The 57671-nt window shown below is 49.7% G+C and carries 47 protein-coding genes, 2 pseudogenes and 2 riboswitches (1 of these 51 only partly in view); of the genes and pseudogenes, 44 read left to right on the forward strand and 5 right to left on the reverse strand.

Going from position 1 to position 57671, the window contains the following annotated elements; genetic code table 11:
- Positions 1-164 precede the first annotated feature (164 nt).
- The 9 genes from rfbA (at position 165) to DWX76_RS05715 (ending at position 9814) form a co-directional block, all read left to right on the forward strand.
- Entirely contained in the window at positions 165-1058 is an 894-nt protein-coding gene (gene rfbA, locus DWX76_RS05675) for a glucose-1-phosphate thymidylyltransferase RfbA (protein ID WP_022360600.1), read from the forward strand.
- A gap of 14 nt (positions 1059-1072) precedes the next feature.
- Positions 1073-2095, forward strand: a complete 1023-nt coding sequence (rfbB, locus tag DWX76_RS05680; RefSeq protein ID WP_022360599.1) for a dTDP-glucose 4,6-dehydratase — start codon at positions 1073-1075, stop codon at positions 2093-2095.
- Positions 2095-2949, forward strand: a complete 855-nt coding sequence (gene rfbD / locus DWX76_RS05685) for a dTDP-4-dehydrorhamnose reductase (RefSeq protein ID WP_107001395.1) — start codon at positions 2095-2097, stop codon at positions 2947-2949. The genes rfbB and rfbD overlap by 1 nt, the downstream gene beginning before the upstream one ends.
- 179 nt (positions 2950-3128) lie before the next feature.
- A complete protein-coding gene (gene glmM, locus DWX76_RS05690) occupies positions 3129-4481 on the forward strand; it encodes a phosphoglucosamine mutase (RefSeq protein WP_107001396.1) in 1353 nt (450 codons plus the stop codon).
- 3 nt (positions 4482-4484) lie between these two features.
- Positions 4485-4988, forward strand: a complete 504-nt coding sequence (greA, locus tag DWX76_RS05695; protein ID WP_022360596.1) for a transcription elongation factor GreA — start codon at positions 4485-4487, stop codon at positions 4986-4988.
- 29 nt (positions 4989-5017) lie between these two features.
- Complete coding sequence (locus tag DWX76_RS05700) at positions 5018-5530, forward strand: nitroreductase family protein (protein WP_117796070.1); 513 nt, start codon at positions 5018-5020, stop codon at positions 5528-5530.
- A 641-nt stretch (positions 5531-6171) separates the two neighbouring features.
- Positions 6172-7317: an SEC-C metal-binding domain-containing protein gene (locus DWX76_RS05705; protein ID WP_182429740.1), complete on the forward strand. Its 1146-nt coding sequence runs from the start codon at positions 6172-6174 to the stop codon at positions 7315-7317.
- A 21-nt stretch (positions 7318-7338) separates the two neighbouring features.
- A complete protein-coding gene (locus DWX76_RS05710; RefSeq protein WP_118523293.1) occupies positions 7339-8631 on the forward strand; it encodes a 2-hydroxycarboxylate transporter family protein in 1293 nt (430 codons plus the stop codon).
- Between the two features lie 97 nt (positions 8632-8728).
- Positions 8729-9814, forward strand: a complete 1086-nt coding sequence (locus DWX76_RS05715; RefSeq protein WP_118570270.1) for an ethanolamine utilization protein EutH — start codon at positions 8729-8731, stop codon at positions 9812-9814.
- A gap of 247 nt (positions 9815-10061) precedes the next feature.
- On the opposite strand, the gene hypD is transcribed toward DWX76_RS05715, so the two are convergent.
- Both hypD and DWX76_RS05725 read right to left on the reverse strand, forming a co-directional pair.
- A complete protein-coding gene (gene hypD, locus DWX76_RS05720) occupies positions 10062-12509 on the reverse strand; it encodes a trans-4-hydroxy-L-proline dehydratase (protein ID WP_107001401.1) in 2448 nt (815 codons plus the stop codon).
- Positions 12510-12514: 5 nt separating this feature from the next.
- Positions 12515-13435, reverse strand: coding sequence for a trans-4-hydroxy-L-proline dehydratase activase (locus DWX76_RS05725; RefSeq protein ID WP_118468393.1), 921 nt, complete (start codon positions 13433-13435; stop codon positions 12515-12517).
- A 589-nt stretch (positions 13436-14024) separates the two neighbouring features.
- A riboswitch (molybdenum cofactor riboswitch) is annotated at positions 14025-14146 on the forward strand.
- Between the two features lie 127 nt (positions 14147-14273).
- Here DWX76_RS05725 and DWX76_RS05730 point away from each other — a divergent pair.
- The 12 genes from DWX76_RS05730 (at position 14274) to DWX76_RS05785 (ending at position 27823) form a co-directional block, all read left to right on the forward strand.
- Positions 14274-15194, forward strand: a complete 921-nt coding sequence (locus DWX76_RS05730; RefSeq protein WP_022360332.1) for a substrate-binding domain-containing protein — start codon at positions 14274-14276, stop codon at positions 15192-15194.
- A gap of 210 nt (positions 15195-15404) precedes the next feature.
- Positions 15405-16088, forward strand: a complete 684-nt coding sequence (locus DWX76_RS05735; RefSeq protein WP_118570271.1) for an ABC transporter permease — start codon at positions 15405-15407, stop codon at positions 16086-16088.
- The gene (locus tag DWX76_RS05740) at positions 16075-16785 is read left to right on the forward strand and encodes an ATP-binding cassette domain-containing protein (RefSeq protein WP_118570272.1); all 711 of its coding nucleotides are present in this window, start codon (positions 16075-16077) and stop codon (positions 16783-16785) included. Before DWX76_RS05735 ends, DWX76_RS05740 begins: the two co-directional genes overlap by 14 nt.
- A 142-nt stretch (positions 16786-16927) precedes the next feature.
- A riboswitch (molybdenum cofactor riboswitch) is annotated at positions 16928-17068 on the forward strand.
- Positions 17069-17317: 249 nt separating this feature from the next.
- Positions 17318-18547, forward strand: a complete 1230-nt coding sequence (gene glp / locus DWX76_RS05745) for a gephyrin-like molybdotransferase Glp (RefSeq protein ID WP_118570273.1) — start codon at positions 17318-17320, stop codon at positions 18545-18547.
- Positions 18548-18621: 74 nt separating this feature from the next.
- Positions 18622-20529, forward strand: a complete 1908-nt coding sequence (locus tag DWX76_RS05750; RefSeq protein WP_118570274.1) for a molybdopterin biosynthesis protein — start codon at positions 18622-18624, stop codon at positions 20527-20529.
- Between the two features lie 13 nt (positions 20530-20542).
- Positions 20543-20995, forward strand: a complete 453-nt coding sequence (locus DWX76_RS05755) for an MOSC domain-containing protein (RefSeq protein WP_118570275.1) — start codon at positions 20543-20545, stop codon at positions 20993-20995.
- Positions 20995-21381: a 4Fe-4S binding protein gene (locus tag DWX76_RS05760; protein ID WP_022360326.1), complete on the forward strand. Its 387-nt coding sequence runs from the start codon at positions 20995-20997 to the stop codon at positions 21379-21381. Before DWX76_RS05755 ends, DWX76_RS05760 begins: the two co-directional genes overlap by 1 nt.
- Positions 21382-21396: 15 nt before the next feature.
- Entirely contained in the window at positions 21397-23607 is a 2211-nt protein-coding gene (locus tag DWX76_RS05765; protein ID WP_207664892.1) for an aldehyde ferredoxin oxidoreductase C-terminal domain-containing protein, read from the forward strand.
- Positions 23608-23646: 39 nt separating this feature from the next.
- Positions 23647-23844 carry a sulfur carrier protein ThiS gene (gene thiS / locus DWX76_RS05770; protein WP_022360324.1) on the forward strand — a complete coding sequence of 66 codons (198 nt, stop codon included), beginning with the start codon at positions 23647-23649 and terminating at the stop codon, positions 23842-23844.
- Positions 23845-23864: 20 nt separating this feature from the next.
- Entirely contained in the window at positions 23865-24620 is a 756-nt protein-coding gene (locus tag DWX76_RS05775) for a HesA/MoeB/ThiF family protein (RefSeq protein WP_118652044.1), read from the forward strand.
- Positions 24621-24824: 204 nt separating this feature from the next.
- On the forward strand, positions 24825-25418 hold the full coding sequence (locus tag DWX76_RS05780; protein WP_107001407.1) for a TetR/AcrR family transcriptional regulator: 594 nt from the start codon (positions 24825-24827) through the stop codon (positions 25416-25418).
- 146 nt (positions 25419-25564) lie between these two features.
- Positions 25565-27823 (forward strand): ATP-binding cassette domain-containing protein, encoded by a 2259-nt coding sequence (locus DWX76_RS05785; RefSeq protein WP_118570277.1) that lies wholly within the window; start codon positions 25565-25567, stop codon positions 27821-27823.
- Between the two features lie 71 nt (positions 27824-27894).
- On the opposite strand, the gene DWX76_RS05790 is transcribed toward DWX76_RS05785, so the two are convergent.
- Together DWX76_RS05790 and DWX76_RS05795 are read right to left on the reverse strand one after the other, a co-directional pair.
- Entirely contained in the window at positions 27895-29436 is a 1542-nt protein-coding gene (locus DWX76_RS05790) for a BCCT family transporter (RefSeq protein WP_118570278.1), read from the reverse strand.
- Positions 29437-29688: 252 nt separating this feature from the next.
- The gene (locus DWX76_RS05795) at positions 29689-30582 is read right to left on the reverse strand and encodes a glycyl-radical enzyme activating protein (RefSeq protein ID WP_118523282.1); all 894 of its coding nucleotides are present in this window, start codon (positions 30580-30582) and stop codon (positions 29689-29691) included.
- Between the two features lie 796 nt (positions 30583-31378).
- On the opposite strand from DWX76_RS05795, the gene DWX76_RS05805 reads away from it, so the two are divergent.
- The 9 genes from DWX76_RS05805 to DWX76_RS05850 all read left to right on the forward strand — a co-directional run bounded on the left by DWX76_RS05805 (position 31379) and on the right by DWX76_RS05850 (position 40405).
- The gene (locus DWX76_RS05805) at positions 31379-32824 is read left to right on the forward strand and encodes a sodium:proton antiporter (RefSeq protein WP_243022463.1); all 1446 of its coding nucleotides are present in this window, start codon (positions 31379-31381) and stop codon (positions 32822-32824) included.
- A 13-nt stretch (positions 32825-32837) separates the two neighbouring features.
- Positions 32838-34052 carry a cytidylate kinase-like family protein gene (locus DWX76_RS05810; protein ID WP_243022464.1) on the forward strand — a complete coding sequence of 405 codons (1215 nt, stop codon included), beginning with the start codon at positions 32838-32840 and terminating at the stop codon, positions 34050-34052.
- A 242-nt stretch (positions 34053-34294) separates the two neighbouring features.
- Complete coding sequence (locus DWX76_RS05820; RefSeq protein WP_107001412.1) at positions 34295-34774, forward strand: acyl-CoA thioesterase; 480 nt, start codon at positions 34295-34297, stop codon at positions 34772-34774.
- 88 nt (positions 34775-34862) lie between these two features.
- On the forward strand, positions 34863-35144 hold the full coding sequence (gene spoIIID / locus DWX76_RS05825; RefSeq protein WP_117796058.1) for a sporulation transcriptional regulator SpoIIID: 282 nt from the start codon (positions 34863-34865) through the stop codon (positions 35142-35144).
- A gap of 218 nt (positions 35145-35362) precedes the next feature.
- Positions 35363-36157 carry a sirohydrochlorin cobaltochelatase gene (locus DWX76_RS05830; protein WP_118570280.1) on the forward strand — a complete coding sequence of 265 codons (795 nt, stop codon included), beginning with the start codon at positions 35363-35365 and terminating at the stop codon, positions 36155-36157.
- Between the two features lie 152 nt (positions 36158-36309).
- The gene (locus tag DWX76_RS05835; protein WP_243022465.1) at positions 36310-37644 is read left to right on the forward strand and encodes an ABC transporter substrate-binding protein; all 1335 of its coding nucleotides are present in this window, start codon (positions 36310-36312) and stop codon (positions 37642-37644) included.
- 23 nt (positions 37645-37667) lie between these two features.
- Complete coding sequence (locus DWX76_RS05840) at positions 37668-38744, forward strand: iron ABC transporter permease (protein ID WP_182429741.1); 1077 nt, start codon at positions 37668-37670, stop codon at positions 38742-38744.
- Between the two features lie 28 nt (positions 38745-38772).
- Entirely contained in the window at positions 38773-39915 is a 1143-nt protein-coding gene (locus DWX76_RS05845; protein WP_118570281.1) for an ABC transporter ATP-binding protein, read from the forward strand.
- A gap of 55 nt (positions 39916-39970) precedes the next feature.
- Positions 39971-40405, forward strand: coding sequence for a protease complex subunit PrcB family protein (locus tag DWX76_RS05850; protein ID WP_117796054.1), 435 nt, complete (start codon positions 39971-39973; stop codon positions 40403-40405).
- A gap of 120 nt (positions 40406-40525) precedes the next feature.
- Here DWX76_RS05850 and DWX76_RS05855 read toward each other — a convergent pair whose 3' ends face one another.
- A complete protein-coding gene (locus DWX76_RS05855; protein WP_118293385.1) occupies positions 40526-41470 on the reverse strand; it encodes a D-2-hydroxyacid dehydrogenase in 945 nt (314 codons plus the stop codon).
- A 697-nt stretch (positions 41471-42167) separates the two neighbouring features.
- Between DWX76_RS05855 and DWX76_RS05865 the strand changes: the two genes are divergently transcribed.
- The 14 genes and pseudogenes from DWX76_RS05865 to DWX76_RS05930 all read left to right on the forward strand — a co-directional run.
- Positions 42168-43121 (forward strand): hypothetical protein, encoded by a 954-nt coding sequence (locus tag DWX76_RS05865; protein ID WP_118570283.1) that lies wholly within the window; start codon positions 42168-42170, stop codon positions 43119-43121.
- Between the two features lie 114 nt (positions 43122-43235).
- Entirely contained in the window at positions 43236-43523 is a 288-nt protein-coding gene (locus tag DWX76_RS05870; RefSeq protein WP_243098996.1) for a hypothetical protein, read from the forward strand.
- A gap of 20 nt (positions 43524-43543) precedes the next feature.
- On the forward strand, positions 43544-43726 hold the full coding sequence (locus DWX76_RS05875; RefSeq protein ID WP_022360303.1) for a DUF4250 domain-containing protein: 183 nt from the start codon (positions 43544-43546) through the stop codon (positions 43724-43726).
- Complete coding sequence (locus DWX76_RS05880) at positions 43698-44141, forward strand: type II secretion system protein (protein WP_182429742.1); 444 nt, start codon at positions 43698-43700, stop codon at positions 44139-44141. Before DWX76_RS05875 ends, DWX76_RS05880 begins: the two co-directional genes overlap by 29 nt.
- Positions 44142-44437: 296 nt before the next feature.
- A complete protein-coding gene (locus tag DWX76_RS05885) occupies positions 44438-45181 on the forward strand; it encodes a lysophospholipid acyltransferase family protein (protein ID WP_118570285.1) in 744 nt (247 codons plus the stop codon).
- 3 nt (positions 45182-45184) lie between these two features.
- A complete protein-coding gene (locus DWX76_RS05890) occupies positions 45185-46309 on the forward strand; it encodes a bifunctional chorismate mutase/prephenate dehydratase (RefSeq protein ID WP_118570286.1) in 1125 nt (374 codons plus the stop codon).
- A gap of 105 nt (positions 46310-46414) precedes the next feature.
- On the forward strand, positions 46415-47713 hold the full coding sequence (locus DWX76_RS05895) for an ATP-binding protein (RefSeq protein ID WP_273482852.1): 1299 nt from the start codon (positions 46415-46417) through the stop codon (positions 47711-47713).
- Position 47714: 1 nt separating this feature from the next.
- On the forward strand, positions 47715-49280 hold the full coding sequence (locus DWX76_RS05900) for an HD domain-containing protein (RefSeq protein WP_118293389.1): 1566 nt from the start codon (positions 47715-47717) through the stop codon (positions 49278-49280).
- Between the two features lie 2 nt (positions 49281-49282).
- Positions 49283-51410 (forward strand): annotated as a pseudogene (locus DWX76_RS05905) (RNA degradosome polyphosphate kinase).
- Between the two features lie 158 nt (positions 51411-51568).
- Positions 51569-52272 (forward strand): annotated as a pseudogene (locus DWX76_RS05910) (response regulator transcription factor).
- A complete protein-coding gene (locus DWX76_RS05915) occupies positions 52262-53401 on the forward strand; it encodes a HAMP domain-containing sensor histidine kinase (protein WP_347475382.1) in 1140 nt (379 codons plus the stop codon). Before DWX76_RS05910 ends, DWX76_RS05915 begins: the two are co-directional and overlap by 11 nt.
- Before the next feature lie 195 nt (positions 53402-53596).
- Positions 53597-56053, forward strand: coding sequence for a hypothetical protein (locus DWX76_RS05920; RefSeq protein ID WP_118570287.1), 2457 nt, complete (start codon positions 53597-53599; stop codon positions 56051-56053).
- Positions 56053-57015, forward strand: coding sequence for an ABC transporter ATP-binding protein (locus DWX76_RS05925; protein ID WP_118570288.1), 963 nt, complete (start codon positions 56053-56055; stop codon positions 57013-57015). The genes DWX76_RS05920 and DWX76_RS05925 overlap by 1 nt, the downstream gene beginning before the upstream one ends.
- Before the next feature lie 7 nt (positions 57016-57022).
- Positions 57023-57671, forward strand: the 5' portion of a protein-coding gene (locus DWX76_RS05930) for an ABC transporter permease (RefSeq protein ID WP_227589753.1). Its footprint extends 245 nt past the window's final position; only the first 649 of its 894 coding nucleotides appear in the window; it begins with the start codon at positions 57023-57025; the stop codon falls past the right edge of the window.

Consider the following 57671-nt stretch of genomic DNA (forward strand, 5'->3'; position numbering starts at 1 on the left):
TACAATGCAAGAACAGTAGAGGGAAAAAACGTGTAAACATAGAAGAAGTGCAAAGCAAATAAATTTGCAAGCAGCAGGCAAATGTGGTATATTACTTATAGTGATGAGATCTGCCTTTTTTTAGAAAAGAGGCGTGAAAATAAAACATATGAGGAGAACAAGATATGAAGGGTATCGTTTTAGCAGGCGGTTCAGGCACACGCCTTTACCCGCTGACACGCGTAACTTCCAAACAGCTGCTTCCGATTTATGACAAACCGATGATTTACTATCCGATCTCCGTTCTGATGAACGCGGGAATCCGGGATATTCTGATTATTTCGACACCGGATGACACACCGCGTTTTAAGGAATTGTTGGGCGATGGACATCAGTTTGGTTTACATTTAAGCTATGCCGTGCAGCCAAGTCCGGATGGACTGGCACAGGCATTTATCATCGGCGAGGAGTTCATCGGGGATGATTCCGTAGCGATGATTCTGGGGGACAATATTTTCCAGGGTCAGGGACTTGTGAAACGCCTGCGTGCTGCCTCTGCCAAGAAAGAGGGCGCGACTGTATTCGGCTACTATGTCGATGATCCGGAGCGCTTCGGTATCGTAGAATTTGACGATCAGGGCAAGGCGATCTCCATCGAGGAGAAGCCGGAGAAACCGAAGTCCAATTACTGTGTAACGGGTCTGTATTTCTATGACAACCGGGTAGTAGAGTATGCGAAACAGTTAAAACCGTCTGCCAGAGGCGAGCTTGAGATCACCGATTTGAACCGTATCTATCTGGAAAATGGCGATCTGGATGTCATTCTTCTGGGACAGGGCTTTACCTGGCTCGATACCGGTACACATGAGTCCTTAGTTGAGGCAACCAATTTCGTTAAGACAGTAGAGACCCACCAGCACCGCAAGATCGCGTGCCTGGAGGAGATTGCGTACTTAAACGGCTGGATCAGCAAGGAAGAAGTGCTGGAGGCATACGAGGTATACAAGAAAAACCAGTATGGCAAATATCTGAAAGACGTACTGGATGGGAAATATGTTGATAAAATACATCAGAATTAAAAGGAGTTAAAACAATGAAGATTATCGTGACAGGCGGAGCCGGATTCATCGGCGGAAACTTCGTACACCATATGGTAAATAAATACCCGGAGTATCAGATCATCAATCTGGATCTTCTGACCTATGCGGGTAACTTAGAGACACTGAAACCGGTTGAAAACAAACCAAATTACAAATTTGTACACGGCGATATCGCAGACCGCGACTTCGTGTTTAAACTCTTCGAGGAAGAAAAGCCGGACATCGTAGTAAACTTTGCAGCAGAGAGCCATGTAGACCGTTCCATCACGGACCCGGAGGCATTTGTCCGTACCAATGTCATGGGAACAACCACCCTGCTGGATGCCTGCCGCACCTATGGAATTAAACGTTATCATCAGGTATCGACCGATGAGGTATACGGCGATCTGCCGTTAGACCGCCCGGATCTCTTCTTCACGGAGACAACCCCGCTTCATACCTCCAGCCCGTACTCTTCTTCCAAGGCGAGTGCGGATCTGTTTGTACTGGCATACCATAGAACCTACGGACTTCCGGTGACAGTATCCCGCTGCTCCAACAACTACGGTCCATATCATTTTCCGGAGAAGCTGATTCCGCTGATGATCAGCCGTGCGCTGGCAGACGAGGAACTTCCGGTATACGGCGACGGCGCGAACGTCCGCGACTGGCTGCACGTATCCGATCATTGTGAGGCGATCGATCTGATTCTCCACAAGGGACGCGTCGGTGAGATTTACAACATCGGCGGACATAATGAGAGGACCAACCTGGAGGTTGTTAAAACCATCCTGAAAGCGCTGGACAAGCCGGAAAGCCTGATCCGTTACGTCAAGGATCGTCCGGGTCATGACCGCCGTTATGCGATCGATCCGACCAAGATCGAGACGGAGCTTGGCTGGAAGCCGAAATACAATTTTGACACCGGCATTCGTCAGACGATCGACTGGTATCTGAACAATCAGGACTGGTGGAAACACATTTTAAGCGGTGAGTACAGCCAGTACTTCGAAAAAATGTATGGAGATAGATTATAATGAGAGTATTAGTGACAGGCGTTAAAGGCCAGCTTGGCTATGACGTGATGAATGAGCTGAAAAAACAGGGTCTTACTGGCATCGGTGTGGATGTCGATGAGATGGATATTACCGATGCAGAGGCATGCCGCCGCGTGATCACCGAGGCAAAGCCGGATGCAGTGATCCACTGCGCTGCATATACTGCAGTAGACGCAGCGGAACAGAATATGGAACTCTGCCGTAAAGTCAATGCAGATGGAACGAGAAATATCGCTGAGGTCTGCAAAGGTCTGGACATCAAAATGATGTACATCAGTACCGATTATGTATTCAACGGTCAGGGCACCCGCCCGTGGGAGCCGGATGACCACCGGGAACCACTCAACGCCTACGGTCAGTCGAAGTATGAGGGCGAGCTGGCAGTTGAGGAGCTGGTAAAGAAGTTTTTCATCGTCCGTATCGCGTGGGTATTTGGCGTGAACGGCAAGAACTTCATCAAGACGATGCTGCGCGTTGGCAAAGAGCGCGGGGCAGTCAGTGTTGTGGATGATCAGATCGGTTCCCCGACTTACACATACGATCTGGCGCGTCTGCTGGTTGATATGATTCAGAGTGATAAATATGGTCGTTACCATGCGACGAATGAGGGACTTTGCAGCTGGTATGAATTTGCAGTTGAGATCTTTAAGCAGGCGGGCATGGACGTCAAGGTGACGCCGGTCAGCACTGCTGAGTATACAGCTGCTTATCCGGGTCAGGCAAAACGCCCGATGAACAGCCGGATCAGCAAAGAAAAACTTTCGGACAACGGATTTGAGCGCCTTCCGTCCTGGCAGGATGCGGTAGGTCGCTATCTGAAAGAAATTCAGTAAAAAATGTGCAATCAGACATAGAAAGCAGCAACGGCAGAAAGTGTGAAGCGCCGTTGGCTGCAGGATTTTCTTCAGGTTGGAATCAAAATCGTAGAAGGTCATGTATGTTAGTGGGGGATTTCCATAAATGTACATGACCTTTGGACTCTGTATTTGATGATGTAGGAGGAACTCTCAAAATGGGTAAATATTTTGGAACAGACGGATTCCGCGGCGAGGCAAATGTGACGCTGACCGTGGAGGACGCCTATAAAGTAGGTCGTTTCCTGGGCTGGTACTATGGACAGAAGACGAAAGCAGATCGCTGCCGGGTCGTGATCGGCAAGGATACGAGACGCAGCAGCTATATGTTTGAGTATTCGCTGGTATCGGGACTGACCGCTTCCGGCGCAGATGTCTATCTGCTTCACGTGACAACTACTCCGAGTGTATCGTATGTTGTACGCACCGAGGAGTTTGACTGCGGTATCATGATCTCCGCAAGCCACAATCCATACTATGACAACGGAATCAAGGTCATCAATGGACGCGGCGAGAAACTGGAGGAGGAGACGATCGAGAAGATTGAGTCGTATCTGGATGGCGAGATGGGCGAAATTCCATTTGCCAAGCGCGATGCGATCGGACGCACCGTTGACTATGCGGCGGGACGCAACCGCTATATCGGTTATCTGATTTCCCTGGCAACACGGTCTTTCAAAAATATGCGGGTAGGTCTTGACTGTGCAAACGGAAGCGCTTCCGCGATTGCGAAAAACGTATTCGACGCACTGGGCGCGGAGACACATGTCATCAACAACACGCCGGATGGTCTGAATATCAATACAAATTGCGGTTCCACCCACATCGAGGGACTGCAGAAATATGTGGTTGAAAATCATCTGGATGTTGGATTTGCTTATGATGGAGATGCGGACCGCTGCCTGGCAGTGGACAGTGAGGGCAAGCTGGTAGATGGCGACAAGATCCTCTATGTATGTGGAAAATACATGAAAGAACAGGGCACGCTGGTCAACAATACGGTTGTCACCACGGTTATGTCGAACTTCGGTCTTTATAAGGCATTTGAGCGCGAGGGTATTTCTTATGAGAAGACGGCGGTTGGCGATAAGTATGTCTATGAAAATATGTCCCAGAACGGTCACTGCCTGGGAGGCGAGCAGTCGGGCCATATCATTTTCAGCAAGCACGCGACGACCGGAGATGGCATTTTAACATCATTAAAGCTGATGGAAGTGATTCTGGAGAAGAAAGAGACACTTGCAAAGCTGGCTGATGAGGTGCAGATTTATCCTCAGGTTCTGAAAAATGTCAGAGTCAAGGATAAAGAGGCGGCGCAGGCAGACCGCGACGTGCAGGCGGAGGTTCAGAAGGTATCGGATGCCTTGGGCGATACCGGTCGAATCTTAGTTCGTCCGAGTGGTACGGAGCCGCTGATCCGCGTGATGGTCGAGGCACCGACGGATGAAATCTGCGGAAAATATGTAGCACAGGTTGTAGAAATGATAGAAAAAAAGGGACTGGCAGAGTAAGACATGAGAGAGCAGCTGACAGAAAGTGATGTAAAGAAGATTCAGGAAGAGATCGACCATCGGAAGCTGGTGGTCCGCAAAGAGGCGATCGAGGCGGTCAAGGAGGCGCGCGCACAGGGTGACTTGAGCGAAAACTTCGAATATTATGCTGCTAAGAAGGATAAGAACCGGAATGAAAGCCGTATTCGCTATCTGGAAAATATGCTGAAGCACGCTAAGATCGTATCGGAAGAATCCCGCCCGGATGAGGTCGGAATGAATGATACGGTTACCCTGTATTTTGAGGATGACGACGAGGAAGAAGTATACCGTCTGGTAACGAGCATCCGGGGCAATTCCCTGGAAAACCGGATCAGCATCGAGTCGCCGCTCGGAAAAGCGATCGAAGGACACCATGTGGGTGATCAGGTGGAAGTGAAGGTCAACGATAAGAGCAGCTATGTGGTGGAGATCCGGAAGATCGAGAAAACGGGAGAAGAGGATTCGGATCGGATTCGTAGTTATTAGTCGCAATACAAAGGAGAGTTTTGATTACTATGAAATTTGAAGAATTATGTGATGCACGTTATTCACTTCGTAAATTTGACAGCCGTCCGGTTGAGGCAGAAAAATTACAGAAAGTGCTGGAGGCGGGACGCAAAGCCCCGACGGCACATAACTTACAGCCACAGCGCTTTTTCGTGATGCAGAGTGAGGAGGCTCTGGCGAAAGCGGATGCATGTACGGCGTGTCATTTTCATTCGCCGGTTGTGATTGTAGCAGCCTATGATCCAGAGATTTCCTGGAAAAGGGAAGAGGACGGGAAAAATCATGGAGAGATCGATGTGACATTGGCGGTTTCCCAGATGATGCTGCAGGCAGCAGAACTGGGACTGGGAACAACGTATGTTGGTATGTTTAATCCAGAAAAATTGCTGGAGCAGTTCCCAGAGATGAAGGGATTACAGCCGACGGCCTATCTGCCGCTTGGATATCCGGCAGAGACAGCTCATCCGTCCAGGCTGCATGCAGATCGCAAGCCGCTAGAAGAGCTGGCAGTATTTCTGTAAAATATAGACAATCCGTAACTGTTCAGTACCTTCACAGTCACGCGCAAAAATCCATTAAAAATTGCCTGCGGCAATGGGATTTTTGCCTGCTGGCCCATGTTTTCGTACGGTCAGCGCAGTAAATGCGCAGACCTACTGAACAGTTACGACAATCCTTTATTTACCATAATCCTTAATTGATGCAGTCTGTTTCCTGAAAAGCTGGGAGGCAGAAACGCCGCAAGCGACCGCGCTCGGCGCGAGAATGTGACAGGGCACCTTCTTTTTTATGGACTCTATGTCAATAATTGGTGTGGGACTCGTTAGAATCCCGTCCTATTACTGACTTTAGAGTCTTTTTTTATTTCATAGGAAATTGCGTCCTATGAAACAAAAAACGCTCCGCGAGGATGCGCACTCGCGCGAAGCAGAAACATGTCGCAAGCGACCGCGCTCGGCGCGAGAATGTGGCAAGGCACATTCTTTTTCATGCTGATTCCAACATATGGGGAAATATCATTACTGTTCACGCATACGTGCCCAGTAACGAAGCATCCACAGAATATGTAACGATATATCTTGCAATCCAGGTGCATTTAAAAGTATAATAAAAAAATATGAAGAGAAGCATGAAACGATGTAAGATGAGAAAAGGAAATGGTATGTTATTAAGAGAATATTTAAAAGAATGGACCAAAGAAGACTTATTAAATGAAGCAAGAAGCTACGAGTTAAAGAACTGTTCCCGGCTTAAAAAGGATGACCTGATTGACCGAATTGTAGAATATTTAACGACGGAAGAGGCACTCCGGGGCAGACTTTCATGCCTGACGAAAGAGCAGATGGTGCTTTTTTGCAAAGCCTGTACCGAGCCACAGAAAATTTCTGCAGAAGAGATTATGGATGGAATGCAGTTATATAAATACGTACTTGGAAGTTTTGAGGAAGTGAGTGACTGCTTTACTGTCTTTGAAGAGATTGCACAGGGTTTTAGCGGGATTGACGATGAGGCATTCCGGGCGGTTCAGAGCAAAAAAGGCTGGCTGATGAAGTGTATCAGCTTCTTTATCGATTATTATGAGATTGCGCCGCTGGAAATTTTGTATGAACTGTACAAATTGAAGGTGAAAGGCACGATCGAAGAAATGATCGGGATGCTGGAGGAAATGCCGGAGGACATCACAGAATCCTGCATTTTCCCGATGGAGAAACTGGGAATGCAGGACCTGCCGAAAGAGAATCCGCTTTATTCCGAGAGGGGCTTGTATGTACATCTTCCAGTTTTTGAGGGGGATGGATTCACTGCTTTGTTGAAACAGCAGCAGAATAAAAAATTCTATATTCCGTCTGCACAGCAGTTGGATGAAATCTGTCAGAAAGGGTATGAGGCAGGTGCGCTGGCTTATAAGGAGCTGGAGTCCTATTTCATAAAAAAATTGGATGTGCCGTATGAGAAAGCGGCTAGATGGTGCTTTGAGACGTGGACCAGCAGTTATGAAGGAAAATCACCGGCAGAACTGATGAATAAGATGCATGAAGAAGGGATTGTCTTCCAGAGCGAGCAGCAGATGGGCGAATTTTTAAGACTTCTCATGGATGCGTTCAACAATACGAGAACAAAAGAAAACCGCGGAAATAAACCGTGGGAATTAAGTGAGAGAGGTATGATCGGCGGCATGCCGGCGATGGTGCCGGAAATGTCCCAGCCAGCACCGGTAACTGCGAAAAAGGTGGAGAAGATTTATCCGAATGATCCGTGTCCTTGCGGATCTGGGAAGAAATATAAGAAGTGTTGTGGAAGAAATTAATACTCAGAGGTGAAATGAAAAATGCAGCAAGAGAGGAAAGAAATATCTGGCAAAGCTAATACGATCGCTGGTTTTTCCATCCCTCTGTATCTAGGCATCCTGGCGCTGGTGGTGGTCTGTATGTATATGGACTGTCTTCCGGCAGGCTTGGTCGGCGGCATGATTGCGCTGATGGTGCTGGGCGAGGGACTCAATTTTTTAGGAAATCATACACCGGTTGTGAAAACGTACCTGGGCGGCTCGGTCATCTGTATTCTGGGTGCGGCGGTCATCCAGGCGCTGGGGCTGATTCCGGAGCAGACGCATGAGATTCTGGACAATTTTGTCAACAAAGAAGGATTTCTGGTCTTCTATATCTCAGCGCTGATCACAGGAAGTCTTTTCAATATCGACCGCGGGCTTCTGATCCGTGCAACGGTGAAACTGCTTCCGACAGCTGTCATATCGCTGGCAGTCGGCGTGATACTTTCAGGTCTGCTCGGTATGGTGATGGGGGATAGTTTTCTGGAAGGCATCCTGTATATCGGTATTCCGATGACGAGCGGCGGCATGACGGCGGGAGCAGTGCCTCTGTCGGCAATGTATTCGTCGGTTCTGGGGACGGACGCCGGACAGATCCTGACGCGGATCGCACCGGCGACGGTGCTGGGAAATTGTGTGGCGATCATTTTTGGCGGTTTAGCCAATAATATCGGCGAGCGAAAGCCATCCCTGACCGGAAATGGCTGCCTTGTCAATGACGGTCACGAAGTGAAGAAACAGCCTCCGATGAAACCGACCTTCGCACTCTTATGTACGGGGCTTATCATTTCAATGGCATTTTATGAACTGGGGGCGCTCTGCCATCATTTTATTTCGATTGTACCGACGTATGCGTGGATGATTGTAGCAGTTGTGATTGTGAAGGGAACGGGAATCCTTTCAGAGCGCCTGGAGGACGCGGCGAGAGAGTGGGGACAGTTCGCGATCCACAGCTGGACAGCGGCGGCGCTGACCGGAATCGGGGCGACGCTGATTGATTTAAAGACGATTTTACACACGATCACTCCATTTTATCTGCTCAGTGTCGTGCTGATTGTCGGGGCGATCACACTGACCGCCGGATTGATCGGCATCAAGATGGGATTTTATCCGCTGGAATCATCGATCGCAGCGGGGATGTGTACGACGAACATGGGCGGTTCCGGAAATGTGGCGGTGCTCAGCAGTTCAAAACGGATGGAACTGCTTCCATTTGCACAGATTGTGACGCGTTCCTGCGGAGCACTGATGCTGACGATCGGGGGCGTGCTGATACAGCTGCTGGCGAGGTAAAAAAGAATTGTGATTGACAGAGAAATGTGTCTGATAGAGGGAAAATAAGTGAAAACAGGGGAATAGAGAAATAGGGAAAAGCTGGGAGGTAGGTCTTATGAACATATTCATTGCGATCATGCTTGTATTTGCGGCAGCCGGGCTTTTGGATGAGATACTGGGAGGAAAGCTGGGGCTGATGCCGAACTTTGAAAAGGGGCTTGCCACGATGGGCGGTCTGGCGATGTCTACGGTCGGATTTTATGCGATCGGAGTTACATATGTGCAGACGCACGCGGAAGCGATTGCGGAGGCGGCAAAGCATATGCCATTTGATCCGGCGCTCATTCCAAGCTGCCTTCTGGCGCCGGATATGGGAGCGCTTGGCATGGCACAGAAGCTGGCGGCGACACCGGCGCTGGCGGCATTTACCGGTGCGATGGTAGCTGGCAGTCTGGGTATGACGGTCGGATACCAGCTGCCGGTCTTTCTGGCAGCTGTTCGAAAAGATGAAATAGGAGAGCTGATGCGGGGATTCATCTTCGGTCTGATTGCCATACCGTCTGGTCTGGCGGTCGGAGGTCTGATGCTGGGTCTGCCTGTCCGTCAGCTCTTTTTTAATATGATCCCGGTGCTGGTGCTGTGCGTGGTGCTGATTGCGGCATTTGTGCTGGTTCCGGAGCTGACGATGAAGATCATGATTTTCATCGGAAATGCGATCCGTATTTTTAGTTTTTTCCTGTTTGGTGTGGCAGTCTTCGGAATTTTTATGCCGAAGTATGCGGTTGTCGAGAATGCTCTGATTGAGGAAATGCTTTTTATGGTACTCCGTATGGTCATCGCAGCGTGCGGCGGTCTGGTGCTGTCGCAGGTGGCGTTAAAACGTCTCCAAAAGCCGATCCAGCGCATCGGGGCGATCCTGGGTATCAATGAGGAGGCAGTTGTCGGACTGTTCCTTTCCTTTATACAGAGCCTTGCGATGCTGCCATTGTTTTCCAAGATGGATAGGCGCGGAAAAGTATTAAATGCCGCTTTCTCTGTGGCAGGTGCCTATGTGGTAGGCGGTCAGATGACCTTCGTAGCGTCCCTGCTACCGGGAAACTGGGTAACAGCCTATATGATCAGCAAGGTGCTGTCAGGCGGACTGGCAGTTGCCCTGGCGTTTATCTCAGCTGAGAAGATTCCCGCATTAGGTGGCGAGTAATAGCAAATTTGACTAAAATTATCTAAGAAGGTCAAAAATGTTAGCAGAGTAGAGCTGGACAGGAAGTACAGTAAGGAATCGGATATTGCGATAAGAATGGGAAGATAGATAGAAAAAGAAAGAAATAAGAAAGCCCCGGCAGTTTCGCTGCCGGGGCTTTCCGCCCTTTTGGGGCTATATCATTTTCATAGAAGGCATTAATATGTTGCAATGAAGATTTTTAGAGTTGTCAAACTGCTGCGAGCAATTAACAGCAGCCACAGCCTCCGAAACTCTGCTCGGTTCTCTCAATGATCTCGTTCTGAAGCGGTTTATCCAGGTTACGGAAGTAGTCACTGTATCCGGCTACGCGGACGATCAGTTCCTTGTATTCCTCCGGGTTCTTCTGAGCTTCGATCAGAGTCTGGCGGTCGATAACGTTAAACTGCATATGATGTCCGTTCATAGCAAAGTAGGAACGAATCAGAGCAGCCAGGTTGTCAATACCCTTCTCGCCTGCGATAGCAGCCGGAGTAAACTTCTGGTTCAGCAGAGTACCGCCGGTTTCACAGTGGTTCATCTTGGAGCAGGATTTAACAACTGCGGTCGGTCCGTTGATATCAGCACCCTTCTCAGGAGAGATACCCTCAGACAGAGGATTATGAGCCAGACGGCCGTTCGGAGTAGCGATCATAACATCACCGAAGTATACGTGGCAGGTGGTCGGAAGCATATCTACATGATATACACCGCCTCTGGTGGTCGGTCTGCCGGTAATATAATCTTTGTACTCATTGAATACACTTACCATGATGTCATCTGCATAATCATCATCGTTGCCGTATTTCGGAGTTTTATTCTTAACCAGGTTCAGAATGTCCTCATGGCCCTTGAAATCGTCGTTCATAGCGTCGATGAGTTCTTTCATGGTAAACTTCTGATTGTCAAATACGTTGAACTTGATAGCGGAGAGTGCATCGGAAATAGTGCCGATACCAACACCCTGGATGTAGCTTGTGTTGTATCTCGGGCCGCCTGCGTTGTAGTCTTTACCTTTCTTGATACAGTCATCGGTACAGATGGAAAGGAACGGAGCCGGCATCATCTGAGAGTAGATTCTCTCGATAACCAGGTTGCCGCGCATCTTAACATCGATGATGTACTCAAGCTGTGTCTTGAATGCGTTCCACAGTTCGTCATAGGATTTGAAGTCTTCTGCCTTGCCGGTGTGCGGTCCGATCTGTTTTTTGAACATTACATCGTAGCCATCATACAGAGCGAGCTGTAAGCACTTAGGGATGTTTAAGTAACCGGTCAGCCAGTAAGCCTCGGTTCCCCATGCACCGGTCTCAACACATCCGGAGCATCCTGCGTTTCTGGCGTCAACCAGAGATTTGCCCTGATTTACCAGCTCCTGAATCAGCTCATCGGTATTGTAGAATGCCGGCTGACCCCAACCCTGACGAGCGATCTCGCAAGCTCTCTTTAAGAACTTATCCGGAGTAACCTTGGAAATCTGTACGTTGGAGTTTGGCTGGTTCTGTCTCATATCTTCCATACAGTCAAGGATTAAGTAAGAAACAGCGTTAACTGCGTCTGTACCATCTTCCTTCACACCGCCGGAGTTGATATTTGCGAAGTCTACGTATGTACCGGACTCTTTTAAGGTTACGCCAACCTTAACCGGAGCCGGAGAGTTGAACAGTTTAACCCAGAGACACTCAAGAAGCTCAAGAGCTCTGGTATCATCCAGAGTACCTGCAGCGGTATCTTTCTCATAGAACGGAATCAGATGCTGATCCAGACGGCCCGGTGTAAATGCATCCCACGGGTTTAACTCGGTTGTAACGCCAAGGTGTGTAAACCAGTACATCTGAAGTGCCTGCCAGTAGGTCTCCGGTTTGTGCTCCGGAACAACGGCACAGTTAGCTGCAATCTGCTCAAGCTCTGCTTTTCTGACCGGATCCTTCTCCTCAGCAGCCTTCTCAAGAGCCAGATCATGATATCTCTTACCTAAGATAATGATAGCATCGCAGCAGATATCCATAGCGCGAAGCTCCTGCTCTTTGTCATAAGCTTCCGGATCATTGAAGTAGTCAAGATCTTTGATAGCCTGCGCGATCTCTTTCTTGTAATCGCCGTAGCCCTTGATGTAGAAGTTCTTGCCGCCGGCTGTATGGCCCGGTCCACGCTGCTCCATGAACTCGGTAAACATACCAACCTCATAGCAGTCTCTCCATTCCTGGGTCATAGCTTTTAAGAGATGCTCTCTGACTGCACGATTCTTCCAGTACGGAATGATCTCCTCTTCCTGAAGCTTCAGATCGTCTTCGGTAACAGTGAAGTTAACCAGTTTACGATCATTCATGATGTGCATATCTTCGATGGTGTGACAGCACAGCTCCGGGAAAGTCGGTGAACACTGCGGGTCCTTGCCCTTCTCACCAACTAACAGCTCATCATCGCCTAAGTAAAGAGTTTTTCTGGAGAAGTACTCTTTCAGAACGAGAGCTCTTAAAACCGGTACAGATACGGAACCTTCGTACTCTTTGTAAACATCGGTTTCAATTTTTGCTCTTTCCAGATCCAGATGCGGCTGGGTGGAATGGCTGATTCTTCTCAGTCTTTTAATTCTCTCGGTACATCCGCGGTCGTTGTCTTTTAACAGACCTTCTGGTGTGTTGATTACGAATGAAGTATCAATTTTCTCTGCCATTTAAATCATCCTCCTATATTGACTTTGTTGAATCCCTGTTCTTCGAACATGGACTTAAAGTGTTCCATAAGCTCGGACACCGGTACGCTCATCTCATCATCATGGTACTCCATGTCGAGGCTGGCGTATTTACCCTTTCCGATGTCATGATAAGGTAAAAGGTTTACCTGACGTGCGTGAATATTATTTTCCTTCAGGAAATGGATGACACTTTCAATGTGTTCATCGGTTGCGTTGACCTGCTGGATAATCGGAAGCCGGATGTAAAGACCAGCGCCCTCATCACTTAATTTCTTTAAGTTCTCAAGAATCAGTGAATTGTCAACGCCGATATATTTCTTGTGGTCTTCCGGATCCATCACCTTGATGTCGTAGAGAAAAACATCTACGTAAGGAAGAATCCGCTTCAGATTCTTATAATCTGTGTAGCCGCTGGTGTCGATGAAAATGCTGACACCGTTCTCGTGGAGCTTGCGACAGACTTCTTCCACATAGTCCATATGCTGGGAAGCCATAACCTCGCCGCCGGAGAGTGTTACACCGCCGCCGGACTGCTCATAGAAGATTTTGTCCTTCATCGCTTCCTTGACAAGTGCATCTACCGTGTATTCCTTACCGGCCAACTCCCGGGCCTCTGTGATGCACCAGTCGGTACAGACGCCGCAGGCGGTACACTTGGAACGGTCAAATACAATCTTGCCGTCTACGATGGAATTGGCTCCCTGTTTACATTTTGCAACGCATCGGCCGCAGGTGGTACATTTGTGCTGATGAAAAATCAGTTCCTTATAATAATGCTGACTCTCCGGGTTGTGGCACCACATGCAGCGTAAGGGACATCCCTTGAAGAAGATCGTGGTGCGGACACCATCGCCGTCGTGCGTTGAAAATTTCTGGATGTTAAATATGTAAGGAGTTTCTGCCATTCTTTCCCCCTCCTTTGCAAAAAAACTAGACTGTGTTCTAGTTCTGAGTCTATAATACTACAACCATCTCAAGAATACAAGAGTAAATTGAAAAAAATGTATTAATTTAATTTTTAACAGACGAATCTGAAAAATAATCATCCGATCACGCTGAAACAAGCGGAGTGCGGAATGACTATAAAAGAAAATTAATATAACATATAAGATACCATAGAAAAATGGGGCTTACAATCGGCAAAAATGAGGATATTATGCGTGAAAAGAAAGTGAAAATTGTAGAAAAGATAAAATGGTTTGAATATTCATAATATATAAAACAAAAACAAAAAAATTAAGCACAGTTAAAAGAGCATCGCACAAATATGAAAAGGGAAAATCAAGATAGAAGTGAAAAAAGACTAAAAATCCAGAATAACAGTAGAAAAGAGCAGTAGAAAACAAAAAACAAAATAAATAAGAAGCTTGAAAAAATGAAAAAATTTCGCTCATGTGAAAGTTGCCCGGTTGACAAGAGGAATTTTGACATGGTATAGTAAAAATGTATAAGGATGTTTCGGGAAGTATTAGAAGAACCCGGACAGCAGAAGCCAGGAAAACTATATTTCGAGCTGAAAAACCTAACACAGTATATTGTCAGGGTTTACAGCCAATGGGTATCAGGGGAAACTCGGATGCCTCCCGCATTTGGAAAGAAATGCATTGGAAAGAGAAGTAGGACCTGCTGCTTATTAGGAAGAAAGGCAGCTGGTAAAAGGCGGCGCATCCTCTGCCAGAGTCTCGTTCCGATGAAATGTTTTTCAGCGTATTCTTAAACAAAAGAAGGGAGAAGAACAATTTCATGAAGAAGACAAACAGAATCATTGCATTGGCAATGGCGGCCATGACAGCATTGTCTATGACAGCCTGCTCCGGAAGCGCAAAAGAGACAACGGAGGCGGAAAGCGCCGCAGAGACAACCGCAGAGGCTGCTGAGGAAAGCAGTGCAGAGGAGACCAAGGAAGCATCCGGAGAGACGCTTCTGATGGCAACGACGACCAGTACCGATAATACGGGGCTTCTGGATTACTTAAAGCCAATCTTTTTAGAGGATACAGGTATTGACTTACAGTGGACGGCAGTAGGAACCGGTGATGCGATTCAGAAAGCAAAAGATGGCGAAGTCGATGTGATACTGGTTCATTCCAAAGCAAAAGAAGAAGAATTCGTGGAGAGCGGCTACGGTGTAGAACGCTTTCAGGTTATGTATAATGATTTCGTGATCGTAGGACCGAAGGATGGTCCGATTGCAAAGACGGATGATATCAACGCTGCATTTAAACAGATCATGGACGAGCAGCTGACATTTGTGTCCCGTGGAGATAACTCCGGTACCCATAACAAGGAGACCGGAATCTGGGAGAAGCTGGGAATTACAGATTACGAGAGCAATCCAAATTATGTATCGGCAGGCGCTGGAATGGCTGATACACTGGCGATGGCAGATGAAAAAGGCGGCTACTGCCTGTCTGACCGCGGTACCTGGCTTGCCAAGAAGGCAGATTTCCCGGATATGGATATTGTATGTGAAGGCAGCAAGGAACTTTTAAACCAGTACGGCGTTATCGCAGTAAATCCGGAGAAATATCCGGATGTTAACAACGAGGCGGCGAATACGTTTATCAAGTGGATCTGTTCTCCGGAAATCCAGACGCTGATCGGTGAATACGGCGTAAAGGAGTACGGCGAGCCGTTATTCTTCCCGAATGCAGAGCAGAAATAGAATACTGCCGGATGATATGCGGCAGTGCTGGGATTAGCGTATTTAAACGAATAAAGCAGGCAGTTGAACCTTGCAGAATTTATAATGTATAAACAGGAAACCGGAGAAGGGAGGATGCACTTTTTCCGGTTTTTCTGTCATTAAGAATTGAAAAAATGAGAACACCTGCAGAATATAAGGTGTTTCAGTGAATATGCTGGGAGAAAAAATATGGGAAACCTGTTTTCAAAATTTTTTGGTACGGTCGGAGTGATAGATTCTATCCGGGTAACGCTGGTGATGTCTTTCTGGTCAACCTTGATTGCGTCAATGCTTGGAATTTTTCTGGGACTTGTGCTGGAGCAGATGAAATTCCCAGGAAAAAAGCTGGTAGTCCGCGTGAACCGGACCTTGATGGGAGCACCTCCGGTCGTCATCGGACTGCTCACATATATGCTTTTGAGAAAAAAAGGTCCGTTTGGGGCGCTTCGATGGGTATTTACGATCAAAGGAATGGTGGCAGCCCAGGTTCTGATCATCACTCCGATCGTCTGTGGAATGGTGTATTCATATGCGGTCCGCACGGCACCTTCGATCCGGGCATTTGCCAGGACGATGGGAGCTGACCGGCATCAGACCGCGCGGCTTCTGCTGCGTGAAATGAAAAATGAAATTTATTTTGCGGTTGTGTCTGGATATGGGCGTTCCATCAGTGAGGTTGGGGCGGTCTTTCTGGTAGGTGGAAATATAAAAAACAGCACCCGGACAATGACAACTGCGATTTCAACCCTGAAAGGTGCAGGCGATTATTATGAAGGGGTATTTTTGGGAGTGATCCTGATGCTTCTGGCATTTGCGGTACAGACATTGGCAGAACATTTCAGACAGGAGGAGACACCGGATGAAAATCTCTAAGCTGCAAAAGAAGATAGGTCAGTTTACGCTTCAAATCGAGGAACTGTATTTGGAGAGCGGGAAGGTTCATGGTCTGATAGGAACCAATGGCTGCGGAAAAACAACACTTTCCAAGCTGATACAGGGGATATTGGTTCCAGATGGCGGGAGGATTGATTATGAGGGACTGACACCCCGGGATATCACGATGACAACACAGAGACCGTATCTTTTGCATGATACGGTGTATCAGAACCTGATCTATCCGCTGAAAATACGGGGAATCCGCCCAGATGAGGCGAAGATGGATGCCTGGCTGGAACGATGTGGGCTTCTGCAGAAAAAAAATCAGTATGCCCGTTCCCTGAGCAGCGGGGAACAGCAGAAATTATCATTTATCAGGGCTCTGGTATTTGACCCTGCGTTTGTGATTGTTGATGAGACACTTTCCAACCTGGATCCTGACAGTACAGAATTGTTTGAACAGCTGATGCGGGAGCAGCAGACGAAAAATAAGATGACATGGCTGCTAATCAGCCATCAGCTGGTGCATGTCCGCAAGATTTGTGACCAGGTACATTTTATGGAACAGGGGAATGTTCTGGTGTCTGGAACACCGGAAGAAATCCTTCTTCACCCCTCTCACCCGTCCATACGCCGATATCTGGCAGATACAGAGGTTTCATATCGCGAAAATGAAAAAAGTTCAGAAATATGAATAAAAATGCGAGATGATTGCGCTGGATGTGAAAAAAATGGAAAGAGTTTTGCTTGGGATGATTGACACAGTTTGTGAAAATGTGGTATAATTTCTGGTAGAAAATCATGAGAAAGAGAATTGTCGCACGAGAGCGGCAGTTATACAGAGTTGATTTCGAGCTTTTCTGCCTAAGCTGTGAACCGATTCACAGGATGGAAGAAAAGCCAATGGGTATCCGGGGAAACGCGGGTGCCTCCCCGCATCAGACGATGCATTGGAAAGGAATAGCTCTCGGATGACCGGGATGAAGACCCGGAAGTTCTGGAAAAGAGCAGTAAATTCCGCCAGCCCAAGCAAAGCCTGATGTAGATAAGTGAATATCAGCAGAAAGCCGTAAGAGGCAGACTGCATCATCAGGAACGGATACAGAGAGCGGAATGTTTTCTGTATTCGTTTTTTTGTTTCATTCGGAGAGGCGGCCTATGAATCAAAAGCACTTCGCGTGGATGCGTACCTTCGCGAAGAAGAATCATGCCGCAAGGGAGGAATTATGAAGTTATTGAAAGTTGATACGCTGGCGCAGGCGCGGGAACGTCTGCTTGAAGCGGCAAAAGAGTGCCTGCCGGAGACGGAGCGGGTTGCGCTTGCAGATGCGTCTGGCTGTATTTTAGCAGAAGATATTGTCTCTGGGGAAATGATTCCTGCATTCCGCCGTTCCAGTGTAGATGGGTATGCAGTCTGTTCAAAGGACACGGCGGGCGCAACAGAAAGTATCCCGGTTTTTCTGAAGGTGCTGGAAGAAGTAGAGATAGGACATCCGGCGGTATCAAAGATTGAACCGGGCACCTGTGCCTATGTGCCGACCGGCGGCATGGTTCCGGAAGGGGCAGATGCCATGGTGATGGTAGAATACAGTGAACGGTTCGGAACAGATGAGGTTGCCCTGTATGAAAATGTTCCGTATGGGAAATGCATCGTGCTTCCGGGAGAAGATGTAAAAACCGGGGATATAGTCCTTAAAGCGGGAACCCGGATTGGCCCGGCGCAGGCGGGAACATTGGCAGCGCTTGGCGTGGTTCAGGTTCCGGTTTTTAAACCGTGGAAGGTGGCAGTTCTATCGACGGGCGACGAACTGGTCAGGATCGATCAGGTTCCTGGACCGGGACAGGTGCGGGATATTAATACATGGGCGCTGTCCTGTTATGTGAAGAAGACAGGTCTGGAGCTTGTTTCGGCAGAGGCGGTGAGGGATGAAGAGGTACTTTTAGAGGAGAAAATCAGGGAGGCGGTCAAAGCATGTGATTTGATTCTGATCTCCGGAGGAAGTTCCCAGGGAAAGAAAGATATGACTATGGAGATATTAAACCGCATCTCCAAGGAGGGAGTATTTACCCATGGGCTGGCACTGAAACCGGGAAAACCGACGATTCTGGGATATGATAAAGAGAAACATACGTTGTTAGGAGGACTTCCCGGGCATCCGGCAGCAGCGCTTGCCGTTTTCCACTTATTATTTGTGTGGCTCTGGAAGCAGGTAACCGGTCAGCCAGATCAACCTCCGCTAGAAGCCTTTATGACAACGAACCTGGCGGGGGCACCCGGAAAAACAACCTGCCTGCTGGTAAAGCTTCAAATGGCTCCGCAGGGGCTGGAGGCAGAACCGGTATTTGGAAAATCAGGCTTGATTTCGACGATGGCAGAGGCAGACGGCTACGTTCTGATTGATATGAATCAGGAGGGACTGAAGAAGGGTGAGCAGGTGAAGGTATACCGTTTTTAAAATGAATTGCTTCCAGAAGGGCGACGGAGAATAAAGGATCGGCAGAGCCTGGTGGAAACAGAATAGAGGCAGAGATGGGAAAGAGAAATTTATATCTGAATAATACACCGGTGGAGGAGGCAAAAGCCCTTTACCAGAAAGCACTGGGGGAATTATTAAGACCCAAGGCAGAATGGATTCCTGTGACGGAAAGTCTGCACCGGATTACAAAAGAGGCAGTCTATGCGAAATATTGTTCTCCGCTTTACAATGCGGCGGCGATGGATGGAATCGCGGTTGAGGCAGAGAAAACAAAAGGAGCATCGGAGCGGAAACCACTTACCCTATATCCAGGTACAGATTTTACAGTGGTGGATACGGGCGATCCGATTCACGCACCATGCGATGCAGTTATCATGGCGGAGGATCTGCTGGAGCAGGAAGACGGATCGGTGCAGATTACGGATGCAGCTGCATCATGGCAGCATGTGCGCCCGATCGGAGAAGATATCGTAGCGGGTGAGATGCTGATGCCCGGTTATCATGAGATACGCCCGATTGATATAGGTGTTCTCCTGTCTGGCGGAATTACAGAGATTGAGGTATTGAAAAAGCCGTCGGTAGCGATTTTTCCGACGGGAACCGAAATCATAGAGCCGGGACAGGAACCCAAGGATGGGGACATCATCGAATCAAATTCGAGAGTGTTTGAGGCACTGGTAACGGAACATGGCGGTGCGCCCCATCGTTTTCCGCCGATTGCGGATGAGTATGAAACATTGAAAGTAAAGGTGGCAGAGGCAGTTGAAAAATATGACATGGTGATTGTCAATGCCGGCTCCAGTGCAGGAACCGAAGATTTTACGGTTCATGTACTTCGGGAATTGGGGGAGGTTCTGGTACACGGGGTGGCAATCAAGCCGGGAAAACCGGTAATATTGGCGATTGTCAATGGAAAACCGGTGATCGGACTTCCGGGATATCCGGTATCCGCCTATATCAACTTTGAAAATTTTGTGATTCCTGTGCTGCAGAAACTGGCAGGACGTACAGAAACAGCCGGCACGACGGTGCGGGCTGTCATATCTAAACGCCTTGTATCATCCCTGAAACATAAAGAGTATGTGCGGGTGAAAGTAGGAGAAGTGGGCGACAAGCTCGTCGCTTCTCCACTGGCGCGCGGGGCGGGAGCAGCGATGAGCCTGGTGCGGGCAGACGGGTTCTGTGTGATTCCTCAGAACAGCGAGGGAGTCGAGGCGGGAGATACCGTTGACGTAGAGCTATACCGTTCCCTGGAGGAAATTGGAAGTACGGCAGTGGCAATCGGAAGCCATGATCTGATTCTGGATGTGATGGCAGATTTGCTGCCGTGTATGTACCCGGGTAATTACCTTTCCAGTACGCATGTAGGCAGTATGGGCGGTTTAATGGCATTAAAGCGGGGAGAAGCGCATCTGGCTCCGACCCACCTGCTGGATGAAGAGACAGGAGAATATAATATTGCGATCCTGAAAAAACTGTTTGCGGGTGAAAAAATGGCACTTGTCAAGGGTGTTGAGCGAATTCAGGGAATTATCGTAAAAAAAGGAAATCCGCTTGGAATCCATGAAATTGAAGATCTACGTGGTTTGAATTATGTCAACCGACAGAGAGGAGCGGGGACAAGAGTCCTTTTTGATTATAAGCTGAAGGAAGCCGGTATTTCACCGGAAGAGATTCACGGATATGACAGAGAGGCGGCAACGCATATGGCAGTGGCGGCTGCCGTGTCCGGCGGCGATGCAGACGCGGGCATGGGAATCCAGTCAGCAGCCAGGGCAATGGGACTTGATTTTATTGAGATTGGACGGGAAGAGTATGACTTTGCGATTCCGGTCAGGTTTCTGGATTTTCCACCGGTGCAGCATTTTCTGGAGGTATTGAAAAGCCGGGAGTTTGCAGAGAGAGTAGAGAAGCTCGGTGGTTATGGGCTGGCAAGAACCGGAGAAATTTTATATTTATAAAAGAGGGGATTAGATGGGAGCAGTTGTGTGCGAATTATATGTGTTCCGGCAGAGGGGACAGCCGGGAGAAGCCGTGGAGAGCGCCTGGTTCCGAAGGGGGATCGGAATGGAGGGTGACCGGCATGCAGCGGGAGGTGAAAGGCAGACTTCGCTGCTGGCGGGAGAAACCCGGGACTGGATGGAGAAGCAGACAGAACCGGGACTCTGCTTCCGCCGCTACAAGGCAAACCTGATAACGGAGGGAATCGATACCACCCAGTTAAATACGGGGGATCTTCTGGCGGCGGGAGGGGCGGTGTTCCGCGTCTCCGGGTATGGAAAAAAGTGTTTTCCAGAGTGTATTTACCATGAAAAAGGAGTTTTCTGCCGCCTTTCGGCAGGAGCCATATTTTTGGAAGTGATTCGGGACGGATATGTATCTGTTTCGGATGAAATAATGAAATTAGGCAAAAAGGAGGAACTGTGATGAGACGATTAGAGAAAGATGAATCACTCTGCATTGGCTGCCACCAGTGCGAAGAAGCCTGTTCGAAGGCATTTTACAAGGTTTCGGATCCAATGAAATCCTGCATCCGCATTACCGACAAGGAGGATGGAAGCCATCATATTGCTGTGTGCACACAGTGTGGAAAATGTTCTGAAGTGTGCAATACAGGTGTGATTACGGAGGATGCGAGAGGCGTTTACCGGCTGAATAAGAAAGAATGTGCCGGCTGTCTGATGTGCGTTGGATTCTGTCCGGAGAATGTTATGGTACAGTGTGATGATTATCTGGAGCCGTCCAAATGTACGGCGTGCGGATTGTGCGTAAAAGCATGTCCGACCGGAGCGATCCGTCTGGTAGAAGAGTAAAAGGAGGAGAAAGGCATGATTAAAATGTGTGATCTTCCGCGTTATGCGGACGCAGATATGGAAGAAATCAAAAAAATGAAAGAGGCCCACACGGTTCTCAATCAGGTTACATATGAGCCAAAGCCGCTGTATCATGGATATACGGATAAGCGTCTTCGAATCAATGTGACAGATAACACCATCGATATGATCGACATTCCTCAGGAGGTCAAAGAAAAATTTACCGGCGGCAAAGGTTATTGCCTGCGTTATCTGTGGGATGCAACGAATCCGGATACAAAGTGGAACTCTCCGGAAAATGCCATTACCATGTCGGCAGGACCGATTGCCGGAATTACGCAGTACGGCGGTACTGGAAAATGCCTGGTATGCAGCATTTCACCGATGACAGATATCCCGATTGATTCAAACGTTGGCGGATATTTTGGCCCATTTTTAAAATTCTCCGGATTTGATGTGATCGAACTGACTGGAAAAGCGGAGGAAGACGTGATTATTGTCATCGATGGCAATAAGGGAACCGTTTCAATTGAAAAAGCACCGTTAGAGCATAAAGATGCACATGTACTGGGAGAAGAGCTGACAACCATGTATGCGGAGGATGACAATGATCGCAAAAACGTGGCGGTCGTATGCTCAGGTTCAGCGGCGGATCATTGCAACCTCTCTATGTTGAATTTTACATTCTATGATCCGAAAAGAAATGTAGTCCGCTTAAAACAGGCTGGACGTGGTGGTATCGGACGTGTCTTTGCGGACAAGCACATTAAAGCGCTGGTATGCCATTTTAAAGGCGTAAAAGCAAATCTGAACCATGTATATGATATCAGTATCCTGAACCGGGATGGTCTGAAATTCCATCGTGAGGTGGCGACACAGGATGACAAACAGAATTCAATGCGTAAATCCGGAACGGCATACTCCCTGCGTATCATGAGCGATTATGATATTCTGCCGACGCGCAATTATAAATATGGCGGAACGGATAAGATCGATGAGATGGCACCGGAGGTATGGAGAAATAAATGGCTGACCCAGGGCGGAGCGGACGGATGTTGGTATGGATGTTCGATGGCGTGTGCTAAAACAGCCGATCAGTTTGAATTAAAGACAGGTCCGTATAAGGGACATAAAGTATGTGTGGATGGTCCGGAGTATGAGACAGCAGCCGGTGTTGGTCCGAACTGCGGCGTAACCGATCCGCAGGTAATCCTGGAAGTGAATTTCTACTGTGATACATATGGCATTGATACGATTTCCTTTGGCACCATGACTGCCTTCCTGATGGAATGCTATGAAAATGGTATCCTGAATAAGGAGAGAACCGGCGGTCTGGAGCTTGTATGGGGCAATGCAGAGGCGGAGCTGGAGCTGCTGCACCAGATGGCGCGAAACGAAGGCTTTGGCAAGATTGCGGCACTGGGAAGCCACAAGCAGAAAGAGTATTTTGCAGCGCAGGGCTGGGGCGATATGGATTTCATGAATGATATTGCGATGGAACAGAAGGGACTTGAATATTCAGAGTATGCTTCCAAAGAATCCCTGGCGCAGCAGGGCGGCTATGGTCTGACCAATAAGGGACCGCAGCATGATGAGGCATGGCTGATTTTCATGGATCAGGTAAATAACCAGATCCCTACCTTTGAGGATAAGGCGGAGGCGCTGTATTACTATCCGATGTTTAGAACCTGGTTTGGTCTTCTGGGACTTTGCAAGCTGCCGTGGAATGATATTGTACCGGCTGACAACAGCCTGACCGATGAACCGGCGAAGGTACCGGAGCACGTAGATAACTATCTGGATCTTTATTATGGTGTTACTGGGGTCAAGATTGATAGGGATGAGATGATTAAAATGTCCGAGCGTGTCTACAATTTCCAGCGTGTTTTCAACATTCGTCTGGGCAAGGGACTGCGTGCGAACGACGCGATTCCATACCGCTCCCAGGGACCGGTTACGGAAGAAGAATATCTGTCTCGTCAGGAACGTTACGATGGTCAGCTGGTAGAGCTGGTTGGTTTTACAAAAGAAGAAGTCGAAAAAATGTCCTTAAAGGAAAAGATGGATGCGACCAGAAAGTACAGAGAAGGGGAATATGAGAAGCTGATTGATGCGGTATATCCGAAGCGCGGCTGGAATTTAAACGGCGTTCCGACAATTGCACACCTGAAAGAGCTTGGCATGGATCTTCCGGAGCTTTTGGAAGTAGTTGAGCCGCTTCAGTAAGACTATTCATTAATACGTTGCAGAAGGGAAGTGGATATAATGGTACTGAATAACCGTCCATATCCGGACTGGCATGAAGGACTGACAATCAGGGGTGTGATGGAACACATGAAATTTACCTGGCCCAAGCTGGTCGTGAAGGTAAATGGACAGCTGGTCTGGCCAGAAGACTATGATAAAGTAACACTTGAAGAAGCAGATGATTTGAAGATTTATCATTTACTGGGGGGCGGTTGATTCAGAAAGGAGACGCTGGTTTGGAGATAGACAAAGAACGCTATAAAAGAAATATTCTCCTGCCGGAGGTAGGAGAAGAAGGACAGAAAAAGCTGGCGGAAAGCCGGGTGCTGGTAGTCGGGGCGGGGGGACTTGGATCTCCCGTCAGCCTCTATCTGGCAGCAGCAGGAGTCGGTACGATCGGGATTGCTGATTTTGACCGGGTGGATGTCAGCAATCTGCAGCGGCAAATCCTTTACCGGGAACAGGACATTGGAAAGGCAAAAGCAGAACTGGCGGCGGAGCAGCTTCAGAGCCGGAACCATTCGGTGCAGGTAGAATTATACCCAGAGGGGATTACAGCTGAAAATGCAGAAGAAATTCTTGCAAAGTTTGATGTGATTGTGGATGCTTCGGATAATTTTCCAACCCGCTATCTGCTGAGTGACACATGTATGAAGCTGGGAAAGCCGGATGTATATGGAGCTATCTGTGAATTTGCGGGACAGGTTACCGTGTTCGCATCGGACGGACCATGTCTGCGCTGTCTCTGTCCGGAGGCAGAGGACCCATCCGGAAACCCGAATTCGGCTGCTTATGGTGTGCTTGGCGTGATTCCCGGCATGATCGGGTGTATGCAGGCGGCAGAAGTATTGAAGCTTCTTTTGGGCAAGGGAGAGCCGCTGATTGGAAAAATGCTGTTCATTGATGCCAAAACGTGGTCCACGGATCTGATAGAAGTTCCGGTTCATCCCCAGTGCAGCTGCCATGCACATACTGAACTTCACCGGACGTGAAAATGGTATTAAAAATAGACACTATGAACAATCTCTTTACTTCACAGGAAAAGAATGATAAAATAAATTAAATTGTCGAAAGCAGATGAGGAAGATTATCCACTCTGCTTTCGGCTGGATTCAGGTAAACAAAAAGGTAAATTAGATAACCAGGAATGTTTCCCTGAAATTACGATTATTGAGAAGTTAAGAGGTAAAAGGTAAATGGCGAAGGGTAATAACACAAAAGCAAAAATTGCCCGTGTTGCATGGAAATTGTTTCATGAGAAGGGATATGAGGAGACGACGATCGATGAGATTATCCTGCAGTCTGGAACATCAAAGGGAAGCTTCTATCATTATTATAGTGGAAAGGATGAGCTTCTGGCATCTCTCCCAGAGATCTTTGATGCAAAGTATGAAGAGGTAATGCAGGCGCTGGATCCGGAGATGGACAGCTTTGACAAGCTTATGACGCTCTGCTTCAGTGTACATGATCTGATAGAGTCGGATATCCCGGTAGGGCTTCTGGCGTCACTCTATTCCTCACAGGTGGTGACAAAGGGGGATAAGCATCTTTTAAACCAGAACCGTTTTTACTATAAGATGGTAAATCAGCTGGTCGATGAGGGGCAGCGCCGGGGGCAGATTACCCGCAGTATGCCATATTACGAGATTGCACATATGTATGCACTCTGCGAGAGGGCAATCATCTATGATTACTGCATTTCAGACGGTGGCTATGCGCTTGGAGAGTATACAAGAAAGACAATGCCTCTGCTGTTCGGCGGAGTGCGTGTAAAGCAGGAAGTCAAATAAAAAAGCAGACGGAAAATGCTTCTTAGGGGTATTTTCTGTCTGCTTTTGTGCGTGATAGCCGCGTACAGATCAGGATAGCATTGAGTACCTTTAAAATAAAGGAACCTGGGACGGGAAAATGCAGCTTAAGAAAGGAAAAATGCCAGATGGAACGAGAAAATCAGGAGTACATAAGCATTGTGAATGCAACGGAAAACAACTTGAAACATGTGTCGTTGAAAATTCCGAAAAAGAAAATCACAGTTTTTACCGGTGTGTCCGGTTCGGGCAAATCATCGCTCTGCCTTGATACGATTGCGGCAGAGTCGCGGCGGGAGCTGAATGTGACATTTCCAAGTTTTGTCCAGCAGTTTCTGCCGAAATATGGTCGTCCGGAGGTTGAGCGCATGGAGAATCTTCCGGTCACGATCGTGATCGATCAGAAAAAGCCGGTGGCAAACTCCCGCTCAACGGTCGGCACATACACCGATATCTATGCGCTGCTGCGCCTGCTCTTCTCACGTGTGGGCAAACCGTTTGTCGGCTATTCGGACAGCTTTTCCTTCAACCATCCGAGCGGCAAGTGTGAGCGCTGTGAGGGCCTGGGTGTTGTGACGGAGCTGGACATCCACAAGCTGGTGGATTTTGATAAATGCCTAAACGATGAGGGCGTTATCCAGTGGCCGGCGTTCACGACCGGTGCATGGCGGTGGAAGCGGTACGCGTACAGCGGTCTGTTTGATTTGGACAAGAAGATCAAGGATTATTCGAAGGAGGAGATGGATTTATTTCTCTATTCGCCGCAGATCCGCCTGAAAAACCCGCCGGCAAACTGGCCGAAGTCCGCGAAGTACGAGGGCATTTATCCGCGTATGTACCGCAGTATCATTACATCTAAGGAAGGACAGCTTCACAAGAAGGAGCTGGATCGCATTGTCAGCACCTTTACGTGTCCGGAGTGCCACGGGGCGAGACTGAATGCAAAGATCCGTAGCTGCCTGATTAACGGAAAAAATATCTGCGAGGTTTCGGATATGCCGATCCCGGAGGCGGCAGAGTTTATCCGCCAGATCGACGATCCGCTGGCGCGCGATATCAAGACCGAGATCCTGAAGCGGATGAATGCGCTGATTGAGATCGGACTCAGCTATCTTTCTTTAAGCCGTGGAACCGACACTCTCTCCGGCGGCGAGGCGCAGCGTATCAAGATCGCGCGTTACATCAATTCGCCGCTTACCGATATGATGTATGTGCTGGATGAGCCGAGCGTCGGACTGCATTCGCGCGATATCCAGAATCTCAAAAATTCGCTGATCAAGCTGAAAGAGCACGGAAATACCGTGATGATTGTGGAACACCACCGGGAAGTCATCGCTCTGGCGGATCACATTGTGGATATGGGACCGGAAGCGGGCATAAACGGTGGACAGATCATGTATCAGGGAAGCTACGAGAACCTTTTGAAAGCGGACACTGTGACCGGGCGGATGCTGCGGACGAAAACGCCGATGAAGATGGAGTACCGCAAGCCGAACGGATGGTATCAGGTTGAGCACGCGAAGCTTCATAACTTAAAAGATCTGAGCGTAAAACTGCCGCTTGGCGTGATGACGGTCATCGCTGGTGTGGCTGGTTCGGGAAAAAGCTCCCTGATGGAATATTTTACGAGCCAGTATCCAGGCGAGGTGATCTCGATCCGGCAGAAGGATATCGGTATCAATCTGCGTTCGACCCCGGCGACGTATCTGGATATCGCGGATGCGATCCGGGCGCTTTTTGCGAAAGCGAACCATGTCGCACAGGCATATTTCAGTTTCAATTCCAAGGGCGCCTGCCCGGCGTGCCAGGGAAAAGGTGTAATTATATCGGATATGGCATATATGGATTCGATTGAGACGGTTTGCGAAGTCTGCCACGGAACGCGGTATTCGGAGGAAGTGCTGCACTATCAGTACAAGGGAAAAAATATTGCGGAAGTCATGGATATGACCGTCCGTCAGGCGATCCAGTTCTTTGAAGATGCGGATTTTGTGAAGAAACTCGATACGCTGGTACAGGTCGGACTCGGTTACCTGCATCTGAATCAGTCGATGACGACGCTTTCCGGCGGCGAGCTGCAGCGTGTGAAGCTGGCGAGCAAGCTGGATGAGCGGGGACAGATATTCATTCTGGATGAGCCGACCGACGGGCTTCATCTCGACGATATCCGCCGTCTGATGAAGCTTTTTAACCGGATGACCGATCAGGGCAATACGCTGTTTATCATCGAGCACAGCCTGGATGTGATGAAGGACGCCGATTATATTGTGGAGCTCGGACCGGGCGGCGGCCTCGCAGGCGGCGACCTGCTCTTTGCCGGGACGCCGAAGGAGATGCTGGAAGCGGAGCGGAGTGTGACGCGGGAGTATCTGCGGGAGAGCTTATAAATAAAGAAAAATATCCCGAATGCATCGGAACGTACATTCGGGATATTTTTAACAACACTCAATCAATTCGTTCAAATACCATGGTAGCTTGAAAGATATTTCTTCGCATCCTTAAAAAACGCCGCCACGATCAGGAGAATGATAAACGCGATCGGAAATGCTGCAATGATGGACACGGTCTGCAGGTTTGCCATTGAATTATCACTGAAAATGAGGACCATCGGCAGTAGAATCAGGCTCAGGGACCAGAAGGTTTTGATCGCCATGTGCGGTTCGTCCTCGCTTGTCAGGTTCTTGTAGGAGTAGGCGGAGGCAACCAGTACGATCGCGTCAAAGCTGGTGGCATAGAAGGCGATCATCGCCGCCGCGAGCAGAACGAGGACCATCGGGGCGAGCGGAAGCGTGCGGATGATGGCAGTGATTGTGGAATAGAGGTCGCCACTGGCGGCATAAAGCCCCATGACATCCAGTTTTCCGAACACCTGGAGTCCCAGGCTGTAGTTTCCGAGGATAATAAAGCTTACAAACGTGCCGCCAAGCCCGAACACGTAGCCGCCGAGGATCGTCTGCCGGATCGTACGCCCACGAGAGATGGTTCCGATGAAGAACGGGGCAGCGACGCACCAGACCATCCAGTATGCCCAGTAGAACATTGTCCATGTCTGCGGAAATGAGGTGGTGCGCTGTGGGTCGGTGTAGGTGGAGAGTCCGATAAAGTTCTGTACCAGATTTCCGATGGAGGAAAAGCCGGTTTCGATGATATAGCGTGCTTCACCGCCAAACAGCAGCACATATGCCAGAAGAGCGAAGAAGAGGTAGACGCAGGACGCCGCGAGCTTCTGGATGCCCTTCATGCCGCGCACGACGGAAACGGTGTATACCAGGCAGGTGACTGCCAGAATCGCGATGGTGATGAGGCGGGTGTCGCTGAATCCGAAGAGTTCGGAGACGATCTGGCTCATCAGAGGGGTCGCCAGCGTAAAAGTCGTGGTTGTGCCGGCCAGCAGTGCGAAGACCGCCATCAGATCAATCAGGGTTCCGGCAAGACCGTCTGTGTGTTTTCCGAGGATCGGGCGGCAGGCTTCGGAGTATTTCTGTTTATGGCAGCCGCGCACATGAAGCATGAAGCCAAAGGCAGCGGCGAGCACGACATAGAAGCCCCACGGGATCGGACCCCAGTGAAAGAGCGGGTATGTGCTCGCCCAGTCCTGAATACTGCCCATTTCTGCCAGATGCGGGTCATTGGCGTAGAGAACCCACTCACACAGGGAGTAAAAGAGAATGTCCGCCGCAAGTCCGGAGGTAAACATCATCGAACCCCAGGCAAAATTGGAATAGAGCGGCTTCTCATCCGGTTTTCCGAGCCGGATGGTTCCGTAGCGGGAAAAGGCGATGTAGATTGACAGAAGAAAAATGCCGAGTCCGATGGCAAGGTAGCCGACACCGAAGTTTTCCCCGAGAAAGCTCCGGAGATTTTCCAACACTGCCTTGGATGCATCTGGCGCAGCCAGAAAGCAGAGACAGAGTATTATAATAAGAAGAAATGGGACGACCATCGTGGTCCAGTCCAGGCGTTTTGGCTCTGGCGCTGTTTGGGATTGTGGATTTTGCATGGGAAACCTCCTTTTAAATCATTTGTAAAAATGAGGATTTTTGCAAATGATTCTTGTTCATTTTTTGATAAATAAATTAGATATTGAACACATTATAGCATTGGGAGGAAAAAAAAGCAATGAAAAATTGGGAAAAAAGGGGAATCAATGTAAAAATGCGGCAAATTCCGTTACTGGGCATGTATGCGTGAACAGTAACGAATCGATAGAAAAATGTATGGGAGGCGGCAATGGAAAAATCCTGCCGCCTCCCTACTGCTCAATCTGCACATCAAACCCCAGTCCGCGCAGCATATTCGCATAATTCTCCATATCCTGGCCGGAGAAGGTCTGCTCGCGGGCAAGCGCCGGAGATTGCGTGTATTTTTCATATTTAATGATCCCCAGATTTGAATAGGAGAGCAGAATTACATGTCTGATGTGGTGCTCAGACAAAAGGTGGGCATACCTGCGGGCATCGATGAGCGTGTCGTTGATGCCGGGGGTAATGGTAATGCGGACCGCCACTTTTTTTCCGATAGAGACGGCAAAGTCCAGATTTTCCAGAATCGAATGATTTGAGACGCCGGTGAACTGGACATATTTCTTTTCAGAATAATGTTTTAAATCGATGATAATCATGTCCGCGTTGGCGATGAAGCGGGAGAAAGCCAGCGGTTTGGCGAAAGCGGTCGTCTCAATCGCGGTGCGGATGCCGTGTTCTTTACATTTTTTCAGGACGGCGGTGGCTGCTTCCGGCTGCATCAGCGGATCGCCGCCGGAGAGAATGACGCCGCCATTTCCATAGAGCTCCCGGTCGGCAAGAATTTTTTCCATGATTTCATCCATATCCATCATCTGACCGACGAAATGAAGCATTCGGGACGGACAGTGATCCGTACAGACACGGCAGAATGTACAGGTGTCCGGGGTAAAGGTGAGACGGTTGTCTGAAAATGTCAGACTTCCGGTGGGACATTCGCTGACACAGAGATTGCAGTAGAGACAGTGCTTGCTGTCCCAGAGAATCCGGGTCGGGCGCTCATGCGCCTGCGGTGTTGAACACCAGACACAGCGCAGGGGGCATCCTTTAAAATAAATCGTAGTCCGCAGCCCGGAACCGTCAGCCAATTCATTTCGTTTGATCTTAAATATATTCGCCTGCATGAATACAATACTCCTGAAAATCCTTCTGATATTTATAAAACACGATAAGACATTGAGTATTCCAGCACGGGATGACACCGGAATTTCCGAATGGATTCGTAATACATCTGAATGCAAAATACAGGCTAACTATAGCATAAAGAAGATAAAAAGTAAATGAGACAGTTTCTCCAATTTGCTGCTTGATTTTTTTACAAAGATTTGACAAAAAAGCGGAAATAAATTTTACAAAAAAGCGCTATAATAAAACAGGTTCAAGAGAGAATATGTGTGAACGCTGCGAAAGAGCAGGTTATACAGCGGCAGATTTGCCAACTGGCACATATCGAAAAAGAAACCACGAAAGAATACCGCGAGAGATCGGGCGGCTGGCTTAAAATGAAGCGCGAAAACAGCTGCAGGAAAAAGATGGAAGATGGCGGGGAAGATATGGAATTGAAATATGAACTCTGGAAAGAGAGTATATTTCAAGAAAAAGTTATATGTGAATGTAGGAAGCGTCTGTCGGGATATCGGCGGGCGGTTTTTTGTTTCATAGTAGAATTAAATATATCATTTGTGAAATTACAGTATTATACATAATTTCTATACACAAAAGAGGTATTTGTTTATGTTATGAGCACAGGCTTACAACACTTATTAATAAGAATTAATATAAGGTACTTTTAACGAAAAATTCACGGAAAATCACGCTTACAACGTGAAAAACACGGTTGTATTTAGGAAATAAACTTGTTATAATGGGTGGCTGAAATAGGAAAATGTAAAAAAAGAAAAAAGTTGGGAGGTTACGAAGGTGAAAAGATTGAGTGCGTTTTGCGCGAGCCTGGGATTATTTTTGATGGCAAATCCGATGACGGCTCTGGCAGCAGAACAGGAAGGCGGTGCATCGGCATCCTCTGTGCCGCTCTGGATGTGTATTCCATTTGCGGGACTGCTTCTCTGTATTGCGATTCTGCCGCTTGTGAAGGCAGAATGGTGGGAAGAGCACCAGCCTCATGCGGTTGCTCTTTGGTCAATTCTTTTTATCATTCCGTTTGCGATGCGTTACAGTGCGGGAACAGCACTGGAAACGGTTCTGGAATGTCTGGTCAATGACTATTTGACCTTTATTATTTTGTTATTTGGACTTTTCTGCGTTGCCGGTAATATCACGATGTCCGGTGACCTGGCAGGTTCTCCGCGTGTCAATGTGGGATTACTGGCACTGGGAACCCTGCTTTCAAGCTGGATCGGTACGACCGGTGCCAGTATGCTGATGATTCGTCCGGTTGTCAAGATGAATGCATGGAGAAAGAAGAAACGTCATATCATTATCTTCTTTATCTTCCTTGTATCCAACATCGGCGGATGTCTGACCCCGATCGGTGACCCGCCGTTGCTGATGGGCTTCATGCGCGGCGTACCGTTCTTCTGGAGCTTACATCTGGCGCCGATCTTATTCTTCAATATGCTGGTGCTGCTGACAATCTTCTATTTTATTGATAAGAGGGCATATCGTCAGGATATCGCGAGCGGTCTGAAACCGGATATCAGCAAACCGGGTACCGAAGTGAAGCTGCGCGGCGCGCACAACCTGATTTTCCTGGTTATGATCGTAGCAGCCGTTATTTTAAGCGGTACCTTACCGTCCATGCCGCAGTTCCAGGATGCAGCCGGAAAGGTGCTTGGCATCCACCTGTTTGGAGAGGTAGAATTAAGCTATCCGGCCATCATTGAGATTGTGATCATTCTGGCGGCGGCCTTCCTGTCCTTCAAGACCACGAAGGTTGAGATCCGCCGTGAGAACCACTTTACCTGGGGCGCGATTCAGGAGGTTGCGGTTCTGTTTATCGGTATTTTCATCACGATGCAGCCAGCCCTGATGATTCTGAAAGCAAATGGCGCGAACCTGGGCATCTCCGAGCCGTTTGAAATGTTCTGGGCGACCGGTCTGCTGTCCAGCTTCCTGGATAACACGCCGACCTATCTGGTATTTTTAACAACGGCAGGTGCGCTTGGATTTACGGAGGGCATGGTGACGACGTTAGGAACGGTTCCGATCAAGATGCTGATGGCGATCTCCTGTGGTGCGGTATTTATGGGTGCGAACACCTACATCGGAAATGCACCGAACTTCATGGTTAAGTCGATTGCGGATGAAAACGGTGTGCGTATGCCGTCCTTCTTCGGATATCTGCTCTGGTCGTTCGGTATTCTGGTTCCGGTCTTTGCACTTGATATGCTGTTATTCTTTTTATAGGGGGTGAGTGACGATGAGCAACAATCAGGAACATACCAATACAGATAATATGGAAAATCAGACGCAGCAGGCGCTTGAAAAGGATAGCGCCCAGTATGCGAATGAAGTAACGGGTGCGGAAAATGCAGCCGAAAAGGATTCAGTAGGGAAGAAGCCGGGCAGCACGGTGCTTGGAAGAGATGAAAAACGAATCCGTGAACTGGCGGAGAGTATTTACGATCTGGATGCGGAGGTTTATGCACAGTTAGGTTCTTCTCTGGGACGTGTTTTCAACCGTGACCGGAAGCGCTGCGTGGATGAGCTGACTCATCTGATGCTGACACGCCCGCAGGGTAACCTGGTTCGAAGTGAGATTGCCCTGATCGGAAACATGGCGCGTACCATCGAGAATAAGGAAGAGCGGAAGCTCGTCATGACCGAGTACAACCGGATTCTGACCGAAGTCATGAGTCTGCCGACCAGTTTCGCGAGCGGAGACGTTATCAACGCAGAGCTGGCGAAGCTGAATACATTTAACCTGAAAAACCGTTTCTCCGAAAATGACCACCTGATCGTATGTATCAGCTGGACTTACGGAAGCGGCGGTGTAAATATCGGATTTAAGCTGGCAGATAAGCTGAAAATCAATTTCTACGACGCGGAGATCTTTGAAGCGGTTCTGAAACGTCTCGAGGCTCAGAAGGATTCTATACAGGATTCTGTCAGCTACGGAATCAAGCCGGGAATCAAGAAAGAGCAGGCGCACGATCAGGATGCCAATGTAAACCCGAGTGAGGCATTCATCCCGGAGCGCCATCTGACCCTGCGCCAGCGCATGCGCGAGTTCAGCCGTTTCCACGGACTGCCGAAGCGTGATGCGGTATTCTTCAACGAGAGCGACCTTCTGGTTGACATGGCGAAGAAGGAAGATTTTGTTATTCTGGGACGATGCGGAGATGCCATCATGGCAAACAACAACATCCCACATATCAGTATCTACATCACGGCGCCGTTTGAGCAGCGTATCAAACGTGCGATGGAGATTGACAGCTCCCTGACGGTCAAGCAGGCACGCCATATGTTAAAGCATCTGGATCATGTCCACAGCCAGTACTATCATTACTATACAAACCGAAACTGGGGACATTCCAACAACTATGATCTCTGTATCAACAGTGCCAGCTACGGTATCGATGGAACCGTGGATTTCATCTATCGGATGATCACGGCGCGGGAAGAGGATAAATAAGAGAACGGCTGAAGATGATGGGAGTCAGCGAAAGACAACAGACGCTGCCCCAGATTCTTCGGTCGTTTTTTAATATTTATAGTTTACTGCCAATAGGATGTATAACTAAAAAGATTCAGAATTTTTGCAGCGGAATACTTGCAAATTTGAGGGAAAGCCAGTATACTAGGTACCATATCACAGGGAAGTCCTTCGAAAGCGGAGATTGGAAGAGGCATCCTTCTCGAAAGGAGAAATAAATTATGGAAGAAAGAATTATGCGCCGCGTAGCGGATTCAGCTGTTATCCAGACACAGCTTGTATTAAATAGTCACTTAAATGGTGCTGGTCGTTTGTTTGGCGGTCAGCTGATGGAATGGATCGACGTTGTAGCGACCGTTGTTGCGCGCCGCCACGCGCACTGCAATCCGACAACTGCATCGGTTGATAACCTGCAGTTCAAAGAGGCAGTCCACCTGAACAATACCCTGATTATCGAGGGTAAGCTGACTTACGTTGGAAGAACCTCCATGGAAGTGCGTGTCGATACATTCGTAGAGTCTTTAAGCGGCGCACGTAAACTGGTTAATACCGCTTATGTGGTTATGGTAGCGCTGGATGAAAACGAGCATCCGATGGAAGTTCCGGGACTGCTTGTCGAGACCGATGAGGAGAAGGCAGAGTGGGAAGCTGGCGTGAAGAGAAACGACTTGCGGAAACACCGCCGTGCGGAGAACTACTAATCGGCAGTGTTTTTGTTTGGGAAAGGGAATTTGCATAAACCGGAAACAGATGTAATAAGATGTAAAAAACGTTCTCAGGGGAACTCCCATGAAGGAATATATCGAGGAACGGGCGGTTGCGATCGCTAATTACATCATAGACTACAATGCGACAGTGCGGCAGGCGGCCCGGAAATTTGGGATCAGTAAATCTACCGTGCATAAAGATGTGGCCGAGCGCCTTTCCCATATCAATCCGCCGCTTGCATCACGGGCGCGTGTGGTACTGGACATCAACAAAGCGGAACGCCATATCCGGGGCGGGATGGCGACGAAAGAAAAATATGAGCATGAGCACCAGCTGCGCGCGTGCAGCCGGGACGAGAAATAGAAAAGCTGGTAAAATTGAAGCTGAAAGCAGAAAAAGGGGCATTCCGCCTGGACGGGCGGAGTGCCATTTTTTCTGCTTCATTGCAAACTATTTCAAAATATGCTATAGTAGCTTCGATTCATAAAGCTATATGTCAGCCAGATTCAGGCATATGGCAGCGTAGGAGGAACGGGAAAATTCTGAATTGAAAGATAAAAAACAAAGAGGAAGAATGATAGATGGAACCAAGACAGGCAATCCTGGTAGTCAGCTTCGGGACAAGCTACAATGACAGCCGAGAAAAGACGATCGGAGCGGTTGAGCGTGCAGTGGCGGAGGCATTTCCGGCATATGAGGTGCGCCGGGCATTTACCAGCCAGAGGATCATTGATAAATTGAAAAAGCGGGATCAACGGTCGATCGACAATTTGAAGGAGGCACTTGACCGGGCAGCAGCCGATGGGATTAAAAGTCTGATTGTGCAGCCGACCCATCTGATGGATGGATTTGAATACATGGATGTAAAAGCGGAAGTGGAAGCGAATCAGGGGCGTTTTGAACGGCTGGCGCTGGGAGCACCGCTTCTTGCCAGTGAAGCGGATCTGGATGCGGTGATTCGGGCGATGGCAGGAGAATTGGACGGATATGACGATGGAAAAACGGCACTCTGTCTGATGGGGCATGGGACGGACGCGGCTTCCAATCAGGTGTATCAGAAGATGCAGGATAGGATGATCGAGGGCGGCTATGCAAATTATTACATCGGAACCGTGGAAGCGCAGCCGGATTTACAGGCGGTGATCGAGAAATTGGGCGCGCAGAAACACTATCAGAGGGCGGTGCTGCAGCCGCTCATGGTGGTTGCAGGCGACCATGCGAATCAGGATATGGCAGGTGAAGAGGAGGATTCCTGGAAGAGCCGCCTGGAACGCGCCGGATACCAGGTGGAATGCCGCATCCGGGGACTGGGAGAGGTTGAGGCGATCCGGAAGCTGTATGTGGCGCACGTGAGAGAGGCAGAGTGGGAAAAATGAAGAAAATAGGATGGATAATGGGAAAGAAAAGGTTACTGTACACGGGTAGGCACTTTTGGAACCGAAAGTGCCGTAAGAAAACGTGGTGGCAGCAGGAATTTGCCGTATTTAAATGCGAAGCCACGGCAAATTCCGTTACTGGGCACGTATGCGTGAACAGTAACAAGAAAATGGCACTTAGGATGGCTGGGCTGTCGCTTATGGGGGTGCTGCTCTTGAGCGGCTGTGGAAATACGGGAAAGAGTGCGGTGGCGGCAGCGTCGTCTACATCTGCCAGTGAGACATCCAATGAGGCGGGGAAAGGTTCGAAAGTGTCCCAGCCGGCAGAAAACGTGGATGCACAGGTGGCGGAGGCATCACTTCCACAGCCGGGTGAGGTGATCAGTGCGTCCCTGACCTGGAAATCGCGGATGGAGCTTGCCTATGCGACCCAGTTTGCGGTCGATACCTATGAGGATGCGGACGGGATGCAGTACGAAGCAGTTTCGGTTGCGGATGGAAGCCGTTTTCTTCTGATTCCAGAGGGCGGAAAGGTGCCGGAAGATCTTCCAGATTCGATCCAGGTGCTTAAGCGCCCGGTCAAACAGATTTATTTGGTAGCGACCGCGACCATGGATATGTTTCGGATGCTGGGAGCGCTCCCGGATATCCGGTTTTCGGGAACCGATGCGTCGGGCTGGTACATTCCGGAGGCAAAGGAGGCGATGGAGAATGGGTCAATTCTCTACGCAGGCAAGTACAGCGAACCGGATTATGAGCGGATCGTCTCGGAGGGCTGCGGTCTGGCAATAGAAAATACGATGATTCTCCATTCGCCGGAGGTAAAAGAAAAGCTGGAAAGCTTCGGAATCCCGGTGCTTGTGGATCATTCCAGCTACGAAGCACATCCGCTGGGGCGGACGGAATGGATCCGCCTGTATGGAGTGCTGACCGGAAAAGAAAAAGAGGCGGAAGCGGCATTTGCAAAGCAGGAAGCGGCGTTGCAGCGTGTTACAGAAGAAGGTTCGGATGCGGAGAACGCAGGCGGGAGCGTAAAAACAGAACAGACGGCACAGGCGGAAAAGCCGTCGGCGGCATTTTTCTATATTACGAACCAGGGCAGCGTGAACGTGCGCCGTTCCTCTGATTATATACCGAAAATGATAGAATTAGCGGGCGGCAGATACATATTCGGGCATCTGGGGGATGACGGAAAGCGGTCTTCGACCGTCAATATGCAGATGGAAGAATTTTATGCAGCCGCGAAAGAATCCGATTATCTGATTTATAACAGTACAATCGACGGGGAGATTCACTCAATTTCGGAGCTTTTGGCAAAAGCGCCGGTTCTCAAGGATTTCAAGGCGGTACAGGCGGGAAATGTCTGGTGCACGACGAAGAATCTCTATCAGGAATCCATGTCGGTTGGAGCAATGCTGGAAGATATCCATGCGATTTTCAGCGGAAGCCAGGAAGATGGGACATATCTGTATAAATTACAGTCGTGAGGACAAGATAGATGGGAGAAACGATGCCTTCAGTACCAGAAGCAAACAGACAAAAACAGGAAAAAGGACAAAGAAACCTGGCGCAGGCAGGCAGACAGGTGCGGATCGCAGGCGCATTTCTGCTTCTGATTATGCTGCTGCTCCTGTCGCTTATCTGGAGTATCTGTTCAGGCAGTGTATCGGTTCCGATCATGGAATTTTTACAGGAACTGCGGGAGCCTAAGCTGCGTGGAATGGCGTGGACGATCATCTGGGAGATCCGTCTGCCGCGCGCGCTGGCGGCGCTGATCCTTGGCGGGGCGCTGGCACTGTCAGGGTATCTGTTACAGACCTTTTTCCACAATCCGATCGCGGGTCCCTTTGTGCTGGGAATTTCTTCCGGTTCAAAACTTTTGGTGGCACTTGTGATGGTCGGATTTCTGGAATGGAATATTACGATCAATTCGGGGATGCTGGTGGCAGCGGCATTTGCCGGAGCGCTTCTCTCTATGCTGTTTGTGCTCCTGGTCGCGCGGAAAATGGAACAGATGGCAATGCTGATCGTCGGGGGCGTGATGATCGGCTATATTTGCTCGGCAATCACGGATTTTGTTGTGACCTTCGCCAGCGATGCGGATATTGTCAACCTGCATAACTGGTCGCGCGGAAGTTTTTCTGGTATGACCTGGGAAAATGTGGCAGTCATGGCGGGCGTGACCTTTGTCTCAGCGGCAGCGGTGTTTCTGTTATCCAAACCGATCGGCGCATACCAGATGGGGGAGACGTATGCGAAAAGTATGGGAGTCAATGTCGCACATCTGCGTTTCTTTATGGTGATTTTGTCCAGCATCTTATCTGGCTGCGTAGCGGCATTTGCCGGTCCGGTTTCCTTTGTTGGAATCGCGGTTCCGCATCTGATCCGCTGGCTGTTTGCCGATACAAGACCGCTGGTGCTGATTCCGGGCTGTTTCCTGGGCGGAAGCGTGTTCTGCCTGTTCAGCGACTGGCTGGCGCGGACGGTCTTTGCCCCGACGGAATTGAGCATCAGCACGGTAACAGCTGTCTTCGGTGCGCCGGTCGTGATTTTTGTGATGATGCGGAAACATCGAAAGAGCACCTGAAGCATAGAGCAGCAGAGGAGAAAATACCATGAATCCAGAAACTGAGGAGAAGATCTACTTTTATACAGAGGACTTACAGGTTGGATACGGTGGAAAACAGATCTTAAATCCAGTCCGGATCGGGATAAAGAAGGGTGAGATCCTGACTTTAGTCGGACCGAATGGAGCCGGAAAATCGACCATTTTAAAGAGTGTCGCCGCGCAGCTTCCCCCTCTGGGAGGTGCGGTTTACCTGGACGGCGCGGACCTTCTGGGAATGAAGGGAACGGAGCGCGCACGGCGGATGGCGGTCATGTTTACGGAAAAGGTCCATGCAGAGTGGATGACCTGCCGGGATGTTGTGGCAGCCGGGCGTTATCCGTACACGGGGCGGTTTGGTGTCCTCTCGGAGGAGGACTGGAAGGCAGTTGATGAGGCGATGGAGGCAGTGCAGGTATCAGAGCTTCGGGAGCGGGACTTCCAGACGCTCAGCGATGGTCAGCGGCAGCGGGTGATGCTGGCGCGGGCGCTCTGTCAGGAGCCGGAACTGCTGCTTCTCGATGAGCCGACTTCCTATCTGGATATCCGTTATAAGCTGGAATTTATGTCGGTCTTGCAGGAGCTGGCGCGCCGCAAGAAGGTGGCAGTCATTTTATCCATTCATGAACTTGATCTGGCGGAGCGCGTCTCTGACTGGGTACTGTGCGTCAGCCCGGGGCAGGAAAGTCAGTTTGGACGCCCGGAAGAGATGCTGACGCCGGAACATCTTTCTGAGCTTTTCCAGGTCGAGGAAGGGCGCTTCCGTCAGACAGGCGGCAGTATGGAGCTTCCACGTCCGGAGGGGGCACCAGAGGTGTTTGTGCTGGCAGGAGGAGGAAGCGGGCGCGCTGTCTTCTGGCAGCTTCAGAGAGCTGGAACCACGTTTGCGGCAGGGATCGTATCGGAAGCCGACTTAGATTATCCGGCGGCTTGTACATTGGCGTCCAGATTGATTGCAGTCCCCGCATTTGAAGAAATATCAGAGGAAAAGGAACAAGAAGCTAGAGAATGTCTGGATGCGTGCCAGTGCGTGATTGCGTGCCGCAGGCAGTATGGGGGCTGGGCGGCGGCGAACGACCGGCTGCTGGCGTATGCCAGGGAAAAAGGAAAAAAGATTGAATATCACAACCTTCCGCTTCATAAAATGCAGTAAATCAAAGCATTTTGCCGCGTGGCTGCGTGCAGGGGAGAGGGAGGTTTTTTATTTGATGAAAAGTAAGAAAAGCAGGAAAAAATGGCTTCTAAGCCTTATGGCTGTGATGGGAATCTTTCTGGCGGGGGTCTATGCGGTTGCATGCGGCGGTGAAAAACAGGCAGAAAAATTGCGGGATCTGGAATTTGCCGTCATAGGTCCCGATGAGACGCCGCAGGAGCTGACGCAGATCATAGAAGAAAAGAAGAACGATTCCTTCCGCCTGACTTACACAAGCGGAAATGACCTCTACATAGCTGCCGGGTACGGCAAGCAGGAGACCGGCGGCTACAGCATTACGGTTCCGGAGTTGTACCTGACGGACAATTCGATCATCGTCAAGACCGAGTTAAAAGGACCGGAGAGAAGCGAGCCGACCGGGGAAGAGCCGTCGTATCCGTATATTGTGCTGCGGACGGAACTGCTGGAGGAACCAGTGGTATTCCAGTAGTTTCCTATGAAACAAAAAAACAGGAACCGGCGAGAGTATCATCCGGTTCCTGTCTTTATGCAGTTTCTGCAGAACGATTTCCGCAAGATTTCCTATATGAGTATAAGACTGGTTTCCTGATTACAGGGAAAGAGCCTCTTTAACCTTGGAAATGATGTGAAGTCCGATGTCTCTGGAAGCATCTACGGACTGAGCGCCGATGTGCGGGGAAACGATGAAGTTGTCGCACTCGAACAGCGGGCTTGCGAATGTATCATCACCTGTCAGACCGCTGCCAGCCAGCTCGTTCTCCATAACGTCTGCTGCGTAGCCGCCGATCTTACCAGCTTTCAGAGCCTCGTACATATCTTTCTCGTTTACGATACCACCACGGCTCATGTTCAGAACAACTGCGTCATCCTTCATCTCAGCGATGGACTTAGCGTTGAACAGATCCTTTGTATCTGGTGTCAGCGGTACGTGGATAGATACGAAATCAGCTACCTTTAACATCTCGTCTACGGACATGCCAGTTGCATGCTCTTTCTCGAAATCTTCCGGTTTCAGGAATGGATCGTAAGCAACAATAGTCATACCAAATGCACGGCCAAGTTCGCCGACTCTCTTACCGATACGACCGAAGCCCATAACGCCCAGAGTCTTGCCGCGAAGCTCACGACCTTCGAATTTATATTTGTTCCACTCGTGTTTTACTTTTACATCGTAGTTAGCTGTGAAAGTACCACGGGAGATATCTAACATCTTGGAAATGGTCAGCTCTGCAACTGCGTTAGCGTTTAAGCCCGGTGCGTTGAAGATCTGGATTCCTTTGGATTTTGCATAGTCCATATCAATGTGGTTCAGACCAACGGAGCAAACGCCGATAACCTTCAGGTTCTTAGCAGCGTCGATGATCTCCTGATCGATCTTCGGATCTACACGCATGATCAGAACGTCTACGTCACCGATTTCAGCTAATAACTGATCCTTGGTGGACGGCAGATTCTCTGCAGTTTTAACTTCCATGTATTTGCTGAGTTCTTCAGCAATACCAGCGTATACTTTGTCAATGATAAGACACTTCATAGTTTAATTTCCTCCGCTCTTATTTTGTAAAATGTACCTATATGCAAGTATACCTAAAATCTGCTGTCCAGTCAAGTCATTTTGCCGTACCAAAAAGAAACTCGTATTCGATTTTTTGTATAACACTTATAAGTAAGTGCTGGATAAAAAGGTGTTTTTGTAGAAAATGCCGCGAGAGCGATTTATAAATTGTATTTTGAGACAGGGCAGACTATAATAAAGGTACGATGCAGTTCAAAGTCCGGTTCCGGACGGCATTCGATGATTCTGCCTGCAAAGAGGGCATCTGTGATTCACAGAAATATCCGGGTATTTATGAAATTTCATAATGCATTTTTTGTTTCAGGAGAAACTGCGTCCTATGAAACAAAAAAGCAGTCATATGATTTCGTGGTGCTGAATATAAGTATCATATCGGCATTTAGAAAACATGGCATCTTATATCTTGAATGATATTTGTGTGTGATGCGGTATTTTATGCTGATTTAAACGCAGGACAGAAAATTTCAGGTTACTGTTCATTTAATGCGAAGCCACGGCAAATTCCGTTACGGAGCACGTATGCGTGAACAATAACAATTTTAGAAAGGATGGAGAAGGTTGAGAGAGGAGTATGGAAATTTAGAACGTGCTTACGAAAGAATGCGGTTCGGCTGGCAGGAGACATTTGCCGGGGAATGGCAGAAGGGGAGAATGTATGGGGAAAAAAGAAGACAGAAGATATGGCTGGAGGCTGGCAGTGCTGACATTTGTGCTGCTGTGCCTGCAGGGCACCGGCGGACAGGCTTACGCACAGGAAGATAAGGCGGGAGAACGGCGGATCCGTTATTCTTCTTCCTATTTGAAAGAGGCTGAGATACCAGAAGCGCCGGAAGAATATCTGGAAGAGGGGGAAATTACCTACCGGCTTGTGGGGACAGAGATAGAGGCGGTGCCGGTGCGCGGCAGAACGCGGGAGGTTTCGGGGGAGATGGTCTATCCATCCGTGACGCGGGAACAGGAGATCCCGGCGGGAGCGCCGATGGAGGTGGAGGATCGGGAGAGCCGGAAGACGGTATCGGTTATGTTGGATCTGAAAAGAACCTCTTATGAGAACGAACACTGGCAGGATGGATTTGAGATTTCGGTCGTATTTCACGAATACGGGGCAGACACATACCGGCTGGGTGGAACTGCCGTGATGCATGATGAAAAAGTGCCGCCATTGGAGGCGTGCAGGGAAGAACTGCTTGCAAGTGCAGGGCTATCGGAGGATAAGGTGCAGATTGAGTCGGCAAGCTGGGAGGGAGATGCTTATCGGGATGAGGCTGGCATCTGGTGCCGCAATGCGGCGGTACAGGCAAAACGCCGCGTATGGGACTGCCGGGCAGTGTACGGGGGAACGGTCAGACTTCCGGCATATGAGCGTTACCGGAGGCGGATGGAGTATGAAAAAGCGGAACCGGATGTGGAAGAGATGACAGAAATAGAAGCGGATCCGGGAACTCTGGTGGAAACAGAGACTGCGCCGGTGGAAAACCTCCCGCTTCCGTTCTGGAGACGGTGGATTCACTACGGACTGACGATCAGTGTAAGTCTGCTGCTGCTTTTACTGGCATGGCTTGGATTTCGGCAGCTGCGGCGGATGGCGCGTGAAAAAAACGAACGGTAGGTTATGTGAGCGCAGTTGATAAAAGGAAAAAAGTGCCGTATACTAGAAAACTGGTAAGCTGGCGGTTATGGTTCGTGTAAAAAAAATTTGAAATCAGAGGCACGGCGTGAGGATATGCCGGCAGCCAGAATCGGGGATCAGACCAGAAAGAAGAGGGAAAACGGCGTGACAAGAGATGTTGTATTTAAAATGGAACGTCCGGGACTGGTAGAAGTCGGACAGACAGTAGAGGTGACGGAGTCGGTGACGCCGTTTAATGTCAATTATATGATTGAACCGGCGGTGGCGATGTCGGGGCTTTTTAAGCTGAATGATCGGATTCCCGCCGATCACGGCGTGGTAAAGGCGATCGAGGAAAATGACCGCGGTTACTATGTGACGGTTACGTTTGAGTATGAATAAAAGGACAGAAAGGGAAAAAGATGGCAGGAAAAATACCGAACGATCCGATTATGTGCCTGAGCTTTGTGAACACACAGCTCAGAGATTTTTACCCGGATTTAGATGAATTATGCAGTGCGTTTGATACAGAACGGTCGGAGCTTGAGAAGAAGCTGCAGGCGGTGGGATATACCTATGACAGAGAAAAGAACCAGTTCCGCTAGGGCACGGTCAGGCTTTACGCTGGCAGAGCTGCTGATTGTGACCGGGATTGTGTCGATTCTCGTTGCAGTTTCGATCCCGATCATGTCCGGACAGGTACAGAAAGCGAAGGAAGTGCGGGCGAAAGCCGAGGCGAGGATTCTATGCACGGCGCTCTGGATGTATCTTCATGATTTGGATGAGCAGGGCATTCATCCGGAAAGCTGGGAGCTGATGATGGATCTGGGTGGTTCTTTCCGGGATCTGGGAGAAAATCCGCTGGAAAACTATCTGGATGGAGAGATTTCTGAGGATGTGTCTATCTACAGCGTGTATTACAGCGATACCCTGGAAAGCTATGGGGGAATCTTGTGCGAGATAGGTGGAATCGAGGTGGAAGCGCTGATCAGCGGAAAGACGGAGATTGTGAATCCATAAAAAATAGAGAGGCAGGTTACTGTTCACAGGTAGGCACTTTTGGAACCGAAAGTGCCGTAAGAAAACGTGGTGGCAGCAGGAATTTGCCGTATTTAAATGCGAAGCCACGGCAAATTCCGATACTGGGCACGTATGCGTGAACAGTAACAGAGGCAGGATGTCTTACAAGGAAAGTCTTGTAAAACCCTGCTTCTTTCTATATAATGAGACAGTAAAGCAGTCTGTCTGAAAATGAAAATAGCAGGATAAAAACCAGACGGTTTCGGACAGATACAAGAGAAAAGAGAGGTATCAGTATGTTTCGCGCGATAAAGATAGTAGGAACGATCGTCAGCTTCCTTGTTGGTTCCATCGGCACATTGCACCGTATGGATAAACAGGGACAGGTAGATCCGGTCGCAGTGGAGGAAGAAAGCACCCAGATGGTGCGTAATATTTTTGAAAAACTGCTCAAAATGGCAGGTGTGACGGTAGAGGTGCGCGGATATGAAAAGATTCCGCAGGGTCGCCCGGTGCTCTATGTGGGAAACCACCGGAGCTATTTTGATATCTTGGTTGGCTATACGACGGTTCCGGGACTGATGGGATTTGTGGCAAAGAAAGAGATGGAGAAGATTCCGCTTTTGTCAAAATGGATGCTCAATGTCAACTGTCTGTTTTTAGATCGGAATAATATAAAAGATGGTTTAAAAACGATTCTGGCGGGGATCGAGAAGGTGCGCCGCGGCGTTTCTGTCTGGATTTTTCCGGAGGGAACCCGCAATAAAAATGAACAGCTTTCAGATCTGCTTCCATTTAAAGAGGGAAGCTTAAAGATTGCAGAGAAATCTGGCTGTCCGGTTGTTCCAGTGGCGATCAAGGGAACAGCGGAGGTCTTTGAGAAGCATATTCCGCTTATTTGTCCGAGCCATGTCGTGATTGAGTTCGGCGAGCCGTTCATCGTGAAAGAGCTGGATCCGGAGAACCGGAAGTTTGTCGGCGCATATACAAGAGAAAAGATCGCAGAGATGCTTTCAGAGATGGAAAAGGAGAACAACTAGGAGATGGATTTGCTGGAGATAAGAGGGCGTCTGGATCAGATTGACACCCAGATAGAAAAGTTATTTGAGGAGAGAATGCGCCTTTGCAGCGAGGTGGCAGAGTATAAGATCGCGACCGGAAAGGCGGTTTACGATGCTGAGCGTGAGAAACAGAAGATCGAGTCAGTTCAGGCGATGGCAGAGGGCGAGTTCAACAAGCAGGCGGTTGCCGAGCTGTTTTTGCAGATGATGACGCTGAGCCGCCGGTATCAGTATCAGACGATCGCAGGGCGCGTCGGCGGTCCGGATCTGGGCTTCCATAAGGTGGAGAAGCTTGAAACGGCCGGAAAACGCGTGGTGTTCCAGGGATTAGAGGGCGCTTACGGTCATGCGGCGGCGCTACAGTTCTTTGGAAAAGACGCGGATATCCATCATGTACGCCGGTTTGAGGATATGATGGTGGAGATTCAGGAGGGAAAAGCTGATTTTGCGGTGCTTCCGATTGAAAATTCTTCCGCCGGTGCCGTGACGGACAACTATGATCTGCTTTTAAAATACGACAATGTGATTGTGGCGGAGACATTTCTGCCGGTACACCACTACCTGCTTGGCACACCGGATGCGGAACTTTCCGATGTGAAGCGTGTTTATGCACATCCGCAGGCGCTGATGCAGAGCAGCGACTTCTTAAACCAGCACGACTGGCAGCAGCTAAGCATGGAAAATAATGCTGTGGCGGCACAGAAGGTACGCGATGAGAAGGATCCGTCACAGGCGGCAGTCGCAGGTGAGGTAGCAGGAGAGATTTACGGACTCAAAAAGCTGGCAGGTCCGATCAACAACTGTCCGGACAACACGACCCGTTTCCTGATTCTGGCGAAGGATCGCGTCTATCAGGCGAGCGCAGAGAAAATCAGCCTCTGCTTCGAGCTGCCGCACCGCAGCGGTACGCTGTACAGCATGCTCGGCAATTTTATTTTCAATGATGTCAATATGCGGATGATCGAGTCCCGCCCGATCCCGGAGGAGAGTTGGCAGTACCGCTTCTTCGTGGACATCGAGGGAAACCTGGAGGATGCCGGTGTGCAGAATGCACTGTACGGAATCATGCGCGAAGCGAAAAATGTAAAAATATTAGGAAATTACTAGACTCTTTAGCTTAGGACAAGATGAAATGGGTTACTGTCCGCGGGAGGCATTTTTGGAACCGAAAGTGCAGCAAAAGAATGTGATGGTAACCGGAAAGGCAAAATGATGGAAGAAAGAAGAAAAAATACGATGATTTTATATCGCAACCTGCGGTATCAGCAGTTATTTGACGATATGTGCAGCCTCTTAAAACCAGAGGAAGGCGGGGCACGCCCGGATGCGTATGCATGTGCGAGCCAGCTCATCGATCTGGCAGTGACCTATGGATTCCGCGGAAACCTGTGGCATTGTTTCCTGGCGTTCTGCATGGCAAACAATGAAAATGCCTACAGCACATCCTGCGAGATCATCGGACCGGTCGGCGGCAGCTTAAGCGAGCTTGCCCGTCACGATTTTGCACAGGTCAGAGAGCTTTTTTCCCTGGATATTGCCCGTCTGGACGAGGCTGAGAACGGCATCTGGTCGGAGATGAAGCATTACGAAAATGCGCTGGAAAACAGCAAGGCGTTCAACCACCGCATCCGCGACCGGATCGTTGAATTATCGGTTTCACTGGAGAATGCGGAGAGTGATCAGGAATTTCAGGATATCGTGACCGAATTTTATAAAGAATTTGGTGTCGGCAAGTTTGGTCTTAACAAAGCATTCCATATTATCATGGATGACGAGGCAAAGCAGGTCGATATCGAGCCGATCACGCGCGTGGAACATATCGAGCTGAACGATCTGGTCGGCTATGAGCTGCAGAAAGCCAAGCTGATTGAGAATACCGAGGCATTTATCGAGGGGCGCGCGGCAAACAATTGCCTGCTTTTCGGTGACAGCGGTACTGGTAAATCATCCAGTATCAAGGCGATCTTAAATCAGTATTATGACCGCGGACTCCGCATGATCGAGGTGTACAAGCACCAGTTCCGCGGACTGTCAGATGTCCTGGAGCAGATCAAAGACCGCAACTACAAATTTATCATTTATATGGACGATCTTTCCTTTGAGGAATATGAGCTGGAATATAAATATCTGAAAGCAATCATTGAGGGTGGTCTCGGCATTAAGCCGCAGAATGTCCTGATTTATGCGACATCGAACCGCCGTCACTTAATCCGCGAAAAATTCAGCGATAAGCGCGAGCTGGACGACGATCTGCACTCCAACGATACGGTGCAGGAAAAACTGTCCCTGGTTGCGCGTTTTGGCGTCACGATCTACTATGGCTCACCGGACAAGAAAGAATTCCAGAACATCGTCCGCGTACTGGCAGACAAATACCACATCCATATGCCGGAGGCAGATCTGCTTCTGGAAGCCAACAAGTGGGAGTTAAGCCACGGCGGGCTGTCCGGACGTACTGCCACCCAGTTTATTGCAAACTTACGCAGCAAGCTGAAAGGAGAGATCAAGTAATATGACCGTTAAAACCTTTGCCGCTATTGATGTGGGTTCCTTCGAACTGGAGCTGGGAATTTTCGAGATTTCTGCTTCCGCCGGAATCCGCGAGATTGATCATGTGCGCCATGCGCTGGCGCTTGGCAAAGACACGTACAATGACGGACGTTTGAGCCACGAGATCGTGGAGGAAATGTGCGAGGTCCTGAATAAGTTCCGGGAAGTGATGAAAACATACCGGGTATCGGATTACCGGGCATTTGCGAGCAGTGCGCTTCGGGAGGCGCGGAACAGCCAGATGGTATTGGACCGGATTCTGGTGCGTACCGGACTCCGGGTCCGCACGATGAACAACTCGGAGCTGCGTTTTAAGAGTTATAAAGCTGTTGCAGCCAGGGAGGAAGAATTCCAGCGCACCGTGAAAAACGGCGCGGCGCTGATGGATGTCGGATTCGGAAGCACCCAGATCTCCCTCTTTGATGAGGAGGTACTGGTATCGACGCAGAACCTTCTGCTCGGCGTGCTGCGCTTAAGCGAAATGTCAGCACACTGGCGCGTCGATTACCGGAAGATCCCGGCGATCATCGACGAGCTGGTAGAAAATGAATTATACACATTCCGGAAGATATTTTTAAAAGAGCATCAGATTGAGACGCTGATTGCGACCGGCGAGACAATGAACTATATGATCAGCCGCGGCATGCATGAAAAAGGCGGGGCGCGGTTCACGGCAAAGGAATTTGGCGTGTTCTGCGAGAAGCTGATTGGAATGTCCTCGGAGGAGATTCAGGAGCGCTATGAGCTGCCGCAGGATTACGCAGAAGTGCTGATTCCAAGTGCGATTCTCTACCGGAAGGTATTAGACATGACGGGTGCTTCCTATATCTGGGCACCGGGGACGACACTTTGCGATGGTATCGCAGCAGAGTACGCACAGGAAAACCGTCTGGTCCGCTTCCATCATGATTTTGAGGCAGATATTCTTTCAACGGCGCGCCAGATGGCGAAGCGCTACCGCTGCCACGGCGCACATGTGCGCGAGGTAGAGCGGTCGGCGGAGATGATCTTTGATGCAACGAAAAAATACCATGGTCTGGGAGCGCGGGAACGCCTGCTTTTAAAGATCGCAGCGACCCTGCATGACTGCGGCAAGTTTGTCAGCATCACGCGCGGTTCGGAAAGCTCGTACCAGATCATCATGGATACGGAGATCATCGGAATTTCCCATCTGGAGCGCGAGGTTGTAGCCAATATCGTGCGCTACAACATTCAGGAATATGCCTACGATGAGGTCATCCTGGAGTCGGATCTGTCCCAGTATGCGGGGCTTGGAACCTCCCGGAGAGAGCTGACGATCCTGATTGCGAAGCTGACGGCAATTTTGCGTCTGGCCAATTCGATGGACCGCAGCCACCGCCAGAAGCTGAGCGACAGCCGCATCGCTGTGCGGAACGGCAGTCTGGTGATTACGACGGACTGTCCGGAGAGTATCGTGCTGGAGCAGTATTCATTTGACCAGAAGGCAGATTTCTTTGAGGAAGTCTTTGGAATACGGCCTGTACTCAGGCAGAAAAGAGGGGTATAAGGATGTCGGATGCAGTGTTGAAATACGGAGAACCTGAAAATTATGTAAACCGTGAACTGAGCTGGCTGGAATTTAACTACCGGATTCTGGGTGAGGCGCGCGATAAGACGACCCCACTGTTTGAACGCCTGAAATTTTTAAGCATCACGCGTCGAACCTGGATGAGTTTTTCATGGTCCGCGTGGCATCCCTCAAGGACATGGTTCACGCCAATTATACGAAGCGGGATATTGCGGGTATGACGGCACAGGAACAGCTGGATGCGATCGATGTAAAAACGCATGAGCTGGTCGAGAATCAGTACCGGACCTACAACCGGATGCTCCTGCCGCTCTTAAAACAGCACGGTCTGCGCGTGGTCACCGAGCATGAGAAGCTTACGAAGGAAGAAGCGGTGTACGTTGATCGGTATTTTGAGGAATCGGTCTACCCGGTCCTCACGCCGATGGCGGTTGATTCTTCCCGCCCGTTCCCGCTTATTCACAATAAATCGTTAAATATCGCCGCGCTGGTCCGCAAGAAAAAAGGAGACGGCGAGCTGGAATTTGCGATGGTCTGCGTGCCGGGCGGGCTTCCACGCGTGGTGGAGCTGCCGTGCCAGGAGGGCAAATCTATCATTTATCTGGAAGAAGTCATCGAGCGGAACATCGACAAATTGTTCTTAAATTATGATATTATCAGCTGCCATCCGTTCCGTGTCATGCGAAATGCCGATCTGAGCATCGACGAGGATGAGGCGGAGGATCTGCTCAAGGAGATCGAGCAGAAGCTCAAGAAACGCCAGTGGGGCGAGGTCATCCGCCTGGATATCGAGAAAAAGGCGGACAAGCGCCTCTTAGACATCCTCAAAAAGGAGCTGCACGTTGGCGGGCACGCGATCTATGAGATTGACGGGCCGCTTGATCTGACCGTCCTCATGAAGGTGTTCGGTCTGCCGGGCTTTGATGAATTTAAGACACCGCCGTATACGCCGCAGCCGGTTCCGGCGCTGATGAATGAGGATGATATTTTTGCCAATATCCGCAAAGGCGATATATTGCTGACCCACCCGTTTGAGACTTTTGAGCCGGTCGTCAATTTTATCAAGAAAGCTGCCCGCGACCCGGAGGTGCTGGCGATCAAGCAGACACTCTACCGTGTCAGCGGCAACTCCCCGATTATCGCGGCGCTCGCCGAAGCGGCGGACAATGGAAAACAGGTGTCGGTTCTGGTTGAGCTGAAAGCCCGTTTTGACGAGGAAAACAATATTCTCTGGGCGAAGATGCTGGAAAAAGCCGGCTGCCACGTTATCTATGGTCTGCTGGGGCTGAAAACACACAGTAAGATCACGCTGGTGGTGCGCCGCGAGGAAGAGGCATCCGCCGCTACGTCCATCTGGGAACTGGAAATTACAATGATTCGACGGCAAAACTCTACACCGACTGCGGTCTTTTAACCTGTGATCCGCTGATCGGTGAGGATGCGACTGCAGTCTTTAACATGCTGTCGGGTTATTCGGAGCCGCTTGGCTGGAACAAGCTGTCGCTGGCGCCGCTGTGGCTGCGCGGACGTTTTCTGCGCCTGATCCAGCGGGAAACGCGCAACGCCCGCGAAGGTATTCCAGCGCGGATCGTGGCAAAGATGAACTCCCTGTGCGACCGTGAGATCATTGCGAGTCTTTACGAGGCGTCCAATGCGGGGGTAAAAATACAACTCATCGTCCGCGGCATCTGCTGTCTGCGCGCCGGGATTCCGGGATTAAGCGAGAATATAACGGTCTGCTCGATCGTTGGAAATTTCCTTGAGCACAGCCGTATTTTCTACTTCGAGAACGACGGTGAACCGCAGATTTTCATGGGAAGTGCCGACTGGATGCCGCGAAACCTCGACCGTCGTGTGGAGATTCTCTTCCCGGTTGAGGATGAGAAGCTGAAAGCACGCATCTGTCACATCTTAGAGGTACAGCTTGCCGACAATGTCAAGGCGCAGTACCTGAGACCGGACGGAACCTACGCTAAACGCAACCGCCGCGGCAAAGAGCCGGTCTGCGCGCAGGATACCTTCTGTGCGGAGGCAGTACAGGCGGCGAAGGAGGCTGGAAAAAAGCAGGACCCGGCGGCGATGAGGGTGTTTATTCCGCTGGAACAATAAAGAAATTGCAGTTCGCAGATAAGCAAAATTCTCCAAAAATGTAATAAATTTTTAAAGCATAAATCCTCCCCATATGGTAAACTGGAAACAGGTATATTCGTCTGGTATTTCGCATAGAGATACCGGGAACCTGCATTACATATGAGGGAGGTTTTTTTATGTCTGAAATACACGTTCTGGTGGTGGATGATGAGAAAGAGATTGCCGATCTGGTGGAGATTTATCTGGTCAGTGATGGTTATAAAGTATATAAAGCATCCAATGCGTTAGAGGGATTGGAGATTCTGGAGAAGGAGACGATTCATCTGGTGCTTCTCGATATCATGATGCCGGGGATGGATGGTCTGGAGATGTGCCGCAAGATCCGGGAGACGAACAATATCCCGATCATCATGCTGAGCGCGCGCTCAGCGGATCTGGATAAGATTCTGGGACTGGGAACCGGCGCGGATGATTACGTGACGAAACCATTTAACCCGCTGGAGCTGACGGCGCGCGTCAAATCACAGCTTCGCCGCTACACGCAGTTAAATCCGCAGAGCGGTGCAGGAACCAGGTTAAAAATGAGATCTCGATCAAGGGACTCACGATCAACAAAGATAATCATAAAGTGACGGTGTACGGCGAGGAGATCAAGCTGACGCCGATCGAATTTGACATTCTGTATCTGCTGGCATCCAATCCGGGGCGGGTCTTCAGCACCGATGAAATCTTTGAGAAGGTGTGGAATGAGAAAGTCTACGAGGCAAATAACACGGTTATGGTACATATCAGACGGCTTCGCGGCAAGATGAAGGAGGACACCCGACAGAACAAGATCATTACAACGGTCTGGGGGGTAGGATACAAAATTGAAAAATAAAAAAGATATGAGTCGCCGATTCCGGACACGGATGGTCATGAACATCGTTTACAGCACCGTGGTGGCATGCCTGGTGGAGGTGTTTCTGATTGCCAATGTTTTGATGATCAGTAGCTATCTGCGGGAGACGCGGTACCGGGATTCTTTTTTCCTGCGCCTGACGGAGACAGAGACACTGATGGCATTTGTCTATCTTCTGTCGGGCATCGCGATCTTCTCAGTCACTTTTTTTGCCCTCCAGGAGCGGTCCATGCGCTATATCAGCCGGATCTCGTCCGCGATTCAGAATATTTCCGAGGGCGATTTGAATACGACGATCGAGGTGCGGGGCGACGACGAGTTTACGGCGATGGCGGTCAATTTAAATAAGATGGTCGGGGATATCCGGAATCTGATGGACAAGGAGCGCGAGGCGGAGCGCACGAAGAATGAGCTGATTACCAATGTGGCACACGATCTGCGGACACCGCTGACCTCGATCATCGGCTATCTTGAACTTCTGTCCGGCAAGGTGGAGATTCCTGCAGAAATGCAGAAAAAATATATTGATATTGCCTATGCAAAATCGAAACGTCTGGAAAAACTGATCGAAGATTTGTTTGGTTTTACTAAAATGAATTATGGAAAAGTGGCAATGCACGTGTCGAAGGTGGACATCGTCAAACTGCTCAGCCAGCTGTTGGAGGAATTTTATCCGAGCTTCAAGGACAAAAACCTCTCCTACGAGCTGCAGAGCAATGTCCCGGGCAAGGTTATCACGGCAGACGGAAATCTTCTGGCGCGCCTTTTTGACAACCTGATCAATAACGCGATCAAGTACGGTGCGGACGGAAAACGGGTGCTGGTGCAGATTCATGCGGAGGAAGAGGTCGTGACCGTCTCGGTGACGAACTACGGTTACGTGATTCCGGCGGACGAGCTGCCTCTTTTATTTAATAAATTCTACCGCGTGGAACAGTCGCGATCGACCAACACGGGCGGCACAGGGTTAGGTCTGGCGATCGCCAAAAATATCGTCGATATGCACGGCGGCACGATTCAGGTGACGAGCGATCTGAATGGAACGGTGTTTACGGTGCGCCTGCGGACGAATTTTGACATCAACAGGGAAAATTTCCAGATGCCGTAAAGGCGAGTGTGGGAAAGAATCTAATAGACATTTTAATGGATTTTTGGTTACTGTTCATAGGTAGGCACTTTTGGAACCGAAAGTGCCGTAAGAAAACATGGTGGCAGCAGGAATTTGCCGTATTTAATGCGAAGCCACGGCAAATTCCGTTACTGGGCACGTATGCGTGAACAGTTACAGATAGGGAGAGAAAGGATGCAGAAAAAGAGGGGAATACAGTTCTTTTTTGCGATATTGATCGGATGGATGGCACTATTCTGCCTTCCTGCAGGGTACGCATATGCCTCACAGAAGGAAGCAGATGCGCCGCTGTCGATGGATGTTTCCTATGGATTTGACAATACGGCAAAGAGTGACCGTTACCTTCGGGTAACGGTCCTTCTGAATAATGATACAGCGCCGTTTGAGGGAACGCTGGAGTTTCTGACCGCGCAGTCCAGTCTGGAGGCGTACCAGTATTCCTATCCGTTATCGTTGGCAGCGGGGGAGAAGTTTGAACAAGAATATTATATCCCGCTGGGTGTGCGGGCGGATCAGATGTTTGTATCGGTACAGGATGTAAACGGGAAAACGGTCATCCGGAAACGTCTGAAACTTGGTTCTGAGGAGGACGTTGCGGAGAGTTATATCGGAATTTTGACGGATACGCCGGAGGCACTTTCTTATTTAGACGGCGCGGGCATCCGATATGGGACGCTTCGGACGCGGGCGGTTTTTCTGGATGCCGAGCAGGCACCGGATGACCGGCTGGGTTACGATCCGCTGGATCTGGTAATTGTGTCTGGATTTGACCTGGATTTGCTCAGCGATGTCCAGTATGAGGCGCTGCGGCGCTGGGTGGAAGACGGCGGTACGATCCTCTTTGGCGGCGGTGTGGATTGTGCGAGAAATTATGGCAGGTTTGCAGAGAAGGTGCTGGAGCCGCCGTATCTGGATGCGGTAACCGTTCCGGTCAGTCTGGGCGGGGAGACGGCACCGGGCGAGCAGACGGGGGAGATCCAGGCAGAATGCGTCGATGTGAACCTGAAGAACGGCAGCACTCTGCTGGCGGGGGAAGTGTTCCCGCTGTTATCCCATACGAACTGCAAACGGGGGCGGATCGTGGCAGCTGCCTTTTCGATGGATGCGATCAGCGATTTGTGTCTGACCAATCCATCCTCATTTGAAAAGCTGTATACGCTGGTGCTGGGAAGTGATACCGTGGACGAGCTGGCACAGGAGGATTACTACGGTTATTCGGGCTCGTATTTCAGCGTACAGGGGCTGGTCAACACCGGCAATGCGGGGCGGCTTCCGAAGGTTGCGGCGTACACGGCGATCGTGGTGGTCTACCTGCTTTTGATTGGTCCGGGCATCTATTTCTACTTAAAAAAGCGGGGAATTTACCGGTATTATCTGCCGGCGGTGACACTGGGGGCGTTTTTGTTTACCGGCATTATTTATGCGCTGGGCGTAAAGACACGCTTCCGGGAGCCGTTTGTGACGTATGCGTCGATTCTGGATACCTCGGGAGAAGAGGCGGAAGAAGCCACTTATATGAACATCCGAAGCCCTTATAACAAGCCGTATTCAGTGAGCTTAAAGCCGGGCTATGAGGTGCGCCCGATGACGCGCAGTTACTATTACGATGCGGTTTCGGCGGTGCGCTTTACCGGTGAGGAAGAGTATCATACAAACTTTGTTTATCAGCCGGAACGGGTCGAAATTAAAATGCGGGATACGGTCGCATTTTCACCGAATCTGTTTACCCTGCGTCGTGAGCTGGAGAAAACGGACGCGATGGGCGTTCAGGGAAATATTTCCTATTTTGACGGCGTGGTGTCGGGAACGGTAAAAAACTGTTTTGAGGAACCGCTGGAGAATGCGGCTCTGCTCATCAATGGGAAAGCGGTGCTGCTGGGAAGATTAGAGCCTGGGCAGACGGTTTCTCTGGATGGAAAGGAGAGCTGCGATTATCCGGTCAGCTATTCGTATGCGGCAGCACAGATGGTGACCGGGGCGGATCAGTATGAGAAAGCGGAGATTGAGGATCCGGACTATTTAAAGGCGCAGGAGCGGACGAGACTTTTGAGCTTTTATCTGGATTCCGGCGCGGGGCGCAATCCGTCTGAGGCGTGCCTGGTGGCATTTTCAACCCGGAAGCTCCAGGGAGAGGAAGATTTTCTGGCGGATGCGAGGACACTTCGGGAAGGATTTTGCATGGTGACCGAGTCAATCCCGCTGAACCGTGAAAAAGACGGAAAACTTTACCGTTCGGCGCTTGAGGAAGATCCAACGGTGCTCGCCGGAAATTATGAGGCGGCGTACAACACAATGTATAGCGGGGAAACAGCGGAGGCTGCGACGGTCGAATATTCGCTGGGAAGTGACCTTGTCATTGAAAAGCTTACGTTTGAGACTCTGTCACCGCGATTTTCGGAAAATCCGCTCTATCCGTATATGTCATCCTTCTCCGGAAGCATGTATTTCTATAACTATGAGACCGGGCGCAATGACCGGATCGAGCTGAAATCAGAGTATTCGGCAAAGGAGCTTTCGCCGTACCTGTCTCCGTCGAACACATTGACTGTCAAATATGTGCCGGAACAGACGGGAGAGTATGGCTGGGAAAGCCAGCTTCCAAGAATCTATGTCGTAGGGAGGAGAGAGTGATGCTGACGATTAAAAACCTCAGAAAACGATATGGCAATTTTCAAGCGCTGGATGGGCTGAATCTGGAGGTCGCGGACGGGGAACTCTTTGGATTCGTGGGTCCCAATGGGGCAGGCAAGACGACGACGCTCAAGATTCTTGCGGGACTTCTCGTTCCCGATGAGGGCGAGGTGGAGATCGGCGGACTGGATGTTTACTCAGACGGAAAAGAACTCCGGCGGCGGATCGGCTATGTGCCGGATTTCTTCGGAGTATATGATAACCTGAAAGTATCGGAATATATGGAATTTTTTGCATCCTGCTACGGAATTACGGGGCTGCAGGCGCGGACGCGCTGCCATACGCTTCTGGAACAGGTGCGGCTGGAAGATAAAGAGGACTTTTTTGTGGACGGGCTTTCGAGAGGTATGAAGCAGCGCCTCTGTCTGTCGCGGGCGCTCATCCACGATCCGGATCTTCTGATCCTGGATGAACCGGCTTCCGGGCTGGATCCGCGCACCCGGGTGGAGTATACGGCGATTCTGAAAGAACTGCGCGATCAGGGAAAAACGCTGCTCGTCAGCTCCCATATTTTATCGGAATTGTCAGAGCTTTGTACCTCGATCGGCATCATTGAGCAGGGAAGAACGGTTCTGCAGGGCAGCATGGATCAGATTTTTGCGCGGATCAACTCGTCCAATCCGCTTCTGATCTCGATTTTCAGCCAGAAAGAAAAGGCGCTTGCGATCCTGAAAAGCCATCCTTGCGTGCAGACGATCGCGGTGCAGGGGGATGAGATCAAGCTGGGCTTTTTGGGGGATCGGCAGGATGAGGCGCTGCTTTTGCAGCAGCTTATCGATGCGGATGTGATGGTCAGCAGCTTTATGCGCGAGAAGGGAAGCCTGGAATCACTGTTTATGCAGATCACAGGACATGAAGAAGAGAGGGCGGTGCTGAAACATGAGATGGAATCCGGTATTTAGGAGGGAAATGACAGTTGGAAGCCGCAGCATCCGCATGATGGCGATTCTGTTTGTTTTTAACAGTATTCTGGCGGCGGTGGCGCTGTTTAATATGTATTCGGTGGCGGAGCAGGTCAGGACGACGGCGGAGATCCAGTATTCGCAGTTTCTGGATCTCTACACGTTCGTCTCCTCGATCGAATTTATCATGCTGCTTTTCATCATGCCGGCGCTGACTGCCAGCAGTATCAGCGGCGAGCGGGAACGCCAGACGCTGGAACTGATGCTGACGACCACGATGGAGCCGCGTGACATGGTGCTTGGAAAACTGGCGTCCTCGCTGGTGACGATGCTGGTGCTGGCGGTCTCGGCGCTTCCGGTACAGGCGCTCGTATTTGTCTACGGGGGCGTTACGCTGCAGGACATCGGGATGCTGTTCCTGTGCCACGGCGTTGTGGCAATTTTAACGGGTAGTATCGGGATCTTTTATTCATCGGTGCTGCGCCGCTCGACGGTATCGACCGTCTGCTCCTATGTGACGGTGGTGGCGCTGACGGCGGGAACGATGGCAGTCAATCTGTTTGCATACCGGATGGCGCTCCGGGCGGCAAATTCGTATGCATCTAATCTCAATGCATCGGAAATGGCAAGTTCCGGCATTTTACGCTATCTCTTTC

The organism is Clostridium sp. AF21-20LB (genome assembly GCF_003478795.1).
In the GTDB taxonomy this organism is placed as follows: domain Bacteria; phylum Bacillota; class Clostridia; order Lachnospirales; family Lachnospiraceae; genus Otoolea; species Otoolea fessa.

Coding starts and splice junctions, on each gene's coding strand:
- rfbA (WP_022360600.1), top strand. CDS start 165: ATGAAGGGTATCGTTTTAGCAGGCGGTTCAGGCACACGCCTTTACCCG.
- rfbB (WP_022360599.1), top strand. CDS start 1,073: ATGAAGATTATCGTGACAGGCGGAGCCGGATTCATCGGCGGAAACTTC.
- rfbD (WP_107001395.1), top strand. CDS start 2,095: ATGAGAGTATTAGTGACAGGCGTTAAAGGCCAGCTTGGCTATGACGTG.
- glmM (WP_107001396.1), top strand. CDS start 3,129: ATGGGTAAATATTTTGGAACAGACGGATTCCGCGGCGAGGCAAATGTG.
- greA (WP_022360596.1), top strand. CDS start 4,485: ATGAGAGAGCAGCTGACAGAAAGTGATGTAAAGAAGATTCAGGAAGAG.
- DWX76_RS05700 (WP_117796070.1), top strand. CDS start 5,018: ATGAAATTTGAAGAATTATGTGATGCACGTTATTCACTTCGTAAATTT.
- DWX76_RS05705 (WP_182429740.1), top strand. CDS start 6,172: ATGTTATTAAGAGAATATTTAAAAGAATGGACCAAAGAAGACTTATTA.
- DWX76_RS05710 (WP_118523293.1), top strand. CDS start 7,339: ATGCAGCAAGAGAGGAAAGAAATATCTGGCAAAGCTAATACGATCGCT.
- DWX76_RS05715 (WP_118570270.1), top strand. CDS start 8,729: ATGAACATATTCATTGCGATCATGCTTGTATTTGCGGCAGCCGGGCTT.
- hypD (WP_107001401.1), bottom strand. CDS start 12,509: ATGGCAGAGAAAATTGATACTTCATTCGTAATCAACACACCAGAAGGT.
- DWX76_RS05725 (WP_118468393.1), bottom strand. CDS start 13,435: ATGGCAGAAACTCCTTACATATTTAACATCCAGAAATTTTCAACGCAC.
- DWX76_RS05730 (WP_022360332.1), top strand. CDS start 14,274: ATGAAGAAGACAAACAGAATCATTGCATTGGCAATGGCGGCCATGACA.
- DWX76_RS05735 (WP_118570271.1), top strand. CDS start 15,405: ATGGGAAACCTGTTTTCAAAATTTTTTGGTACGGTCGGAGTGATAGAT.
- DWX76_RS05740 (WP_118570272.1), top strand. CDS start 16,075: ATGAAAATCTCTAAGCTGCAAAAGAAGATAGGTCAGTTTACGCTTCAA.
- glp (WP_118570273.1), top strand. CDS start 17,318: ATGAAGTTATTGAAAGTTGATACGCTGGCGCAGGCGCGGGAACGTCTG.
- DWX76_RS05750 (WP_118570274.1), top strand. CDS start 18,622: ATGGGAAAGAGAAATTTATATCTGAATAATACACCGGTGGAGGAGGCA.
- DWX76_RS05755 (WP_118570275.1), top strand. CDS start 20,543: ATGGGAGCAGTTGTGTGCGAATTATATGTGTTCCGGCAGAGGGGACAG.
- DWX76_RS05760 (WP_022360326.1), top strand. CDS start 20,995: ATGAGACGATTAGAGAAAGATGAATCACTCTGCATTGGCTGCCACCAG.
- DWX76_RS05765 (WP_207664892.1), top strand. CDS start 21,397: ATGATTAAAATGTGTGATCTTCCGCGTTATGCGGACGCAGATATGGAA.
- thiS (WP_022360324.1), top strand. CDS start 23,647: ATGGTACTGAATAACCGTCCATATCCGGACTGGCATGAAGGACTGACA.
- DWX76_RS05780 (WP_107001407.1), top strand. CDS start 24,825: ATGGCGAAGGGTAATAACACAAAAGCAAAAATTGCCCGTGTTGCATGG.
- DWX76_RS05785 (WP_118570277.1), top strand. CDS start 25,565: ATGGAACGAGAAAATCAGGAGTACATAAGCATTGTGAATGCAACGGAA.
- DWX76_RS05790 (WP_118570278.1), bottom strand. CDS start 29,436: ATGCAAAATCCACAATCCCAAACAGCGCCAGAGCCAAAACGCCTGGAC.
- DWX76_RS05795 (WP_118523282.1), bottom strand. CDS start 30,582: ATGCAGGCGAATATATTTAAGATCAAACGAAATGAATTGGCTGACGGT.
- DWX76_RS05810 (WP_243022464.1), top strand. CDS start 32,838: ATGAGCAACAATCAGGAACATACCAATACAGATAATATGGAAAATCAG.
- DWX76_RS05820 (WP_107001412.1), top strand. CDS start 34,295: ATGGAAGAAAGAATTATGCGCCGCGTAGCGGATTCAGCTGTTATCCAG.
- spoIIID (WP_117796058.1), top strand. CDS start 34,863: ATGAAGGAATATATCGAGGAACGGGCGGTTGCGATCGCTAATTACATC.
- DWX76_RS05830 (WP_118570280.1), top strand. CDS start 35,363: ATGGAACCAAGACAGGCAATCCTGGTAGTCAGCTTCGGGACAAGCTAC.
- DWX76_RS05840 (WP_182429741.1), top strand. CDS start 37,668: ATGCCTTCAGTACCAGAAGCAAACAGACAAAAACAGGAAAAAGGACAA.
- DWX76_RS05845 (WP_118570281.1), top strand. CDS start 38,773: ATGAATCCAGAAACTGAGGAGAAGATCTACTTTTATACAGAGGACTTA.
- DWX76_RS05850 (WP_117796054.1), top strand. CDS start 39,971: ATGAAAAGTAAGAAAAGCAGGAAAAAATGGCTTCTAAGCCTTATGGCT.
- DWX76_RS05855 (WP_118293385.1), bottom strand. CDS start 41,470: ATGAAGTGTCTTATCATTGACAAAGTATACGCTGGTATTGCTGAAGAA.
- DWX76_RS05865 (WP_118570283.1), top strand. CDS start 42,168: ATGGGGAAAAAAGAAGACAGAAGATATGGCTGGAGGCTGGCAGTGCTG.
- DWX76_RS05870 (WP_243098996.1), top strand. CDS start 43,236: ATGCCGGCAGCCAGAATCGGGGATCAGACCAGAAAGAAGAGGGAAAAC.
- DWX76_RS05875 (WP_022360303.1), top strand. CDS start 43,544: ATGGCAGGAAAAATACCGAACGATCCGATTATGTGCCTGAGCTTTGTG.
- DWX76_RS05880 (WP_182429742.1), top strand. CDS start 43,698: ATGACAGAGAAAAGAACCAGTTCCGCTAGGGCACGGTCAGGCTTTACG.
- DWX76_RS05885 (WP_118570285.1), top strand. CDS start 44,438: ATGTTTCGCGCGATAAAGATAGTAGGAACGATCGTCAGCTTCCTTGTT.
- DWX76_RS05890 (WP_118570286.1), top strand. CDS start 45,185: ATGGATTTGCTGGAGATAAGAGGGCGTCTGGATCAGATTGACACCCAG.
- DWX76_RS05895 (WP_273482852.1), top strand. CDS start 46,415: ATGGAAGAAAGAAGAAAAAATACGATGATTTTATATCGCAACCTGCGG.
- DWX76_RS05900 (WP_118293389.1), top strand. CDS start 47,715: ATGACCGTTAAAACCTTTGCCGCTATTGATGTGGGTTCCTTCGAACTG.
- DWX76_RS05920 (WP_118570287.1), top strand. CDS start 53,597: ATGCAGAAAAAGAGGGGAATACAGTTCTTTTTTGCGATATTGATCGGA.
- DWX76_RS05925 (WP_118570288.1), top strand. CDS start 56,053: ATGCTGACGATTAAAAACCTCAGAAAACGATATGGCAATTTTCAAGCG.